Origin of the sequence: Holdemania filiformis (assembly GCF_003459085.1) — a bacterium.
GTDB classification, from domain to species: Bacteria; Bacillota_I; Bacilli_A; order Erysipelotrichales; family Erysipelotrichaceae; genus Holdemania; species Holdemania filiformis.
Genome location: NZ_QRUP01000007.1, coordinates 57,672 through 113,968, shown reverse-complemented (window position 1 = coordinate 113,968; position 56,297 = coordinate 57,672). Strand labels below are relative to the sequence as shown.

Below are 56,297 nucleotides of genomic sequence, written 5' to 3'. Positions count from 1 at the left end.
TTTGTTATGAAACTTCCGATTCCAAATGTGTTCTGTTTACCCGAATTGTGCGGAAGCCGGAAGAACGTCAAAGGGACACTCCTTCAATGAGAGCGTCCCTTCTTTTTACATTTTTTGTCCGAAGCAGAATGAAGGAAGAACAATCCATTCAGATCCGACGGATCTGCCGGAAAGTCCTTACTTGACCAGCGGCTCCCGCGCGTGATCCGACAGCGTCGTTTGTGTGGACCGCGCCGTGATCTTGTCCTGCGTGATCGTAAACTTATCTCCAACAAAATAGTGGGTTGTTAATTCAAAAGGTTCGTCGTTGACATTCCACAGGATCATTTGACGAAGCAGAGGAACATGATTGGAGCCGATCAGCTTGGCTTGTTCCGCGCTTGGCAGACAGGCACCCAGTTCCATATACCCGTAGGACCGCTCAATCCCCAATTCTTCGATGTACTGGTTCAGCGAACCTTCCAGCCGTTTAATATCCATCGTCGGCAGAATATTCTGTGAGATATAGGAATACGAAATACAGATCAGACTGCCGTTGCCGAAACGCGTCCGGATGAAGAAATGCAGAAAGTCTTCCTCCGCTACATGCAGCAGAGCAGCGATGTCCGGAGCTTCCTTACCTTTGATAATTCCATATTTAATTAATTCAGCCGACGGTTCCAAACCGGCATTGCGGATCATATCCGTAATGCTTTCAGTCCGTACTGAGCTTTTTTTGATCTTCGCCTTGAATTTGTCATCTGCGAACGTACCCTTGCCTTTTATCCGTTTGATAAACCCATGCACGGCTAATTTGTTCATGGCCCGGGAAACCGTCATGTGACTGGTGGAAAACTTGGCGCAGATCTCGCTTTCCGGCGGAAAGAGTTCATCGTTAGCAATCTCTCCGCTTTCGATTTTCTCTTTAAAGTAATTCACGATTTCCACATATTTTGGAAGTTTCGGCATGTTTTACCCCCTGCTTTTCAAACTTTCGGCAATTCTTTTGTTCTCAGAATTGCCGTGTTCTGTTTATTTCGTTTCTTCCACATTTCCATGTCTGAGGCTTGGATAATGCGACGAAACGTAACGCTTCTTGACCGGACTGACCTTCGTATCGATTCCCGTGTCTTCGCAGATCAGCGCTGAAAGCACCTGAAAAGGAATCACATAGAGAATCGGCGAAAGCAGATCCGTCGTTTTCACTGAGAATTTCAGATCTCTTTCTGAACTTGCCACATCCTCCTCACAGGTGACCACAAATACATGTTCTGTAAAGACGTCTTTATAATACGGAACTAACTCTTTCAAACGTTCCAGTTCTTTCTGACCCTCGGAAGCGATCATAAAGATATAGTTATCCTGATTGTAGGCCCGCATCGGCCCATGCATCTGTTCTTCCATCTCATAACCCGTGCACGGCCGGGAATATGTTTCAAAGAATTTCAGGCGTGATTCCAGCGCCGTTGGATAGTTAACCCCATAGCCTGCGATAGAGGATTTTGTCATTTGATAAAATTCTTCTTTATTACGATTATACCAGTCGATCGACTCATTGACAACTATTTCCAGGTTGTCGGCCAACGCCTTGGCCGCTTCATCCAACTGCTGATAACGAGCCTGGTCAATCAGTTTTTTACGCCGGGCGATCTCAATGGCCTGGATGTAAAACTGGAAGATGGTTTCCGTATAACCGCGCGTTTCCGGACCGATTTCTTCTTCTTCGCAGACTAAATGACAGTATACGTCAGCCAATTCTTCCAGCACACTGTTTAATTGTTCGGTCACCGCAATGGTGAAATACCCGTCCTCCGCAGCTTTTTTTACCGCTTCACAGGTTGAGATACTGTCGCCGTGCTGTGAAAAGCCGATGACGCAGATTTCTTCTTTCTTAAAAATTCCGGACGGATTCGGATTCTCATGATAGGTAAACAACGTCGGCGCGCAAGCAACGCCTTCAACGTGCAACAGCTCGACAAAGAGATTTTTGATAACCATCGAAACATGATTGGAAGTACCGGATCCCAGGAAATAGACCTTCTTAAAATCATGCTCGACAAAAGCGTCAACAAAGCGGGTCATATATTCATTGCGGGTAGCGTAGGCCTTCTTTAAAACCCGGGGTGTATCCTGAATATGACCAATCATTGAGAGTTTTTCTTTTTCCATGCTTTATTCTGTTCTCCTTTTTCTTGAATCACCGGGCAGCTCATCCCAAATATACCACATTCCATCCAAAAATCAACAGTAAATATATATTTTATATAAATTTCTTTCTTGAAAATAATTTGTGTTCTCCAAGGATTCAGGATATTCTGCGGTTTTTTGTCAGGAATATGCGGGAAATCATACAAATCTGTCATATATTAGGGGTGTAATCATTTAGGGTCTCAATTTTTAATATATATTTTTGATATTTTTATATTTACAAATATATATTTATAGATTATACTGAATTTAAATCAGGCAGCTCTCATCCAGTTTCATCCATTGAAAGGGGGAAAAAACATCGAATGAATCAAATTATCATCGCCGCCCATGGCCGGCTTGCGGCGGGCATGAAGGAAACGCTGGAATTTTTCGGCGCACGAAACATCATCATTCTTGAACAAACCGCTCAGGAAACCGGCTTTGAGGATAAGGCTGAACAGATCCTGCGGGAATGTGCCGGGCAAAACTGCATTGTCTTTACCGATCTGTACGGCGGTTCCGTCAATCAGATCTTTTTCAAAAACCTGCGGGATCACGCCTTCCATCTGATCACCGGCATGAATTTAGCGATGATTCTGGAGTGTGCTTTCACGGAAACCGATCTGGATGCGTCGCAGTTAAAAGAAATCATCGCCAACGCCTGCCGTCAAACCTGTTACATGAACGACTTATTGACCAGCGGCGGGGAAGACGACGACTAGAAAGGAAGAAAATCAATATGATCAGTTTATTACGCGTCGACGGACGGCTGGTTCACGGCATGGTCGCGGTGACCTGGGTCGGGGAACTCAAACCCAATGTTTTAGTCGTCGCCAATGATGCGGCGGCCAACGACAGTTTTCACACAATGACGTTAAAGCTGGCCAAGCCGGCCAATGTGGACATGTATGTCTGGACGCTGGCCAAGGCGGTTGACCGCTTGAACGGACCGAAATACAAAGCGAAGAAAATCTTTATCACGGTCGGCACCATCGCCGATGCGGAAGCGCTCGTCAGCCAATGTCCGGAGATTCGCCGCGTCAATGTCGGCCCTGAAGTCGACGGCACAAAGGGGCGGGTAACCGAAGGAAAAGTGGAGATCAGCGACGGCGTCTTTGCCTCCCCGGAAGAATTCGCGTGTCTGAAACGCATTCATGATCAGGGTGTCGAGGTGTTCGCACAGATCACTCCGCAAATGCCGGCAGTCGATTTTACGGATTTCGCTAAAAAATTTGAATAAGAAGGAGAAAAGAGTATGATTTTACAAGCTATTCTCGTCGGTCTTGTCGCAGGTTACGGACGGATCGAACAATCCTGGTTCGGGCAGCAGATGATCGCGCGGCCGATCTGGCTGTGTACGCTCGTCGGACTTTTGTTAGGGGATTTAAAGCAAGGCGTCATCATCGGCGGTACACTGGAGCTGATCTGGGCCGGTGTCGTTCAGATCGGTGCTGCACCGACAGAGGTTGTCAGCGGCAGCGTGCTGGCCTCGGCGCTGGTCATCACCAGCGGTCTGACCGTCGAGGAAGGTGTCGCACTGGCAATCCCGGTCGCGCTGCTGGCCAGCGTTATGAATACGTTTATCTCGTCGGTGAACTCAGCCGTTCTGTCTTCCTTGACGAACAAAGCGGTGGAAAACTGTGATACCAAGATGATCTGGTGGACAGGCATCGGCGGGGGCATCATTTATTTCGTCGTTTACTTTGTCGTTATCGCGCTGGGCTTTATGGCCGGATCCGTCGCAATCCAGGCGGTCATCGATTCCATTCCGGGCGTCGTCCGCTACGGTCTGACCAATGCCAGCAAGCTCCTGCCTGCGATCGGCATCGGTATTCTGCTGAAATTTACGTTTGATTGGAAATATGCCGGCTTCTTTGCGCTGGGCTTCCTGCTTCCAACCTATCTGGGAATGGGCACGATGGGCGTCGCACTGACAGGATTGGTCTGCGCATACATCTATTATCAATTTAAACCGAGAGCAGAGGAGGACGACTAATCATGACAAATCCGGTTCAATTATCAAAAAAGGAATTGAATAAGGTATTCTGGCGTTCCTATCAGGCGCTGGGGTGTTATACCTACGATAAGCAGCAAGGGATTTCCTACATGCGCGCCCTGCTTCCGGCGCTGCAGAAACTCTATCCGGATCCGGAAGATCTGAAAGAAGCCCTGATCCGGCACAACGTTATGTTTAATACAACCTGCGCTTTCGTACCGTTTTGTCTGGGCATCACCTGCGCGATGGAAGAAGAATACGCCAACGCTCCGGAAGGTACATTTGATCCGCAGTCGATCAGTTCCGTCAAGATCGCTTTGATGGGGCCGCTGGCCGGGATCGGTGACAGCTTCTTCTGGGGGACGTTCCGGGTAATCGCCTGCGGGATCGGCGCTCCGCTGGCGGCGGCCGGCAATCTGCTCGGGGTCGTGCTGTATCTGGTGTTGAATTTACTGCCGTCGACCTTGACCCGCGTCTATGGCTTTAAGCTGGGATATCAGGGCGGCCGGGAATTCTTAGCGAAAATCCAGGCTGACGGCACTCTTGAAAAAGTGACGGAGGCCGCAAAGATTCTGGGTCTGGTCGTCATCGGCGGACTGGTGCCGGCGATCGTCGCGGTGCCGGTTTCCCTGGAGCTGAACATGGGCGGCGGTTCGTTCATTCTGGCGGATGTTCTCAACAGCATCATGCCGAATTTACTGCCGTTGGTCTTATCCGTCGTTGTTTATCATTACATCCAGAAAGGCGTCAGCGTCAACAAGCTGTTATTCCTTTTGTTAGGCTTAGGCATTTTATTAACGGCGGTCGGTTTCTTCCCGATGGGATAAGCTGGCAAAGATAGTTTCAGGATAAGCAGGCTGAGAGATCGCCTGCTTTTTCTTACGAAAAACATCATCATGACTTCTTATGTAAAATAATAACGATCAAGTTCAGGGATATGGAAATACCGTCACGGTGTAATAATGATAAATGGAAAAAGCCTTATTTTAAAAGCGAGTGAGCGTTTGTCGTTGTTTATTCATTCCTTTTCCAGCTTGGAAAGACAAAAAAAAATCATCGAGTAAAGGAGACTGTTGAATGCAAGGTAAAAAAATAATAGGATTGATATTCCAAAAAAGTATTCGCACCAGATTTACCCAACATTTATTGATTTATTTGCATAATGTTGGGTATAATGTAGATAGGTGACAAGAATGAATCTTATGATAAGTACAGTGCAGCAAGAAAAGCAACGAATTGATTATATGCTGGTAAAATATCAGAAGGCTCTTGCCGAATTGCCAAAGGGTACAATTTCTGAAAAACAGGTTAAAGGCAATACGTACTACTACCTAAAATACCGAGCTGGAAAAAAGATTATTTCCAAGTACATCGGAAAAAAAGAAATCGAAAAACTGAAACAACAGATTGACAGACGTCGTCATATTGAAACAATGATTAAATCGCTGCTAGAAGAACAAAAACTTGCGGCAAAAGTATTGGAGGGTAATCTATGATTTTGTATCACGGAAGTAATGTAGTCGTTTCTGAACCGAAGCTGATTCAGCAGAATCGGTTTCTAGATTTTGGTTTTGGTTTCTATACCACTACAAATAAAAAGCAAGCTATAGGCTTTGCGGATAAGGTTTATAAACGAAGAAAAGACGGTGGCAGAATCGTCAATATTTATGAGATTGACGAACAGAAAGCCTTTACAGAATGTTCCATTTTACGGTTTGATACCGCTGACGAAGCATGGCTTGATTTTGTATCAGATAACAGATCAGGCAACTATGCAGGAGAAACATTTGACTTTATCCTGGGGCCTGTTGCTAACGATAATGTTTACACCACATTTACCCTTTATACCGCTGGAGCATTGACTAAGGAACAGACCTTGGAGGCTCTTAAAATCAAAAAGCTGTATAATCAGTTAGTACTCACCTCAGGAAAAGCGTTAAGCTACTTAAAGTTTATGGGCACAATACCGGAGGAGGAATTTTAATGGAAAAGCAGAAATTTGAAGCGATGCTCATACTTCTTGTTCCGCAGGTAGTCCACCTGATCACTGAGAATTACCCGTTTGATGAAGTTACTGCCTCTAAAGAATTTTATGACTCTCAGGTATATTCTTTTCTGGAGCAGGAAGATACGAAGTTGTGGCATTTGAGTGCGCTGACTTTGTTCAATATGTTCGATGAAGAAAAAAAGACAGGCACATTCACATTCCCAGAGGAGGCATGATGATGAGTAAAGAAGGTAATTTTTTAATCTATTGTATCGAAAGGTATAAATCCGCAAAAGGCTTAACCGGCAGACAGGTTTCTGAATTGTTCACAAAATACCGTGTATGGGATTACATTTATTCTTGTTTTGAAGCTTTGCATACAACCGGAGAAAAGTATATTGTTGAAGATATTGATCTGTATATTGAAGCCAGACAATCAGCGATGGTTTAACTGCAAAACCGGAAATAAAATGAATCGGAACCTGCTCATTCTATATGAAAAGCGCTGCCTTCAAGGACAACGCTTTTTTATTGAACTTTCTGCCGAAAATGATCCTTTGGCAGCCGCAGCTTTTCACTTCCTGGATTCGAGGAAAGGGAGGAAAACGATCTAGTAAGTATAGCTGCCCATCTTTTTGTGGAAATCAGGATCGCTGGCAACGTTGCAGTCTATGCCCAGATCCAGCGATAATTTTCTCGCCAGCACCTGCAGCGGCACAATATACTCCATCGTTGCGAAATACGGATCATTGACAAACGGATAAACGAAATTATGCAGATCCTCAGCCTGGGAAGCATCCGAAGTGATCACATAGTTCGGGTTATGCCGCTCGCGGGCGAAATAATCCCGCATCCGCAGACAGCGTTCAAAATACTGCCCCGGGCAAGCCAGATAAACCATCGTCGTGTCTTCGTGAATCGAATGATATACGCCGTGCATGAATTCTTCCTGCTCGTAGCCGACGACGCTGTAACGCACCGCTTCCAGAATTTTCAGCGTGCCTTCCATCATGGCCGAGATGCAGCTTTCATAGCCCACCAGAATCATCCGGCGGCAAGGAAGCAGATCTTCCTTATTGCGCAGATACCATTGGCTCGCCTGTTCCGCAATTTCCGGAATGTTGTCGCAGGTTTTCACCATCTGTTCCGTTAACCGCATTTTCTCTTCTTCTGAAATCCGGCCTAACCGCACCGCCAGCTTCATGCCCAGAAGCATAATCGTCGCCATTGTGCCGATATACCCCTTGGTCTTCGGACCGGCATATTCCATGCCGATCGCCAGCAATATTGTGACGTCCGCATGATCGCTGACCGGCTTGCCGGCCTCGCCGGTAACGACAATCGTCTTTAAGCCCAGACTCCGCGCTTTATCCAGCGCCGCGATCGTGGATGAACTGCGGCCGGCCTGGGAAATTCCAATGACCAGCGTATGCGGGTTCAGAATCAGTTCATTGTCCTTAAACTGCATCGGATAGCTGGCAAAGACCTTAACCTTCAGCACATCCTCAAGCAGCTTTTTACAAGCCAGCGCGCCGTGATAGGATGTACCTGAGCCGACGACATAGATCTGTTCAATCGTGCCGTCTGCGCAGTAATCCAGCGCTTCTTTGAATATTTCATCCTGGTGCTCGACGATGTTGCGCACCGCCGGCTTGGATTCCAGGATATACTGGTACATATCCCAGTTTTTTTCCGTCATGAATTAGCCTCCTTATTGATTGACTGTCCGGTAGTAATAGTTATAACGGGAGCCGATATACAGCATTTCCGTGTATTCGATCAGATCGTCGTCCTGGTCGTACATCCAGGTGATGTTGCGCAATAACGCCACATCCTTGATTTTCAACAACCGCTTTTCTTCTTCTGTCGGCATCATCGCCGTCATCTCGCCGTCGCTGTACTTAAACTGCGCGCCGTTTTCCTGCATGATCTGATAGACCGAGCCTTCGATCTTCCGCAAGTCCACGCTCGACATGTATTTCTGCGACAAATAGGTATAGCTGATTGCGATCGGCGTTTCATCCGCCGTGCGGATGCGCACGATGTAATGAATCGCATCGTCCGGACTCAGCTTCATTTTTTCCATCAGCTTCGGCAGTTTATCGGCCCGCTCGATCCGATATTCAATCAGAATCGCGCCCGGTTTCTGCCCCATCTTCGTGATGTCGTCAGTAAAACTCGTCAGGTTTCCGATCGCCTTGACGATCTGTTGGTTGTCGACAAAGCTGCCCTGTCCCTTGACCCGGCGGATACAGCCTTCCTGGGCCAGAATATTCAGGGCCTTGTTCGCGGTCATGCGCGAGACCTTAAACGCCTGCGCAATTTCAATTTCGTTGGGTAGTTGATCGCCCGGCTTGAGCACTTTATCGACGATCTGTTGACGGTAGTAATTAATTATTTGTTCATATTTATTCATTTAATCCAGCTCCGAGGGATCGCTGATCATCGCCATCAGCGATTTTCTATTCTTATCATTATTAGTATACCGCATTGCCTGGTTCAGGTAAATCTCTACCTGTTCCGGCTGGTTCTCATAATGGTAAAGTTTAGCCAGACGGAAAGCGATCAGCGACTTGATTTCGTCGTTTTCACATTCCGGCAGCGCCTCGGTCAGCTCCTGGATTAACGTGGTGTCTTTCTGGATGTAAATGCGGTCAAGCTGTTCCACTTCCCCACGGATCAGTTCCGCTTTCTGCCCCTTTTTCCCGTTTAACAACGGCATCAGCTGGTCGCGGCAGGTCTCGGCCAGCGCGCGGTCGCGAAATTGCAGAGCGTAGCCGAACATCCGGGAATCAAGCGCGATCTTTTCATCCGCGTTCATCTTCAGCGAAGCAAACTGCGCGTAGGTCGCGCGAACCTGATCATGATCCTGCAGATCAATAAAATAGTTCAGCTTCATCATCAACAGCGACACCTTGGAAAAATTAAACTTGCAGTAAGGGGAATCGAGCAGTTTGAGAAAGCTGTCCGTATCCTGTTTCATTTTGAACGTATACAGCTTCCGCAGCGCTTTCTCGCTCACCCATTTTTTATAGATCACGCTGCCAAACAAACACAGCAGCGTGATCCAGAGAATCGGGTTAGTCATGGAACCGGTTCAGCGCCCGGGCAAATCGTTTGGCCGTGATGTGCGGACGCGTGATCGCGTTGCCGACAACGACGGCGTACGCGCCCATATACAGGCACTGGACCGCGATCTCCGGTGTGGCCACCTTGCCCTCCATGATGACGCGGGCACCGGTGCCTTTAACGGCATCGACGATATCCCGAAGCAGAATATAATCCGGAGCGTCCTTGATTTCCAGCTTGTCGAAGGCGCCGGCTTTCGTATACCCGGCTAAGGTTGGGGCGACGAAATCCGCACCCATTTCCGCAGCGATCCGCGCGTCCTCCGCAGTGCTGACATCAGCGAAGATCAGCGCTTCCGGAATGTTTTCCTTGATTTCCCGGATTGTTTCATACGCCAGCTTGCCATCGTCGCGGTAGTGATGCGTCGCCTGCACGGCGATGATCTCCGCGCCGGCTTCCCATACCGCTTTCGCCGCTTCCAGATTCGGTGTTAAATAAACGTCCTTCACATTGCGGTTAATTTTCCAGATTCCGATGACCGGCAGATCGACCTGCGCCTTGATCGCCCGGATATCCTCCGGGGAATTCGCGCGAATGCCTTTCGCTCCTGCCCAGGCCGCGCACTCCGCGAATTTGACGGTGATGCCTTCCATATAATGAGGTTCCTCCGGCACCGCCTGGCAGGAAACGATTAAGCCGTCTTTCAGACTTTCCAGCACTTCTTGTTTTTTCATTCCGTTTCACCCCTGTTTCATTCGATTACAACAGACCCAAAGCGACAGCCACAACGCCCAGAACCAGCAGGGCGATCATGATGACCGTGCCGGAATAGCGTTTCTGTAAGCCCCAGTAGCACGCGAAGGTCAGACCCAGCGGCAGAATCTTCGGACAGATTGCGTCAAAGATCTCCTGCAGGACAACCTGCGCCCCGTTGATGTTCAGCACCGTAACCAGATTGACGTTGACCATGGAAGCCATCATCGCGCCGATAACGACCAGACCCATGATGCGGGCGGCTTCCGTCAGCTTGTTCAGCGTGCCGTCTTCGGAGATCCGGGTCAGGAATTCGCTGCCGCCTTCATAACCGATTTTGAAGCCGACGCGGCGGACGATTTCCGATGGAATAAAGTTGATCAGGAAATACAGGATCGGGCCTAAGATGTTGCCGGCGACCGCTAACGGCGCGCCGACACCGACGCCGATGACGCGGAAGGTGCCCCAGAAGAAGCTGTCACCGATGCCGGCTAACGGTCCCATCAGAGCTGCCTTGACGGAGTTGATCGAAGCGACGTCAAATTCACCGTCCGGAGCGCTGGCGCACTGTTCCTCCATCGCGCAGGTGATCCCGATGATAAATGGACTCGGTGTGGTCGCGCAGTTGAAGAATTCCAGGTGGCGTTTGACGCCGGCCTTCATCTTCGCTTCATCCTCGCCGTACAGCTCGCGGATAGCGGGCATCATCGTCCAGGCGTAGCCTGTCGACATCTGACGTTCATAGTTGAAGCATCCCAATAATTGATAGTGACGATTATAAACTTTCTTTAAGGTTTTCGAGCTTAATTTCTTCATGCCGATCGTCATCTTACAGTTCCTCACTTTCATCGCTGGCGCTCATGGAGCCGGACTTGCCGCTCGGAGCGAACTGGTAGTAAACATAAGCGCAGATTACGCCGATCACCGCTGCGGCAATCGTGCTGACGTTGAAGAAAGCGACTAAAGCGAAGCCCAGGAATAAGAACGCCGCGAACTTCTTGTCAAAGGTCAGCTGAATCAACATCGCGATTCCTAACGCCGGAAGCAGGTTGCCGGACTGAGCCAAACCGGACTGGATAACGGCCGGAATGTTGTTGACGATCGCCGTGATGACGTCGCCGCCGATTAAGAAGCCTAAGAAAATCATCGTGAATTTGAAGACGAAGTACAGCGCGCTGCCCATCCAGTTGGACATTTCAACGCCCTTCCAGTCGCCCTTGTCGGCGCATTTGTCAGCGCGGTGCGCGAAGGTGGTGTTGAGGATGCAGACGCCGATGGAGCCGACCTGAGCCAGCAGTGCGATCGGAATCGCCAGGGCCAGTGTGGTTTCGTAGGAAGCGCCGGTTTTGATTGCCAGCGCAGTGGCGAGCGCACTGCCGACAACGACATCCGGCGGTGTGGATGTTCCGATACCAACTAAGCCCATCCAGACCAGTTCCAGATTGCCGCCGATGATTAAGCCCATGGTGAAATCCCCCATGATCAGGCCGACGATCGGGCCGATGAGAATTGGCCGGTCCAGCATGTGCTGACCGCCGATGCGGCTTTCCATGTAGATCAAGGTTGCGACGAGCGCGACTAAGAATCCCTGAAGCATAAGTTTTTGCCCTCCTTATAATTTTTTATTTGGCAAATATTTTTTCAATGTCTTTGAAGTTCATGCGGTCCTGAGACGGTGTGATCTGCGCAAAGACTTCCACACCGGCGTCGGCCATTTTCTTGGCGCATTCAAATTCCTTCTGCGTCATGAAGACCTGCGGCAGCGTCGGAATGTAGTCTTCGCCCGGCTTCTTGTTGACGCCGGCTGTGCCGATGTTGAGCTTGGCGATCCCCTTGACGCGTTCCCAGATGTAGCAGGCATCTTCGACGGTTTCCGTGACCAGGAATATTTTCTTCCGGTCGTTGATCGGATTGTTCAGCGCCTTGATCGAATCGTCGCGGGTCTTGATGATCAGTTTGACGCCGGCCGGTTTGGCCAGCTTCATCGTTGCGGCTTTAAAGCTGTCCCCTGCCGCCTCGTCGTTGGCTACCAGAATCGTTTCCGGCTTGATTGCGGAAGTCCAGGACACAGCCACCATGCCGTGAATTAACCGGTCGTCCGCTCTGACTAAAATAATCATAAAATCCTCCTTTCCTTTTTATAACGCCTGATTCAGTTCAGGTCATTACCTCAATGATTTTGCTTACAGCTCGTCGTCCTCGGTTAGATCTGCTTCTTCCGCTTCAGCGTTCAGCGTGTTCATGCACATCATTTCCGCTCTTGCACGCTCCACGATCTGCGCAGCCAGCTCCGGTGTAATGTCTTCGCTCTGATAAACCATTTCCAGCACTAACGGAAAGTTGACGCCGGTGACCAGCACAAACGGGATTTCCCGCATCAGCTTCGCAGCGATCTGATTCACGCTGCCTCCGGCCAGATCGGTCAGAATGACAAGGTTGCCCGGCTCCATTGCCGCCAGCTTAGCGCGCAGCGCTTTTTCAAATTCATTATCCTCGACATAGGCGTTGATATAATGAATGTTAGCGGCGTCGCTGTTGAAGAAATGAATCGCGTTGGCCAGCCCTTCGGCGAGCGTGGAATGAGTGGCGATCAGAAATTGATTCATGCTTGTTCCTCCGGTTTCTTATGAGCGAACGCCCGGCGTTTCGGCGGGTAGACGCTGGTGTCGTAGCCGATCGCTTCACAATTGCGGGCCGCCATCAGCTGGAAGGGAACAACGAAGGCCAGCGGACTTAAGTCGGGCGCGATCGGACTGCGGAAATGCAGATCCTTTGGATTTGTCGCTTGTTGATCAGCATAGAACACAAAGACGTGCTCGGTCACTTCATTCTCCCGGATCCAGTCCAGAAACAGCGGAATCCGTGATCGTTCAACTTCATTGCTTGCGATGAAATACAGGTAGGTTTGATCGTCGAATGCCATCTGCGGCCCGTGAATCAGTTCCTCCAATTCATAGGCGCTCAGCGGCTTGTGGAAGGTTTCATACATTTTCAGAACGCCTTCCAGCGCGGTCGGATAATTTGTTCCATAAGCGGCGATATGCCCCTTTTTCATGTTCAGCAGTTCCGGTTGATTGCGATCAATCCATTGCTGGACTTCTTCGATCAAGGCATCGAAATGTTCGAGCATCGTTTCCGCTTCCTTTAGTTTCTCTTCACTTTGCGCTTTCTCCAGCTGACCCAGCGCCGAGGCGATTTCAACCGCCCACAGATAGCCGGTCAGCAGCGTGATGATGTAGCCGCGGGTTTCGATCGGGATTTCTTCCTTGCCGCAGGTTAACGGTACGACGACGTCGACTTCGCGGGTGATCAGGCTGGATAACGCTTCCGTCAGCGCAACGGTAAAGTAGCCCGCATTTTTAGCTTTGCGCATCGCTTCCACGGTGGAAACGCTGGTGCCTGACTGACTGATGCCGACGACCAGAATCTGCCGCGGCTGATAGATCGCGTTGTTATTGATCTGCGTATAATTCGTAAACACCGTCGGAATCACGACTTCCGCTTCCACCTTCAGATACTTCTCAAACCAGTTTTTAAAGCTCAGCGCTGCGTGATAGCTTGTTCCTGACCCCAGAAAGTAAACTTTCCGGATATCCTGGTTTTGGAATAATTTAATCATTGGATCGACGAAGCAGGCTCTTTCGGCAAACGACTGACGAAGCGCCCGGCCCTGGTCAAGAATATATCCCGCCATCGTAGGTTTTTCCATATTTTTCCTCCTGTATATTCATAATTTTATTTCTTGTATATACATAATATATTTCATGAATACGCTTACGTCAAGATAAAATTGTAGATTTTTGTAGGATTTTCGCTGATGTTATGACTAAAACTATTCTTATAGACAGTTTTGTAATCATTTAATCAAGTTATTATAATGATTCAGTTTGCTTTTATTCTTTAAGAATCATCCCGCTTTCTCCCCCTATCCTAGCATTATATATGTATAATCATTTAACAATATTCCTATATCTTTATACTTTTTATTTCTTTTCATCGCCAGGTTCGCTCTCTTTCCGTCTTGTTTCGCTTTCTTCTTCAAAAAAAGCAGCACTCTGAATTCCACAAAAAAAAGTCAGCCCTTTGTACAGCTGACTTCAGTTCTTGATAAATCCTTTTCTTATGTGAAAGAAACTGACTTTAGATCGTTGAGAAAAGATTTAGACAGGTTATGCGATCATGAATTCATACATATCGCCGGACTGGATATAACGGCAAGGAATCGCTTCGCCCAGCGCTTCCGGAATATAATGGACCATGTATTCCATTCCCGGTTCCTCCGTATTGAAATGGCCGACCGCCAGAATCGCCTTCGGCATCCCCAGCATCGCGCTGTCACGGATATATTCGCTGACGGTAAAGTCGATCAGTTCCATCGAGATCAACAGGTCGATGTTTTCCTGGTCGATCCGGGTAATCATGTCGTTATCGCCGCCCAGGATATGGCTGGCAATCGCAACTGTCCTGACCTTCGCCTCCGTGTTCCCCAGCATTTTTAAACCAGTCAGATGGAATTTCTCCATAATCTGACGTCCAATTTCCTTAACGGGCGTTTCCGGCATCTCAAAAATCATCGGCCGGGCCGGATCGCAGCTGAGATATTTTTCCCAGCCTAAAGTGACCATGACGCCGTGGAAAATCCCGTCCACATAACCGCCGTTCATCGGAATTCCGGAATGGATATAATCATGATCACGCCAGACGACAATGCCGGTTTCATCCAGCAGCTGCTTTTTTGCCAGAAACGTTTTATTCTGGGCTTCCTCCAGCCAGTCGGTATGATCGCCATGATTCCAGAACAGCGCTTCATGACTGATGATCAAATTGGCACCGCACGCATTGGCCTTGCGGATAACATCAACCGAAGCGTAACACGTCGTTACGATGCCTGTGCATTCCTGATCCGGATTCCCATAGAGAATCTGGTCGCGGGTCGTCGCGTCGTCGATCGGCTTCCCCTGGGCAATTCCGCGGTGATACTTTTTCATTTTTTGGATTACTTCACTGATTTTCATAAAAGACCTCCTGGTTGTATTGTAACCCCTTTCCCGGCATTTTTCTATTCTTTAATCCCCGGATTATAATTCAGGGTCTTCACACCCAGGTTCTGAAAACTCATAATCGTTGATCTCCGGAAAATCAAGAAACTCGGCCATCGTCATATCCAACGCATAAGCGATGCGGAAAATAGTGACCATTCCCGGATTTTTATAAAGACCGCTGACAATCCGCGTCAGCGTCCGCTCACTGATCTTGGCTTTCTGACTTAGTATTTCGAGGGAGATCTGCTTTAACTCGCATAATTCCTGTATTCTTTTCGCTAAGATTTGATTGTAATCCATATCTGTTCCTGCCTTATTTTCTGCAATGATTGTTAAAATTTAATCATTAATTTTTTTACTTTCAGAATAATGTAACTCTCAGGTTAATTATTCCTCTTTATTATAATCGATATTTACCACAACTAAGAAATGGATTTCATTCATTTTTTAATTTAATATCTTTTTATCTCTAAAATACTTCAATCTCTATACTTTTCATTCTAATTCGCAATTTAAAAAAATTAGATTTCGTAAAGACCTAAAACTTGAAAAGTTTCATTTCAACTGTTAATCAGTTTATTAATTTAAGAATAATACACCTTAAATTATATTACAACCAATGACTTAAGTAACTATCAAGAGTTCCCAAATCAGGATTAGTTCTCAGATCTTCATAAAACAGTTCATCGTTCGCCAGCAAAACAAGCAAAGAATCGATCAGCCGCAGATTGGCTTGGGTCGGATAATATTTTATTATGACAATCGAACGCGATTTTAGGGAGTCCGGTAATGGTTGTGATGAGCTGTATTGACAGAGGAATAATTCAGCATTACATGGTTTTTCCACAGGAATCAACTGAAACTGAATTCCATTGCAAATAATCGATTTAGAACTGGCATTCCCCCACTCCGGTATCTCACTAACTGTGGTAAATGCACAGCTTTGTACACTTTGAATCGCAGATGTGGAAACATGACCGTTCATAAGAATGAACCGAGATAAATTACGAATATCATCAAAATGTTGGTCTAATACATAAAACCGTGGATGATTTCCTAAATGCAGTACCTGATCGACAATATATACTTCATTCTCCTTCGGCGTCATTGTTGTTTCAGAGCCCCGGCTAATAATCTGAATTGATTCATATAAGGATGATGGTACGCAACGGATAATATTCTCCCGTAAAAGCATATTATCGACCAGGCTTAAACTGGAAATAATTTTAATCTGACAGCGCTGAAACTGCAGCGGCAGCGACTGGATATAACGCTGAAAAATATCCATTACCTCGACCATTTGCGACTCGCGGATTTCGGTCTGGAATTCCTGTTTTACAAGCGCCAGTAATTCGTCTTTCATTTCCAGAAGTAATGGATCCTTACTCATCGCAAAACTTCTGCCGCTCAGATTAAAAGCTTTGAATCGAAGCATTTCAAAATGATCGCGCAAGACTAACTTCGAAACAGAATTATGCAGAGCATCTAAGAATAACGGTTCTTTTATAGAACAATGCAAGGTATGTTCAAAGAAGTCCTGAATTTTCTGAGTGAGTTCTTTCGTTTTATTTTCAAACAGCAGTGCAAAATTCTCATAACCAGATTCTTCTACTTCAACATATTCTTTTAAAATTAGAATCAGTATCGCCAGTGCTGAGATTTCTTCTGAAGTAATTTCATCCAACGACCCCAGTTCTTGAAACAGCTTTTTAGCAAGGGCTGCTTCCCAGGTTTGTTTCAAGACTTCCAACGTTGGATCTTCCCATAAATTCATAAAAAATCCGCGGTGAATTCGATTCTGACTAATGATCAAATAGTTCTTGATAATCCGTAAGCTATTCGTACTAAAAAGCTGAACTTCCTGGGGTGACAGCTGATGCATAACTTTTTCAATTTGTGCTGCTAACTGTGGATTCGCCTCATTAAAAATCAGGTCCTTATTTAGACCAATCAGAATCCGCGGATTCACAAATCCGGTCAGAGCAACCAGGCATAACCGCTGATAGAATTCGTTCCCTGTCACGTACAGGCCATGACGGGGAACATTCTGAATTTTAATATTATAACCTTCCAGGAAATCACGAGCCCATTTGATCGACCGGCGCAAGCTTGATTTCGAATAGTTCAGCTCAGCAGCAATGTGATCTACAGATATTTCCCTCCGCCCAGAGCTTAGCAACATTAAGGATATAACTGTTGAGTGAATTAAATGTACCGCTGCCTGCGGATTATTATAATGTCTGTAATATAATTCTACACAGAGCTGTTGTTTTTGATTAAATATACTTTGATTCAAAATTTTATATGTTATCGATTCACCGTGATCCAAAAACCGCACGCCAAAGAAATTTTCCATCTCCTTCAGTTTTTTCCAATCATTTTTAAGCTCATAGTCAGACAACATAAAATAAGCCTGGAATTCAGTGATAAGGACCTTTTCATTCTTTATAATATACGCGACTTCTAAATAATGGCGAATTCGATAATTCAGCATTTTTCATCACATCCTACTTTGATTATAGGAGTCTTTTATTTTCCCTGCAATTTTTTTTCAAATTTTAACAAAAAAACCCGCTTCGTAATGCAGAAATAATATCGTATCATAGAAACAGATATTAATATCACGACAAATAAATCATGCAGCTGCAAGTTAAGTAAGGAGGAAAAACATGATTGTACAACTACGTCTTGACGAACGCTTGATTCATGGACAAATCACAACCGCTTGGTCGCGCGCCCTGGATATTGACACCATCTTGGTCGCTAATGATCATGCCGCAGGTAACGTATTATTACGCAACACTTTGATGATGGCACGACCTGCCGATAAAAAAGTCGCGATTAAAAGTATTACGGATACGCTTCACCTATTGAAAGATCCGCGAGCTGAGAAAATGAAAATTCTTATCCTCGTCGATAATCCAAAGGACGCCCTCTGCCTGGCTGAAGAATTGAATATTCATTCCATCAACATCGCCAACTATTTAAAGAAGAAATCGCCGGATAAAATTAAAATTGCGGATTACTGCAGTGCTGATAAAGAAGATTTTATTCTTTTTGAGAAACTGATAGAGGGGAATCGCGAAGTCTTCTCGCAAATGGTCCCCAATTCAGAAAAGCACGACTTTAAAGTTCTTCTACACCGTGCAAAATAAGGAGGAAAATTATATTTATGATGGAGGCTATACTCGCCGCATTAAGTTATTGGGTCGTTTGGTGTTTAGATAATATTACTGGAACACAGGCACTCTCACGCCCATTAGTTTTAGGTACTGTAACCGGTTTATTCTGCGGAGATATGAAAACCGGTATTATTATGGGAGCTACCTTGGAAGCCATCTACTTAGGCGCCGTTGGCGTTGGTGGTGTTGTCCCTTCCGATTGGCGTACAGCAACTACGGTATCCATCGCTTATGTCGTACTGACAGGCATCGACATAGAGGCTGGACTTGCAATTGCCGTCGCTCTGGGAACATTAATGAATTCGTTTAAACCCATTATCAATGCATGCGAAAATGCATTGCATCCTATATTTATGAATCTGGCTCAGAATGGTGAATATAAAAAATACCGAATTGCGATGTATCTGGATTTGTTCATTGTCAAAGCCGGTATTAATACAGTCGTGATCTTCCTATTTATCTTACTGGGCTCCAGTGCAATTGATGCGTTCATCGGTTATGTACCCGCCTTTGTTTTTAATGGCTTAAACGCATCAGCGAATCTGTTAGTCGTCATTGGTCTTGCTTTAATTACTCGTTCGATCTGGTCACCAATTACAGGTGTGTTTATCGTCGCCGGTTTCATTCTGGCAAAATATATGGGCTTAGGTATGATTCCGATTGCGGCTCTTGGTTTTGTCATCGCTTTTATTAGTTATCACAATGACCTGCGTTACGATGAACTTTCAAAAAAACTGTCTGCTGCTGAAAGTGGACAACATCAGGAAGGAGAGGATTTCTTTGCCTAACGCCGAGATGACATCTCAGGAAAAACATATACTGCGCCAGAGTTTTCTTAAAAACATGGGGCTGATGATGTCAACCAATCAAATTACGTCACAATCAAAAGCTTTTGCTTGCAGCATGCTCCCGGGACTTGATATATGGTATAAAGATGATCCTGAGAAAAAAAAGGAGATTTTTGCCCGGCATGCCGGAGAATATTTCAATACACAGACGATCATGGCCGGATTAATCAGCGGAATTGCGCTGGCTATGGAAAAACAGCAGGCAGAATCCGGCGAGGATCTTTCAGAAACAATCACGAGCGTCAAATCAGCTCTGATGGGACCTACCGCAGGAATTGGTGATTCTTTATTTAACAACTGCTGCCGAATTATTATCGCCAGTGTTGCGATCGGTCTAGCTGCCAATGGAAATCTCTTAGGTCCATTATTCTTCGTCGTACTCTTTGGCGGCGGCACTTTAATTTTGAAATATTTAGCAACTCTCATTGGTTATCAACAGGGAGTAACCTTTGTCAATGAAGCTTTCAGTAAAGGAATTATCCCGATTATTACAAAGGCTGCGACGATTCTGGGTTCTCTAATGGTTGGTGCCTTGGTTGCGACTAACTGCAAAATCAATATTGTCTTAGCGCCAACTATTAATGGGGTTTCCCTATCTATTCAGGAAATCCTTGACGGCATTGCTCCGGGAATTTTATCGATACTTTTATTTTTCTGGGTTTTTAGTCGAATTCAGAAAGGAAGCAGCCCGACCAAGTTGATCTTCCTATTGATGGGCATTTGTATTGTACTTGCCTTCTTAGGAATCTTTTAAGGCGGAGCATGAATATGAAATTAATTGTTCAATCGGATGATTATGGATTCACTCCAGCCGTTACTTACGCAACTCATGAAGCAATCCGGGATGGAATTATTCGTAACACAGGCTTATTTGCGAATATGCCTGCGGCCTCCCTGGCCGTTCAGTTAATTCAAGATTGTCCTGATGTTTGTTTAGGAATTGATATCAATCTGGTATCTGGCTTTCCTTGCGCAGATCAATCGCAAATTCCTGCTCTCATCGATCATGAAAGCGGGGAATTTATTCGATCCACAGTACGAAAGGCAGATTCCCGTTGGATGAAAGAAGATCTTTATCCTTACAATGAAGTGAAAATTGAAACACAGGCACAAATTGAGCGATTTATCAGTTTGACACACGGCCGAAAACCCGCATATATTCATGGACATTCCATTGGCGAATCCAGCGCCAATTACCGACAGGCACTGCATGATGTTGGTCTTCAGTACGGAATTCCCTTTACCCGCGATATTTGGGCAGCCCTCGGCGTGGTACGCACACGCAACCAACTCAAAAAAACGATGCTGGAGCAACTGGAATACAGCAGTGAAGAAGATATTCTGGCTCAATTAGAACATTTGACAGATCAGACTTATGTCAGAATCGGTGGACACTGCGGATATGTTGATGCTCAACTGTTCGCTTATTCAACCTGTACCCTTTCAAGAATCCAAGACTATCAAATGTACACCTCGCCAAAAATCAAAAAGTTCATTAACGATCATCAGATTGAGCTTGTGCGCTATAACGAGATTTACTCTCTTTAAATCTTGCTTCTAAAATTCAAATTCGCATTTCGAATGAAGAAAACGGAACTCAGTATCGGGCTTCCGTTTTTTATATAAGACTCAAAGAAATACAGTTTCCAAAAACATAGTATTCCTGATTCCAATATTCTTCATGATCAAAGATTGTCAGTGATTACATCGTAATGATATCCCAACTCAAATACGAAATGCTTATTCTTTAAGTAAAGAAAATCAAATTTTTGGGACATTGAACTCACCACTAGAAAAGAAAAAGACGGCCGCATTGACCATCTTTCAGCTTATCTATTCTGTTTCCGTTTCAGGCTGGCTTGTTTCCTCAGTTTCCACTACGGTCGGGGATTCCGGTTCTGCCGAAGAAGCCGCTGCCGCCTTCATTTCCGGCGTTGGCAGATCCAGGAACGGTTCGCCCTTGATAATCTTATCAATCTGTTCCGCCGTCAGCGTTTCATTTTCAATCAGCGCTTCCGCGATCTTGATCAGTTCTTCTTTGTGTTCCAGAATGATCTTCTTCGCTTCGTCATGGCACTGATCGATAATCTTGCGGATTTCCTGATCAATTTCAAACGCAACCTGGCCGGATACGTTGCTTGAGGAATTGTAATCACGGCCCAGGAAGACGTTCTGCTGACCATGATCATACTGGACTGGACCGAGATCGCTCATGCCGTACAGCGTGACCATATCCCGCGCCATTTTCGTCGCCTGTTCGATATCGTTCACCGCGCCGGTTGTGATATCGTCAAAGAAGACTTCTTCCGCGACGCGGCCGCCCATGTAGCCGGTGATCGCCGACATCAGGTCGTTCTTCGTGTTCATGATCTTTTCTTCCTTCGGCGTCATCAGGTTATAACCCCCGGCGGTGCCGCGCGGAATGATCGTTACCTTCTGAACAATATTGGAGTTTTCCAGATTCAGGCCGACAATCGCATGGCCGGACTCATGGTAAGCCACCAATTTCTTGGATTTCTCATCATATTTTCTGGATTTCTTGGCCGGCCCCATCATGACGCGGTCAATCGCTTCATCCAGATTGTGCATGTGGATCAGATCGCTGTTCTCCCGCACCGCCAGAATCGCGGCTTCGTTCAGCACGTTTTCCAGATCCGCACCGGAAAAGCCCGGCGTCCGCTTCGCTAAAGCATCCAGATCAATCTCCGGAGCCAGCTTTTTGTTGCGGGCATGGACTTCCAGAATCGCCTTGCGGCCTCTGCGGTCCGGCAGAGAAACGGTAATTTGACGGTCAAAACGGCCCGGCCGCAAGAGTGCCGGATCGAGGACGTCGGGCCGGTTGGTCGCCGCAATCACGACGATACCGGCATTGTCCGTAATGCCGTCCATCTCAACTAACAGCTGATTCAGCGTCTGTTCCCGTTCATCATGGCCGCCGCCTAACCCCGCACCGCGCTGCCGGCCGACCGCATCGATTTCATCAATGAAGATCATACACGGCGCTGTCTGCTGCGCTTTTTTAAACATATCGCGGACACGGCTGGCGCCGACACCGACGAACATTTCAACGAAATCCGAACCGGAAATCGAATAGAACGGAACGTCCGCTTCACCCGCGACCGCCTTCGCCAATAATGTTTTACCAGTACCCGGCGAGCCGACCATCAGGATGCCCTTCGGAATCCGCGCGCCCATCTTGGCAAACTTCTTCGGCGATTTCAGGTAGTCGATAATTTCCGCCATTTCCTGTTTTTCTTCATCGCACCCGGCAACGTCGTCAAAGCGAACCTTGATGTTGCCTTCCAGCCGGGCCCGGGATTTTGAGAATTCAAAAGCCTTGTTATTGCCGCCGCCGTTCATCTTGGAAATCAGGAAGAACGCCATCGCGCCGAAAATCACAAATGGAATTAACGATAAGATCGTATCTAAAAACAGATTCGATTCGTTCATGTCGCTGACCTTGACGTCAGCGGCTTCCAGCGCGCTCATCAACGCGTCGACTTCAGTTTCCGAACGCGGTACGGAAGCGGTAAAGCCGACCTTCTTGCCGTCCTGCTCGAAAACACCCTTGATTTTAATCACATTGTCGCCGACCGTCACTGCGCTTTCGGTGACTTTCTGTTCTTCAACTAACTTTTGAAACTCGTTGTAGGTCAGATTCTGTGTCGCAGTCCCGGTGTTCATGTTCATTAAACTGAACAGCGCCAGGATCACAATCAGATACGGAACAAAATTGATCCAACGATTATTACGCATTGTATCACTCCTTCGCTAGCGTTACTTGTAGCATTCTTCTTTCAGGACACCGACAAAAGGAAAATTACGGTACTTCTGATTGAAGTCCAGTCCAAATCCGACTACGAATTCGTTCGGAATTTCAAAGCCGGTATAATCCGCCTCAATATCGACGACCCGGCGATCCGGCTTGTCGAGCAGCGTGACGACGCGCACCGTCTTCGCGCCTTTGTTTTTCAGCATCGCCTTGACGGTTTTCAACGTTCTGCCGGTATCGACAATGTCTTCGACCAACAGAATGTCCAGATTTTTGACAGAGCAGTCCAGATCCTTGATAATCTTGATATCGCCGATCGACTCCGTGCCTTCATAGCTGGAAACGTCCATGAAATCAAACTGAATGTCCAGATCGATGTGCTTGATCAATTCTGCCAAAAAAGGGACGGATCCCTTCAACAACGCGACTAACAGCGGCGGTTGTTCATTGTTCTTGTACTCTTGGGTAATTTGTTGTCCTAACTCTTTGCAGCGAGCTACGATTTCGTCTTCATTGAGTAAAATTTTTTCTAAACATGGATGCATAGTCAAACCTCCAGAATATCCCTATTTTATCACAAAACAAGTTGGATTGTTAGAGTAATGTGCGACATTACAGCCTATTTTCGGGACCAGAATGATCTCACCGCGGCAGTTGACGACAACCGGCCAGCGCCGGCGCTGATCCGGCGGGATCTTTCTGTCGATAAACCACCGGTTTAAACGCTTTGTGCCGAACCGGAGCTGAATCGCATCCTGGGGATGGGGATTGCGGATTGTGATCGGAAAGTCTTCCTGATATAAAGTGACCGCTTCCGTGGATTCTCCGTTCTCCGCGATCCTGAAATACGGCGTCGCGAACAATTCTATTTTATCCAGAACATAACAATAAGATACCTCATCTGTGAAGTCAAGTGAAAAGAATCCGTAAGCCGCCTGAAAGCGCCGGTCTTTACTGAAACTTACGTCGAAATTCCCGTTTTTCTGCTTCAGCGCTTTGATCAGCTCGATGAGAAAGGCTTCCGATGGCGGAACCACGCCCTGTTCCTGCATCCACGCCCGCAGGAAAATCCGTTGTTCCGCTTCGCTCAGCGCGAGAAATATTTCCTGGGAAATGACTGGATCCGCGGGATTCAGCTTCGTTTTGACAGCTTCCTTCTTTTTCTGACGACTGCGGTTGCGCGCCTTCAGTTTTCTGACTTCACTCCGCTTCTCTGCTTCGCTGAGTTTCGCCAGCTCATGATGCCGCAGCTGATTGCGGCGGTAATCGTCGCTCAGATTGGACTCGTCGATCCCATAGGCAATTTTGTGTCGGTCACAGTATTCCTGCAGCTGCCGTTTCGTCCAGCTTAACAGCGGCCGGACGACGACCACGCCCAACACCCGGCCTTCTTCCCGGATGCCCAGCACTTCGCACTGCCTTCCGGACTCCTGCTGAAGCAGCGCTGTTTCCAGAAAATCATCCAGATGCTGCGCGATCAGAACGCCTGCCGCCGCTTCCTGAACAGCCAGCCGCGCAAAGAAGGCATACCGTGCCTCGCGCGCCCAGGCTTGAAAGTTTCCAGACGTTTCCTTAACCGGATCCAGCGAATAAAACGGAATCGCATAATTTCGGCAGTAGGCTTCAACGATCTGTTGGTCGCGGTCCGCAGTCGGCCGGTGATGATAATTCACATGGGCGCACACGATGGTCACACGATGTCGGCGGCACAAATCCAGAAGCGCCATCGAATCGGGACCGCCGGAAACACCCACGATCCACTTTTTTTCCGCCAGCTGATTCCATCGCATTGTACCGCCTCCTTCCGCTTGAATTCCTGGTTTATTTATTGAACCACAGAAATATTCTGTTGCCAAGCGATTCGCCTGCGACAATCCCGGATTATTGTATAAATTCAGGCTTTTTTTCTGTTTTGAAGTCCAAAATGTGAAAAACCCGCGTCAGCGCTTGCTGACACGGGCGATTAACACGGTCACGTCGTCGGCGCAGCCGGTTTCCTCCATCGCCTGCAGACCGGTTTCAATCCGCTGCAGAATCTGATCCGGATCGCCGCCGCGGATCCACTGATCGAGCACTTGTTTTTCCACGCCGTCGCTGCTCATCACGAAGCAGTCCTGATCCTGGCAGTCAATCTGAAAGCAATCCGTTTCAATTTCCTGAATGATCCCGATCGGCAGTGATTCGCCGCTGATTTCCATGATCTGATCCTCCCGGATCAGATACGTCGGACATGCACCGGACTTACTCAGGAACGCTTGGTGGCGGCGTTGGTCATAACACAGGAAATCCAAGGTCGCGAACAACTCCCGCTGATCGGCGTGAAGCAAAGCGTTGATGCTCTGCACCGCCGCTTCCACCGGCAGCTTGGCGCTCAGCATTCGCTGCAGCACCTGCGTAACAAATTGGGAACTGCGCGCTGCCTGAGGGCCGCAGCCCATCCCGTCGCTGATCGTGCAGATCGTCGTTTGACCGTTGCGGAACACCGCGCTGGTATCGCCGGAAACCTCAGGATCTTTTTTTAAGGTAAATAACCTTGTCTTCAATGTTGAAGGCTGAGAGGTCGACAACTCCAGCCGGCTGCCGGTGTAGAAAATCCGGTTGCGCTGAAACCGCGTCACTTTCAGATCCGGATCGATGACCATGTGGATCAGAGGCAGGACGACTTCCTCCAATTCGCTGTGCGACAGCTGGGAGAAATCGATCACCACCTGCAGCGGGCCTTCCTCCCACTGCTGGACATGGACGCGCTTGACTTCAAAGTGATACCCTTCCAAAAGATTCACCAGTTTATCGCTCAGCGCTTCGTCATCCACAACGCTTTGCTTCATCTGCATCGCCACGGTATCCAGAGCGTCGGCCATGCCCTCCAGAATTCGCGACTGACTTGGCTGAATCGGCTCAAAATAATCGGCGATCAAATCAAAGATATGCGAAAACTGCGATAGCTGGTGCAACAAAGTCCGCTTGCGGCCTTCAATCCGCTGACCGTTCAGCGTCTGCTTTTCCTCGCTCACCCACCGCTGCGCGATCTGCGAGGCCGGGAACTGCTGAGCAGCCAGAAAAATCACGATGCCCGCGGCCAGCGACCAGGCCGGCTGCTGGGTCCAGATCAACGGCACCATCCAGCCTAAGAAACGCATCCATCCCAAATCCTGCCGCAGGATGTTCATCAATAACAGCGCCGCGCACCAGACCGGCGTATGGCTGCCGATGGGAAAACAGAACAACAGGCCCAGACACAACGCCAGGTATTCGCGCACCGGCATCGTCATAGCCAGACATGCCATCACCAGCACCGACGCCATCCACGCGCCTTCCAATGGAAAGATCCGCATCATCGGATAGATCAGACTGCATCCGAGAATTCCCAGCATCATCATACTGAGCTTGAATTCCGTATCGATCCACATCCAGTCCGACTGCGTGAAGCGGCAGATCAGGACGCTCGCCCCCGCCGCGGCCAGGCCCTGCGCGAAGGCCGTTCCGGTCGCCAGACTGGCCAACAGCACGTTCAGACCGCAGATCATCGGAAACCACGCGAATAAATTCTGCCGCAGCAGCTGGATCAGACAGATCAGCAGCAGGAAGAAGACCAGCAGCAGCAATTGACAGTAAAATCCCGCAAAGCCGGAGAAACAGCTGCCAGCCAGCGTACCGATCGCCGCCGCCATTCCCTCTCTGCGGTTGCGCTGATAGAAAAAGGCCAGTCCGGGATAAAGAAACACTGCGGATCGGAACGAAAGCGCAGTGAAGAAAAAACTGAAAACTAAAAACCCATCGCTCCTATGAAACCTCTGGAGCCATGCCGTTGACTTCTTTAGGGTCAGCTGACTCATATTTTTCACCTTCTTAAGGCTATTGTAAGAAAGCTTCGCTGAAAACCCTGTCGAATCTTCCAGTTCTTATGAAATTCTAAAGCATCAGACATTCTTTGACGCGGTTGACAATATGACGGAACAGCGCGCTGTTTTCAGGAATCGTCGCTTTGACGTCTATAATCCGGGCGGTATTGATGTATTTGCAGTCGTTCAAAAACAGCACCGACTCTTTTTTCATGCCTTCGATCAAACCAATCCGCATCAGATGCCGGCGTCCGTTCGGACATTCGACCGGGTCATACGCCATTTTATAGGTTGCCGGGTTGGACGTCATCGGCACGACGAACGCTTTGCCATTGCAGAAGGACAGGATCACGCCGAAGTGCTGGAAACCCGCCTCGTTCAGATACGCCTGGCCAAAGTCAATGTAGCAGATATCGCCGATCTTCGCTTTCACACCCAGCTGGACGCAGCTGCGGGCATCCTTGCGGTTGAGCCAGTTCGCTTCGCTGACCAGATGACAATGCGCCTGCCGGACCGACAGCGCGGAAAATTCTTCTTCCTTTAATGAGAGATACGCTCCCCACTGTTCCTTGAGCGACGGATCTTCACTGTAAATCGGCGACAAATTCAAAGCCGGACGTTCAAGCATCAGGTTATTTTTCATTATTCTTCACCTTCCTGATTATAATGTTGCCCGATTTCGCATTTTTCCTGCTTTCTTCTCGGTTAACGAGAATTATTTTTTTCTGCGTGCCGATTTCCTCTGTCCGCCGCTGGTCCGCGTGCCGCAAGGCGATCACGTTCCACCTCATTCGATGTCAAAGAAAAACCTGACTCTTTCATCAGGTTTAGTTCTTACCTTAATTTTTGTTTTTCATTCAAGAATCCCAACGGGATTAAGCCTGACTTTCAATCCATTCCGCGGCCGTTTCTTCAGCCATGCTTTCCGGCTGGATCGCTTCCTGCGGAATATCGAAACGTTGCCGTTTCACCACGCGATAGAAGAACACCGACATCGACGCCGCGATCAGCCAGCCCACCGGCCAGGACAGCCAGATCCCGGTTAAACCCAGACCCAGAACTGTTGAGAAAAGACCGGCGCAGACGACGCGGATAATCAGATCGGTCAAGGTCGCCGTCATAAACAACTTCATCCGATTCACTCCGCGCAGCACCCCGTCCGCAATCAGCTTCACCGCGATCACCAGATAGAACGGCGACACAATGCGTAAAAACATCACGCCGGCGGACAAGGCCGCCTGATTGCCGTCGGTGATAAACAAGCCGACAAACGCCGGGCCAGCCGCTAAATACAGACCCGCAAAGACCAGCGCGATCAATCCCGCCAGTTTGATGCCCGCCGAAAGTCCCGCTTCAATCCGTTCAGGAATCCCAGCCCCGGCATTCTGCGCCGTATAATTGGACATCCCGTTGCCGATTGCGGTAATCGAAGTGATCGTCATGTTGTTCAGCTTCACCGCCGCGGAATAGCCGCCCACCGCCGCCATACCGAAGCCGTTGATCATGCTTTGAATCATGATGTTGCCGACGGAAATAAAGCCCTGCTGCAGAATACTCGGCACGGCAATCAACGTCAGCTCTTTCAGACAAGCAGCGGAAAACAGCGGTGCCTTTCCGCTTTCCGGAAGACTTTTCAGCCGTTTCAGCACGACGCCCAACGCCGCAGCCGCCGCGACCCCCTGGCATAGAAACGTCGCCCAGGCTACCCCGGCCACGCCCATGTTCAGCTGCGCGACAAACAGGATGTCCACGAAAACATTGGTCACGGAAGACACCGCCAGGAAATAAAACGGCGTCCGCGAATCACCCAGCGCTGAGAAAATCCCCGTCGCGATATTGTAGATCAAAAGAAACAGGAAGCCGCCCAGATAAATCAACAGATATTCCAAGGAATCCCCGAAGATCTCCGCCGGCGTCTGGATCAGTTTCAATAAGAAGTCCGCGCCGATCAAGCCCAGGCCGGTCAGCGCCAGTCCGATCGCCGCACTGGCGATCAGCGAGGTCGTCACGGCCGTTTTCAGCCGGTTATAATTTTTTGATCCGAAGTGCCGCGCCACCACGACCGATGTGCCGATATTGCAGCCAAACGCAAACGCGATATAAATCAATGTAATTTCATAGGAATTCCCCACGGCCGCCAACGCCGACGTGCCGATCCAGCGGCCGGCCACAAAGCTGTCGGCAATGTTATAAAGCTGTTGGAAAATGATGCTGCCAAACAATGGAAGCGAATATTTCCACAACACAGAAGCCGGTTTTCCCACAGTTAAATCCTTATTCATAAAAAACCCCCTATCCAGCTTTCCAAGTATAGCACCGTTCATGTATAATAAGTAATAGTTAATATTGATCAAAATGATAACTTACCGTTATGAAAGAAGGATGAATTATGGAGTTAACCCAGCTTCGCTATTTCGCCGCCGTCGCCGAGCTTCAGCACGTCACCCGGGCTGCGGAACGCATGCACGTCGCTCAACCTGCGATCACCAAATCGATCCACCGGCTGGAAGATGAACTTGGCGTTCCTCTGATCGCCTCGCGCGGCCGCAACATCGTGCTGACGGATTATGGCTGCGCGCTTTACGGCATGCTTCGCGAACCGCTGACCGCTTTGGATCAGATTCCTGATCAGATGCAGCAGCTGGCCCGGCGCAGCGCCTGCACACTACACATCAATGTCCTGGCGGCTTCCCGGGCCGTGACGGACGCCGTGATCGCCTACAAGCATGATCATTCAGAAATCTTATTTTCCATCATGCAGAATGAACTGACGCAAATCTGCGATTTGTCTGTTGATACGCTGACCGAGAAACGCAGTGCTCCGGAAACAGCCGAGAATACCGTATCCTTCCAGGAACAGATTCTGCTTGCGGTGCCCTCCCATTCCCTTTACAGCGGTTTGCACTCCATCGATCTGAAAGAGCTGAAGGAAGAAGGCTTTATCTGTCTGGCCGGCAACCGGAAGTTCCGCAAGATCTGCGATCAATTCTGTCAGATGGCCGGTTTTCATCCGAAGATTATTTTCGAAAGCGACAGCCCGGCGACAGTCCGCAATTTGATCGGCGCGGGCAGCGGCATTGGCTTCTGGCCGGAACACACCTGGGGTGCGGTCGGCGAAGACGTCAAGCTCATCCCCATTGCGAATCCGCAGTGCTGCCGGGAGTTACAAATCTCACTGCATCCGCAGGATAGTGCCCGAACAGCTCTGGTTCATCCGTTTTATCATTATCTCATTCATTATTTTGAGAGTTTATTTGAAGCTTAGGAAAGAAACTGGTGATTCAACACTCTTTCTCTGTCGAAAAGACAATATCGCCACATTGAAAAACACGGAATTCATGAAGTATGCAAACCCTCCAAATTCCGTGTCTTTTTTAACCTTTATTTTAAATCTTCACTTTCCTCAGAATCTGCTTCGTTTTCATCCGAAAGATCTTCATCTTCCGATGTTTCCGCATCCGCAAGCTGATCCTCATCTTCCTGATCATCCGTTTCTTCCTCGGCTTCGGTTTCTGTCAGCACTTCGCTGGCATCACCCGGATCCGTTTCCTCGAGTAACGCCTTCTTCTTCGGATGTCCTGTTAACCGCCGGCACAAACCTAATAACGGATGCCATTTCGGATTGATCATCTCCGTTGCTTCCACGAAGATCTCGGCGACGATCGTCAGCACCACGAGCATGATCATGCCCCATTGTTCATTAAAATAGCTTAAGACGGCAGTTCCGCCAAACAGCGCCGTCACCAGGTACAGCACCAGCACAGTGTTGCGGTGTCCCAGTTTCAGCTTATACATTAAGATGTGATGCAAATGCGAGCGGTCCGCCTGCATGATGCCCTTACCGCTCAGCTTCCGCCGCACCATCGCGATCAGCGTGTCGGAAATCGGAACGAACAGAATGATCACCGGGAAGCCCAGCGTGATAAACGTCGTCGTCTTAAATCCCAGCAGCGACAAGCAGGCCAGCGTGAACCCGAGGAACAACGCGCCGCAGTCACCCTGGAAGATCGACGCCGGATGAAAATTGTACGGCAGAAACCCGGCGATCGCGCCGGCCAGGATCAAGGAGATCACCGGAATATCCCGGCGCCCCATAAAGAAACCGATGAAGCCGATAGTGCAGACAACGATAAAGCAGATCCCGGCCGATAAGCCGTCCAGCCCGTCGATCAGGTTGATCGCGTTGGTCACGCCGACAATCCAGATAAATGAAACAAGAAAGGAAAACGGCATCATATTGATCTCTATCCCAAACGGCAGAGTGATCGACGTCAGACCGATGCCGCCGACCAGGATCGCGATCAGCGCCCCGGCGACTTCAAACAACAGTTTTTTTAATGGCGACAAATTGATCATGTCGTCGAGCAAGCCGCCCAAAAAGACCACCGAGCCTCCGATCAGGATCCCGTTGATGGTCGAGTCAGCCTTCAAAAAACAGGCCATTGAAATCATAAAGGCGACGAAAACGGCCAGACCGCCCATCTGCACTATCTTTCCATGATGAACCGTTCGGTTGTTTTCCACCGCGTACACCTTTAAGGCGAATCCGATGCGCTTGGCAATCGGTACGCAGATCAGAGAAATCACAAACGGCAGCGCAAAGAACGGAAAGGCGCCTTCAATCAAATGCAGCATTGAAAGTACCCCCAGACTACGATAAAGAAATATCGCTGGATCAGCGATATTGTTGGTTACTAGCGAACAAGATGCAGATTCTCAAGCATGACGCCCGTGCCTTCCGCTACGCAGGACAACGCGTTTTCAGCGACATACACCGGAACGTTCAGCTCGTTGATCAGCAGCTGGTCGATCCCCTGCAGCAGCGCGCCGCCGCCGGTTAAGACTACGCCGCGGCTGACGATATCCGCACTCAATTCCGGAGGTGTCTGTTCCAGAACTGTACGGCAGGCCCGGACGACGTCCTGCAGGCTTTCGCGCATGGCCAGTTCTGTTTCTTCCGAATTCAGCGTGATCGTGTGCGGCAGACCGGTGACCAGGTCACGCCCGCTGACATCCATCGAATCGCTGCGGCTGCCTCTCCAGGCCGTGCCGATGCGCTTCTTGATTTCTTCCGCGGTGCGGTCGCCGATCAACAGCTTATAGCTTTCCTTCACATATTTGATCAAATCACGGTCGAGCTTATCGCCCGCAATCTTTAAGGACGTGCTGGTGACAATTTCACCCAGGGATAGAATCGCGACGTCGGTCGTACCGCCACCGATATCCAGAACCATCGAGCCTGTCGGCTTGGCGATATCCAGGCCTGCGCCGATCGCCGCAACCTTCGGTTCCTCCTCGATGTAAACGCGCTTGGCGCCGCAGCGGTAAGCCGCGTCCCGGATTGCGTTGCGTTCGACGGATGTGATGTTCGACGGGCAGCAGATCAGAATCGTCGGACGGGAGAACATTCCCTTCAGTTTCAGCTTGCGGATAAAATGCTCAAGCATCAGCTCGGTGACTTCAAAGTCGGCGATGACGCCGTCCTTTAACGGACGGATCGCACTGACACGGCCCGGCGTTCTGCCCAGCATTTCCTTCGCGTCCTGGCCGACAGCCAGGCACTTCTTCGTTTCTGCATCTAATGAAACAACGGAAGGCTCGTTCAACACGATGCCCTCTCCTTTAACGTAAATTAATGTATTCGCGGTACCTAAGTCGATACCTACTTCTTTGGTAAACAACATAAACCAACCTCCGCATCTCGTGTAAACACAAACATTATAACACAACTCCTTAAAATAACACCAGAATTAATGAATTTGTAACTATTTCAAGGGCTATCGCAACGCGTACCTTTCAGAAAAAAACAGCACCGAAGTGCTATTTTATTTCAGCCGGTTTCATGCCGATGACCGTTGCCGGATCAATCAGCTTACCGTCCTTCTGCACCACGACATGAAGATGGATTCCAAGATCCTTGTTATAGATGTTTTCGCCTGCCAGGCCAAGGACATCGTTCTGATTGACAACCTGATCTTTTTTTACCGATACCTGGGATAAGCTCTGATAGGTAATTTCCAGATCTTCCCCGGTTTTCACCGTGACGCTCTTGCCGAACATCGCGTCTTCTTTGACTTCCGTCACCGTGCCGCCCAGCATCGCCGTGGCCTCGAAGACTTTGCCGTCATACGCGTAATCGAGTCCCTGATTCGGACGATATACGCCTTCAAATTCCGTAACTGCCTGACTGAGCACGTCTTCGCTTTTTGTTTTATCGAAGAAATGCAGGACTTCCTTGGCGTTGATCGCAAACGGCGCGGCGACGGTTTCGTCTGCCGGCAGCACGACCGGGATATGCAGGGAAGCCACAGCGTCCGGCTGATTGACCGGAAGGACGGGTTTGTTGTTGAATAAAGTGGAATTGGCAATGAAGAAACCGGAGATCAGAATCAGAATCATCGTCATCAAGATCACGGCTGTCGCTTTGCCTTTGGTACTTTTCTTTTCGTACATATACATGGATTTCACCTCTAGTGGTGAGTATGTCCATGTCCTTTTTGTTTATACATGGATCTTGATGACGAGATTGAGTAAAAACTGCGCCGCTAACAAAGCGATGCACATCGCGGTCAGAATATACAGCAACTGGGCCTGCACGACACGCCCTTTGCGGATCAGTTTTTCATAGTTCAGGGCCTGCATGGCGTACAGCGCCAGCGCAAAACAAGCCAGATGCACAACGACACGAACGATCGCTTCCATAAGATCCTTCCTTTCTCTTTCCGCCGCTTTCTCTGTTTTCAGTTAACGAAATCCATTTTCAGAAGCGGCAGCGAACAGTCTTGTTTTGTTCATCATACTGGATTGACAGGCGGACTGTCAAACGTTACTTTCCAGCTTTGCTTTCTCTGGCGGCATAAAAGGGTAAGTGTACCTTTTCCGCTCATTACAAATTTCTTACGTTTCCCTGGTTCCCGCCCTTCTCCCTGGCTTTCCTTATATAATAGAGATACTCAGAATCTTCCCCCAGCATCCATGTGACAATGCAAAAAATTCAGCGCTGGCGCGATGGCCTGCACGAGTAAAGGAGAGCTTATGAAAAAAGATCGCTTCTATAACATCCTGTTTCCCCTCTGGTTCTTTTTGTTTATTCCTTCCACCTGGCTTTTCCTGATCACATTCCTTGGAAACGCCGCGATTGATTCGCTGGTATTGGCGCTGGGCTGCAAAATGAATCACAGACCTTTCGTTTCAACCTGGAAAAAGAGCTTTCTCTGGGTCTTTGCCTTCGGTTATCTGGCGGATTTCCTCGGCGGTGCGTTGTTGTTCATTCTCTCCACCGCTTTAGACAATCCGCTGGCTTACGCGATGATGTTTAATCCATTTTCCAGCTTTGCCGGATTTCTGCTTGTCGCCTTGATGGTAGCGGCAGCGGGAGGGCTGATTTATCTTTTCAATCTTAAAGTGAGCTTTCGCAAGCTGGACTGGCCGTTCAAGGAGAAGCGCCAAGCAGCGTTGGTTCTGGCGGTTTTAACGGCGCCGTATTTGTTTCTGTTTCCTTCGATTCTGCTTTACCGTTAAATCAAGGCTGAATTTAATCAAAATTCCCAGCTGAAACAAAACTTGCTTTCTTATTTTCACCAAGCTTCATCTTTTTATAAACAGCTTGATTCAAAAGCGAATTCAAAAACCAGGAACTTCTTCTCGCAAAGTCTAATACTTACGTGAAGGATTCATCCCTGGTTTTTTCATTCTGCTTTTCTCAGACCTTCGCAGCTGCATCCAGCCCAACGAATTTCAGCGTTCGGCCGGACGTGTCGTATTTAAATTTTCCGTGCGGTCAGATTTCCCGCATGAATCGCGGACTGGATGTTTTTCGGTGTGTCGCAGCCGACCGCATGGACCTCAATGCCTGCGGCTTCGATCGCCTCAACCAGCTCCAGATTGGCTTCCAGATCCCAGCATTCGATCACCGTCTGACAGGTGATTTCCTTTTCAAAGCCGCAGTCGTTCATCATGATTAAAACACCGTTTTCCGTGACCTTCTGACAATCTGCCTGATTGTAGATTTTAACACCCTGTGCATAAAGATGCGCCAGCGTGAACTTTCGGACCCACGGCGACTGCTCAATATCAATCGTTTCTTTAGCTTTTGGATTGATCATCGTCACCTGTTTTCCCTGCGCGATCAAGTAGGACGCGATATCCACGGCCTGAAGATTTGCGCCGAGGATAACCACGGAATCCTGGACATCGTTCAGGCTGAAGTTATCCACAGTCATGACGTTTACCTGAGCATTTCCGGTCAGCTTGCTTATACGTTGTCCACCAGCCGCAACCAGGACAACGTCCGGTTTTTCCTGCTGGATGTATGCGAGATCCGCGGTCTTCTCCGTGACGACGGTAACGCCGTGAATTTCCTGCTGCCGGATCAGATAGGCTTTCAGATCGCCCAGCCGCTCATGCGGACCTTTATATGCGGCGACTAATCCCAGCATCCCGCCTAATGCGCTGTTCTTTTCCACCAGAGTTACCTGATGACCGCGCTGCGCCGCAATCCGGGCCGCTTCCATGCCGGCCGGGCCGCTGCCGATGACCATCACTTTGCGCGGAGTTTCGGCTGGCAATAAAGCGTAGCCTTCCGGCATTTCCTCCGTATAGGCAAACTGCGTCGTCGCGTTGACACGGCACATTTCCGGCTCGCCCAACGGTTTCGCATGACAATGCAGACAGCGGGTGCACGGAGCGATTTCATCCCGTTTTCCAGCCTCCAGTTTATTCGGCAGCTGCGGATCGACGACCAGCGCCCGGTTCATGAACACCAGATCGACATCGCCGTTTTGAATTGCCTGATTGATCAGATCCGGAGCCGTCCGAGGATCCATATAACCCGCGCAGCCAACCGGCAGGGAAACGACCTGTTTGATTTCACGCGCCAGCGGGATAAAAGCCCCGGCTCCAGAATGACGGCCGTCCTGAGCACCGCCGAAATGGCTCGCGTAATTAAACTGTGTGCCGAAACCAGTCGCACCGTCCATGTGAATCCCCGTGTGATTGCAATCCGGCGCCCAGCAGGAAATTTCCTGTCCCGGTGTCCCCACGCGCACCTGAATCAGATCCGCACCGGCCTGTTCCAGCTGCTGCGCCAGATATTTTGCTTCTTCCAGAACGATATAACCTTCATTGTCACCGAGCGCGGAATCACATTCCTCCACTGCGTTGATCAATGTCAGGATCGTAAAGTCCGGTCCGCATTGCGTACGGATTTCCTCAATGATTTCCTTAAACAGGCGGACGCGGTTCTCATTGTTCTGCGCGCCGTATTCATCCTCGCGGAAATTACGGCTGCGGGACAGGAACTGATTGAGCACGTCTGTCGTCGCTCCCTTCATTTCAACGCAGTCAAAACCGGCCTCTTTTAACCGCCGGGCGGCCGCTCCGCAATCCTTGACGATCGCTTTGATTTCTTCATTGGTATAATCGTTGACCTGGGTCTGCGGGGACATCGGCGTTCCCAGACCAAACTGAACGCCTGCGTATGCTCCGGCCTGATGAATGCGGTCCGCCATTTTCCGCCCTTCCGCGATTCCCTGCTCGCTCGGCTCGCTGCCGTTGGTCAGTCCGAACGGACTGAGCGTCCCGGTTTCCAGGATGATCAAGGCGGCTCCTCCGTCGGCAATCATTCCATAGTAATCCAAGGCGTTCTGGCTCATTTCCTTCGCACCCTTAGGCATCGTATCAGAACCTGCGGCCGCTTTGACAATCCGGTTGCGCAGATTCATTTTCCCGACCGTGATCGGACTGAAAATCGCCGAAACATCGCCCGAATATGCGTCGTAGCTCTCATCCTGCGGATTGAGCTGGCGATAGGCTAATTCAGGTTTCGTGGATTCCTGAGGACTTGGATTCGCAGGCTCCGCGGTCTGCGGCGAAGCGGCGCAGGCGGACAACAGCGAGGACGCAGCCAGACTGACTCCAGCCAGCGCTGTGCCCTTGATGAATTCTCTTCTTGAAATTTTGGGCATGATTCTTTCCTCCTTGTGAATATTATATCTTTTCAGAAGTATGCCTGGGTTTAAGCAAATATTAAAAATAGCGGCCAAAGTGACCGCAAATCTTAAAATTTCTTAATATTTCAAACTTGGCCGCTCACTTCTGGATGCCTGGCCGCAACCTCTTCCAGCTGGAAATCCGTCCTACTCAAAAACATAACCTTTGCCCCATTCATTTTTCAAATGCCGGGGATTGGCCGCATCCGTTTCCACTTTTTTCCGCAGATTGTGCATGTGCACCGTTACAGTCCGGATATCGCCATAGCTGTCTTTGCCCCAGATCGCCTTGTAGATTTCCTCGCCTGTAAAATACCGTCCTGCATTCTGCATCATAAACGAAAGAATCCTGAATTCGATCAGCGAAAGCTTGATGATAGTTCCGTCTTTCAGAACGCCATGGGTCTGGGCGTCCAGAATAAAATCCGCGCAGGCCAGCTGATTCGTCACCCTGTTTTTCACATCGCGGCGGGCTCGCCGGAGATTTGCCTGAATCCGCGCAGCCAGCACCTTATTATCAAACGGCTTCGCCAGGAAATCGTCGCCGCCCGCTTCCAGGGCTTTGACGATCATGTCACTGTCGTCCAAACAGCTGATAAACAGGATCGGACAGTCGTGGATTTCCCGCAGCCGGCCGCACAAGTCGATGCCATTGACATCAGGAAGCAGGATATCCAGCAAAATGACGTCGAAAGCATCGCGGGCCGCGTACAGCGCTTCGCCGGCGTTCCGGGTTCTGACGACTTCGTAGCCGCCTTCCTGGCCCAAATAGTATTGAATCACTTTAGCGACGATATCGTCGTCTTCAACTAATAATACACGGATCATTGGCCTGTCCTCCATGGCCTTATTCTAACACTTTCGTTGCTTTTAATGAACTCGGCTTTGCTTTATCGGCACAAATTCTTTATGATAGAAACGAGGGACGATTTATGCAGAAGAAAAATATAGTGATTACCGCGGCGTTATGGCTGGGCATTGTTGTGTGCACCTGCCTGATCATGATTCGTTTAAACAATACCTTTCCGGCGCTGCACAGCGGCGACCAGATTGATTCCCGGATCACGGACACCGTTTATACGCTGAAACTGGAGGGAGCCTCACCGGTCTCGTTGGTTTTTCCCAGCGAAACGGCAGTCGACGATCTGACCTTGTTGATCGTCAAATCATCGCCGAATCAAATTACGTTAAACGGAGCGCCGGTCGAGAATGACAGCGCCTCTTACCGCCGACCGGTCGCCGTTGCGATCACCGGGCAATTTTATGATCCGATTCAGAAAGTCTACCGGATCACGCTGGCGATTGATTCGCTTCCTTCCAAAGTCCAGTTTTACCTGGGACTTGGAAACCAGCTTCAGAAGGCGATCTCCGCCTTTGATTTTCTGACGACGCTCAGTCTCGGCGTGCTGATCGGCATGTTGATCAATGGTCTATCCCTCTGTCTGTTTAAACCGTCAGAGCATTATATAAAGGTCTTTTGTTTCTATCTTCTAATCCTTTTGATCTGGACGCTGGGCGGCTCGTCGCTGCAGCTGCCCGCGGTCCTGCGGTCGATCTACGGGAGCATCTCCGCTTATATGTATACATTGCTGATGATTTCCGGTTCGCTGCTATGTTTACAAATTTACGCATCGGATCCCGGGTTCTGGATCCGCAGACTGTTTCATCCGGTGGTGATCGTCGGAGTTTGCGTGCTTTTGGATTTTTCCAAGTTTATTTTATCAAACGATGTTCTGGAAATTATGAAATTCAGCTTCTCGCTGATCGGAGCGGCAGCAGTGATTGCGGCCGCAGCGCGAAAGGAAAAGCTTTCATTTCTTCTTTTGGCGGCTTATGCGGTGACTGAAGGTCTGCGTTTATTACCACAGCTGGCCGACAAAGGGGTCTTTCAGGAAAGTTTGATGATGACCCGCTTCCGGGCGGCGCACATTTTTGATATGCCGTTCGCGTTTCTTTGCCTGGTTCTGATCAACTATCGTTTTGCCGAAGCCTTTAAGAAGTCAGAGAAACAGGCTGGTTTGTTGGAAGAAATGAATCAGCAGCTGGATCAAAAGGTCGAACAGCGCACCCACGAACTTATTGAGGCGGAAACCACGCGGCATAACTTAATGACCAACGTCTTCCATGATCTGCGCAGTCCGTTGTTTGTCCTGCGTGGTTATTTTACAATTCTAAAGGCCGGGGATGGAAATGAGGAAACCTATTCCGTAATCGATGACCGGCTGAATTACCTGACACGGTTAGTCGAGGATTTATTTCTGATCGCCAAGTTGGAGGACAAGAAAGTTCTGTTTAACTTCACCCGCGTGGAATTCTGTTTGGTCGTTCAGGATCTGGTCGCTTCCTGTGCGTTGGAAGCTCAGGAGAAACAAATTGTGCTGCGTCCGCAGCTCCAGTCGCATGTAGAATGCTGGGCCGATCCGGTACGGATTCGTCAGGCGATATCCAATCTCCTGCAAAACGCGCTGCTCTATACGCCGCCAGAAGGAACAATCACGGTAACTCTAACGGTGGATACGAAAGTCTGCGTTTTAAAAATTGCCGATACGGGAAAAGGAATTCCGCCGGCAGATCTGGATAAAATCTTTACTAAATATTATCGTGTGCAAGGCAACGGTAACAAGAAATCGACGGGCTTGGGTTTGTCCATCGCTCAGGAAATCATCGTGCAGCATCATGGCGAGATTACGGTCGAAAGCCAGCTGGGCCGAGGATCTGTCTTTACGATCCGGCTTCCGGTTCTGCCTGATCAATTTGAAACCGTGCGGCCGAGCGAATGAAGAAACGGCGGTAAATGCCTCGATTTTCTGCGAAGATTTGATCAAATGGACTGAACAAAGCGAATTCACCGGCTTTGCCCAGTCCATTTTAATTAAACTTTATTTTCTCTGCAATCCGAAGGCGAAAGCTGCGCTGTCTAATTTCATAACTTCTTATTTGACGATATAGGTTTTCACTTCCACGATCTCGCCGCGGTCATCGCGATGGATATAGACGTCGATTTGACCATCGCTCTGCGTTGAGTATCGCCCGGCCATTTTGTCTTCCATCACTCTGACCTTTTTTTCCTGGTAAGTGTAGCGTTCGTGGTCATAGATCAGCTCATGTTCCCGGTATTCCTGATCCAGTTTCTCCTCGCTTAAGTTAAGATAAGCATCGATATGGAAGGCCCGCGGCTCGGCGTGAAATTCTGCCGCCAGCGCGGTTGCGGCTTTTTCTCTCAAAGCGTTCAGGCCATCCTGCGGATTCTCCCGCAAAACCTGGATCAAGGCTTGATCGGCACGGCTGCGGATTTCCTGTGTCGATGGCAGATTGAGATCCCGTGTCAGTTCCGCTTCCAGCATAAAGCGGGAGTCCGCGCTGGAGCACATTGAAGACAGCTCTGAGGAAAACGGGGTTTGAGCTGCCGCCACGGTAATCATGGTAAAGCAGACCAACAGACCCAGACAACCGGCCATCATGATTTTCTTCAGCGGTTGATAAGTAGTGATGCTGCGCACCCGGCGTTCCACTTCATTGCGGCTGAACGCACAGTAGTTCCAGGCAAATTTAAGACGTTTGCGCGACATCTGGATCAGCGCCCGGGCATAGCTTTGACGCTGCTGGACATCCAAAATCGTCAGCACCGTTTCATCACATGCTTCCTCAAGATCCCGGCTGATCCAATTGACCATCAGCCAGACCAGCGGATTAAACCAGTGAATACAGAGCGCAAGCAATGCGGCCAGCTTCATCAGGTTATCCCGGCGGCGGATATGCGCGCATTCGTGAAGCAGGATGTTTCGCAGCAGTTCCGGATCCCGGAAATCCAGACTCGCGGGCAGGAAAATCAGCGGACGCAGCACGCCGGAAACCAGCGGACCTTGAATCTGATCGTTGAGATATACTTCCGCCCGCACATTTCGTTCTTCCAGAATGGAGCAGACCCGTTCATCGTCTTCGATCAAAATACTATCGTCAAATTTGCGGCGTGTCTGGGTATAGCGCCAGAATAAAAATCCTCCCAAAAGCAGCGTTCCGACCATGCGAATTGTCGCCCAATTCCATTGCAATGCCGGAAGCGCTGACTGCGTGACTTCGTTAGTCGTTGTATAAGCAATTTGCCGGTCCTCGGTTACATTTGTTTCCGCAGTCTGACCGGCGGTCCCGGCTTGTACGATCACTTCCGTGCTTTCCGCAAACCGTTCAAAGAATACCGGCAGCTTCCAGTCAGGCAGTGAAGTCAGATTGAACGGCGTCGATAATGAAAAGGGAAGAAGCAGACGAATCAGGACGCAGATCCATAAAAGCGGAAACAACCGTTTCGGCAGAAACCGTCCGAATATTTTTTTGAGCAGCACCACGATGACGATCATTCCGCCCCCGACCAGACTCATCAGCATCAGCGGCATATTCATTTTAATAATCCACATGATTTTTTCCTCATTTCATCTTTTCGATCAGCTTCAGAAGTTCGTCGGCTTTTTCATCGCTGAGTCCCTTATTCTTTAAGAAGGAAGAAAAGAACAGCTCGTCGCTTCCGCCGAACATTTTATTGATCAGCTCCGCGGTTTCCTCTTTCTGAACCTCTTCCCGGCGGACTAACGCCTCACATTGAAAGTTGGGTTCCGTTCGTAAAACCGCGCCCTTATCCACACATTTTTTGATCACGGTATACGTCGTATTCTTATTCCATCCGATGCTCTGTCCCAGCTCATCGGCAATTTCCTTCGCCGGTGTTTTGCCTTTCCGCCATAAGACGTCCATGATTTTCAATTCAGAATCGAATAATTTCATCCTGTCCTCCTTTCAGACTACTTCAATAGTCTTCTTGTTAAATAAAGACTACTACAATAGTCCCGTGATGTCAAGACGATTGTAGTAGTCTAATCAATTTCAATAAAAATCCTTTTTTCCTGCAGGAAAATTTTTGATAGAGAACACTAAAAAACTACCGGTTTGCTCCAATGCAGATTAAATTCATCCATGTGAAAACAAGCGTAGTATAATTTTTTTCAGGAAGGCGGCCGTTTCATAATCAGAAGACAGAGTGATCATCCAGTCAAGCAGCTCATGGTTTATCGCACAAAGGATAAATTCCAACAAAGTTGAACCTCATGAATGACCTGAATGATTCATAAATCTTCCCAGGACGATTGCCTATGTCGATTACTCTTTCAATCTCGATTGTTCTCTGCCAAATTTATCTGCTTTGAGATGAATCTCAAATTAATTCAATTAAAATTCCCATTTCGGAATATTTATTTTAAAAAGTATAATTTTATTCCAAATTCGGAATTTTACGAATTAATAATTCTACAATCGTTTCTACGATTTGATTTTTTTTATATTATCCTGGTTAATTCCATTCAATTATATCATTTTCTTAATTTTGATATAATTGAGCACCTAAATGATCAAATTGACTTCATCCCTCTTTAAGCATTATAAACAGAGCGCCGGGCTGTATCTCTGCAGTCCGGCGATCGTTGTCTTTATATCCGTATGTCTAGATAAACTGATCCAGCGCCTGTTCGACCTCCGGCATTTTCTTGACCTGCGGGTCCGTATAGCGCTTGCCGCGGGCAACCACCAGGGTGACCTTCCTCAGCGCTGTTAAATCTTCCAGCGGATTCTTTTCCGTCACGATGAAATCCGCACACTTGCCTGCCTCGATGGAACCTGTCTGATCGCCGATTCCTACGAGCTCAGCGTTGCGCTTGGTCGCGGTATACAGCGCGAAAGCATTGGAAACACCGCAGAACTTATGGAAGTAGTTGACTTCCCGCCACATATCGTAATGCGTGATGTACGGACATCCCGTATCCGTGCCCAGGCCGACCGGAATGCCGTTGGCCAGACATTCCTTCGCGCATTCGACAATGCCGTCAAAAACGACCTTGCCATTGTATTGTTCCATTTCTGAAACATGACTGACAGCCCGGTCAAATAACGCATAAGGCAAAGCGGGCGACAGTGTTGCCACCTGGCAGGCCTTGCGGTCTTTGAACAACTGGATAATCTCCGCGCTCGGCATCGCGCCATGCTCGATCGTATCAACGCCGTTTTCCAACGCGACCTGTACGCCCTGCGGACTTTCCACATGCGCCGCTACCTGAAGACCCAGGGCATGGGCTTCTTCACAAGCCGCCTTCACGATTTCCGGCGACATTTTCAATTCTCCCGGCTCCCCTTTGACCTTCGCGTCCAGCACACCGCCGGTGATCATCAGCTTAATCAGATCCGGCTTGTCCTTGGCGATCTGACGAACAAAAGACCGTGCCTGTTCCGGGGAGGTCGCCTCATACGCCAACGATCCTGCCATGTGGCCACCTGGTACAGAAATCGCCATATTTCCCGCCAGAATCCGCGGTCCGTCGATTCTTCCCGTCAGCACCGCGTCGCGGATTTTCGTATCAACGTCCTCAACGCCGCCGACCGTGCGGATCGTCGTTACGCCGCTCATCAGCTGTGTCTTTGCGTACCCTTCGCACATCTTCAACATGATTTTGCGCAGGAAATTGTTGCTTGTCATCAGCTTGACCAGTTTCTTCGGATCACTCTGTTTCTTCTTCGGCTTGCCGTTGGCCGGCAGATGAACGTGCAGATTGATCAGCCCCGGCATGATGTACTGCCCTTTCAGATCGACGACCTGCGCGCCTTCATAAGCAGACTGCTGCGGCTCGATCGTAATAATTTTTTCCCCTTCGGTAATCACAGCCATCCCCGTCTGCGGTTCCATGTTCTCGGAACCATCTAACAGGATTCCATGGATATAAACTGTTTTCATAAGTCACCCTTCCCTTTCCTATCATTATAAGAGTTTCTTTTTCAGATTGAAACCGCTTTGCGAGAGAATGGGTCAATAACTGCCGATCCTTTTCTGAAACTCATGAAAACAAATCAGTTCGCCGCCGGTTCCCGCCTATTTTTTTCTTTCTTCCTTTCCCCGGATTTCAATCTCTTTCATCTTCTCTTTGTCAAGACTGCTTAAAAGCTCGGTGAAAGCATCAAAAACGACGACCTTTTCTTTTCAGATCAGATCGTCGTTTTCTTTGGTTTATTTGAGTTCGTTTTTCACTGAGATCCGGTTGATCGCTTTTTTCAAAGCCACCTCCGCCCGGCGCATGTCCATATTCGGATCATCCAGCCGTGCTTCGGCGCGCTGTTTCGCTTCCTCGGCCCGGCGCAGATCGATCTCCTCTTTGGACTCAATCGCGTCGGTCAGGATTGTTGCCAGATCATCTTCAAAATATAACAGACCGCCGGCGACCGCGTATTCCTTGCGGCCGTCGCTTTCTTCCGTAATCATGCGGGAGATGGCCAGCGGCGTGACCAGCGGTACGTGACGGGATAAAATTCCCAGCTGACCGACAGTGCTGACCACATTCAGGATGGTGGTATCCATTTCCTTCGCCAGTCCTTCCGGCGTCACCACGCGGCAGTGGATCATACGCTACTGCCCCAGCTGGCGGGCTTTCTCCGCCGCTTCTTCAATCGTGCCGACAAACATAAACGCCTGTTCCGGCAGATCGTCATACTTGCCTGCCAACAGCTCTTTGAAGCTGCGGACCGTTTCACTCAACGGTACATATTTCCCCTTATACCCGGAGAACTGTTCCGCGACATGGAACGGCTGCGACAGGAAGTTTCGTGCCCGGCGCGCCCGGTTGACGATTTTCTTGTCTTCATCCGACAACTCGTCCATTCCCAGGATCGCGATGATATCCTGCAGCTCTTTATACCGCTGCAGAAGCTGCTGGACACCGCGGGCAACTTCGTAATGTTCGTCGCCGACAACCAGCGGATCCAACATGCGGGAGCTGGATTCCAGCGGATCCACCGCCGGATAAATACCCAGCGCCGCGATCGAACGATCCAGAACCGTCTTGGCGTCCAGATGGGAGAACGTTGTCGCCGGCGCCGGGTCGGTCAGATCGTCCGCCGGCACATAAATTGCCTGAACCGACGTGATCGAACCGCGCTTGGTCGAGGTGATGCGTTCCTGCAGCTGACCCATTTCCGTCGCCAGCGTCGGCTGATAACCAACCGCTGACGGCATCCGGCCCAGCAGTGCGGAAACTTCCGAACCCGCCTGGGTGAAACGGAAGATATTGTCGATAAACAATAGGACGTCCTGACCTTCCTGATCGCGGAAATATTCCGCCATCGTTAAGCCGGACAGCGCCACGCGCATTCTCGCGCCCGGGCTTTCGTTCATCTGGCCATAGACCAGTACGGTCTTGTCCAGAACGCCGGAGTCCTTCATTTCGTGATACATATCGTTGCCTTCACGGGTCCGCTCGCCGACCCCGGCGACAACGGACATGCCGCCGTGTTCCTTGGCAATGTTGTGGATCAGTTCCTGCATCAACACGGTTTTGCCAACGCCGGCACCGCCGAACAGACCGATCTTACCGCCGCGGGCATACGGGCAAAGCAGGTCGATGACCTTGATGCCGGTTTCCAGAATTTCCGCAGACGTCAGCTGTTCCTCAAAGGAGGGTGCGGCGCGGTGAATCGGCAGTTTTTTATTTGGTTCCGGCAGTTCGCCCAGACCGTCGATCTCATCGCCCAGGACGTTGAACATCCGGCCCAGCACCTGCTGGCCTACCGGCACGCTGATCGGCGCTTCGGTATCGAGGCAGTCCATGCCCCGAACCAGACCATCGGTGGAAGCCATCGCGATGCAGCGCACGACGTCGTCGCCAATATGCTGAGCCACCTCGACAGTGATGCGCTGGCCTTCGCCTTTCTCCACCACGATCGCATTGTTCAAGGCCGGCAGCTGACCGGCGGCATAACGGATATCCACGACCGGTCCGATGACCTGTACGATTTTTCCAATATTTTTAGCCATAAATTCTCCTTTCGCTACGAGGCGTCCGCCCCGGCGACAATTTCTGTGATTTCCTGCGTGATCGCCGCCTGACGTGCCTGGTTGTACTGCAGCGTCAGCTTGTCGATCAGCTCGTCGGCGTTATCCGTCGCGCTTTCCATCGCCACCCGCCGGGAACCTTGTTCCGCGGTTTTGGTCTGCATGTGCGTGCTGTATAACAACGAGCGGACGTACATCGGGATTAACGAATTCAGAATGGCGTCCGGCCCTGGTTCAAATAAGGTTTCCACCTTAAACTCCCGGCCTTCGCGTTCCATCGGACTGACCGGCAGCAGCGTCAGCAGCTGCGGCGTAAACGTTACGGCGTTGACGAACTGGCAATAGAGAATCTGAATCTTGCCAATCTCGCCGCTGACGTACAGTTTCAGCGCTTCATCCGCCAGATCGTTAAACACATAGAAATCAACATGATCGGAGCCGATCGGCTCGCGGATCAGATTAAATCCCTTCTGCCGCAGCGTGCTTGTGCCTTTGGTTCCGATCACGATCATCGGATCCTGCGGATCCAGAACTTCGCCGGCCATCCGCAGCAGGTTGGCGTTGTATGCCCCGCACAAGCCCATGTCCGAGGTGAACATGAACGTCAGCGTGCGCGGCGATTGATTTTTCTTTAAATAAACGCATTCGCTTTCCGGGTTGTTCGCCAGAATCTGACTGACGATCTGGCGCAGCGTATCCGCGTATTCCCGGTTCTTTTCCATCTGCACGCGCTGTTTCTGCAGCTTGGCGTTGGCGATCAGTTCCATCGCGCTGGTGATTTTCCGGGTGGCGCTGACGGAACGGATGCGTCCCTTTAACGCTTGCTTTCCCTGCGCCATGGATTACATCCCACTGATCAGCTGAAACTGCTGCAGATATTCGTCCATCGCCTGTTTCAGCGCGGTTTCCAGATCCGCGTCGAGCTTCTTTTCCGATTCAATCCGGGCGATCAGATCGGCTTTATCCTGAGCGAAGAACTTGTGCATGCCTTCCTCGAAGCCCTTGATCTGTTCAACCGGTACATTTTTGAGATACCCGTTCTTCGCGGCAAACAGCGACAAGACCTGCTGGCTCATCGTCAGCGGAGAATACTGGCCCTGCTTTAACAGCTCTGTCAGCCGTGCGCCGTGGTCGATCGTCGCCTTGGTCACCGGATCCAGGTCGGAACCGAATTGAGAGAAGCTCAGCATTTCATGATACTGGGCCAAATCCAGCTTCAGCGAGCCGGAAACCTGCTTCATCGCTTTGGTCTGCGCCGCACTGCCGACACGGGATACGGACAAGCCGCTGTCGACGGCCGGCCGCACGCCGGCATTGAACAGTTCCGTCTGCAAGAAAATCTGTCCGTCGGTAATCGAAATGACATTGGTCGGAATGTACGCCGAAATATCGCCGGCCTGGGTTTCGATGATCGGCAGTGCCGTCAGCGAACCGCCGCCCAGCTCGTCGTTCAGCTTCGCCGCGCGTTCCAACAAACGGGAATGCAGATAGAAAACGTCGCCCGGATACGCTTCACGTCCCGGTGGTCTTCTTAACAGCAGCGACATGGTGCGGTAAGCGACCGCATGTTTGGAGAGGTCGTCATAGATGATCAGGACATCTTTGCCCTGTTCCATCCATTCCTCGCCGATCGCACAGCCGGCATACGGCGCCAGATACTGCAGCGGCGCCATTTCACTGGCCGTCGCCGCAACGATCGTCGTGTAATCCATCGCGTCGTGCTGACGGAGTTTTTCCATAATCTGCGCGACGGTGCTGGCTTTCTGACCGATCGCCACATAAATACAATAGACGTCCTGTCCCTTCTGATTCAGAATCGTATCGACCGCAATCGCCGTCTTACCGGTCTGACGGTCGCCGATGATCAGCTCACGCTGACCTTTGCCGATCGGAATCATGGAGTCGATGATCTTCAAGCCGGTCATCAACGGCTGATGCACGCTTTTCCGCGTCATAACGCCCGGCGCTACCCGTTCTACCGGCCGGGTCTTGTCGCTGGCAATCGGGCCTTTGCCGTCAATCGGCTGCCCTAATGCATTGACAACGCGTCCCAGCATGCCGTCCCCAACCGGAACCTCGACGATCCGGCCGGTGCGTTTGACTTCGTCGCCCTCTTTAATCAGCGTGTCGTCGCCCAGCAATACCGCGCCCACATGGTCTTCTTCCAGGTTCAGCACCATGCCGTAAACATCATGCGGGAACAGCAGCAGCTCGGAGGACATCGCTTTGTCCAATCCCTGAATCAGCGCGATGCCGTCGCCGACACGAATGACATAGCCGACGTCGTTCGACTGAATTTTATCTTCATAGTGCTTGATCTGTTCTTTGATCAGCGCACTGATTTCTTCAGGTCTTAAACTCATTCTCTCACCTGCTTTCCTTCAACAGTTCACTTTTCAGTGATTCAATTTTTGATTTCATGGAGCCGTCAATGACTTCATTGCCGATCACCACTTTAATGCCGGAAATCAACCGCGGATCGACCCGGTTGGTCAGTTCCAGATTCTGTCCCTGCCGCTTCGCCATCGCTTGTTCGATGCGCGCCACGTCTTCCTTCGCCAATTTGCGTGCGGAATAGACAACCCCTTCCGCCACGCCGCGCTCGGCGTTTTCCAGGCTGATAAACTGACGGAGAATCTCAACGGTATGCTTCGTTCGTTTCTTGTCGATCAGCAAATCGAGGAAATGCACGAGCATGTTGTCAACTTGTCCGGCAAACAGCGTGTTCACCATCTGTTTTTTTTCTTCCGCGCTGATCTTGACCGCATTGAAAAAATCAAGCAGCTGCGGATTTTCTTCCACGACGGCCGCTAAGCAGCGGGCCTGTTGTCCCCAGCGGACCAGTTCCCCGCTTTCCTTCGCCAGCTCAAACAGCGCCTGTCCGTACCGTTCAGCGACCTGACTGGCCATACGCGCTTACTTCCTTTACAAATTGATCGACAGCCTGGCGATCGCCGGCCTCGCTGCTCTTTTCTCCGATCAGCTTCTCCGCGGCGCTCATCGCGACTTCGACCATTTCCCGGTGGATTTCACTCTGCATCTGCGAGCGCTCCAACTCAATCTGGCCGCGCGCCCGGATTATTTGATCGTCGGCTTCCGTTTTTGCTTTGCGCACAATTTCTTCACGCACGGATTTAGCTTCCACCGTCGCCTTTTCAATCATCGTCTGGGAACGGGTTACCGCTTCCTTCAATTCCTGACGGGCGTTTTCGCGATCCTGCTGCGCCTGTTGACGGGCCTGCTCGCTGGCGGTCAGCTCCTCCTGCATCTTTTCGGCGCGCCGGTCCAGCATGCCGGTGATGCTTTTCCACAAAAATTTCTTGATGACCAGAAACAGCACCAGCGTGGAACACAGCTGCGTCAGCATCGTGATCGGATTGGGAAGCAATTGGCCGATTACATCAATATCAATCATATCTTCCCTCCTGCTCTATCGTTTTCACACACGTGTCTGGTTTAGAAGACGAAGATCAGCAGGATCGCTACCAACAAGCCGTAAATGGCGCAGGTTTCTGACAGTGCGATACCCAGGATCATCGTCGAACGAATCTTGCCTTCCGCTTCCGGATTGCGGCCGATCGCCTCAACGGCCTTGCCGGCGACGAAACCTTCACCAATACCTGTCATCATACCGGTCATAACAGCCAGACCGGCGCCGATTGCGATTAAACCTTTTGCGATATCCATAATTTTTTCCTCCTAATAGTTATGCTTTTTTCATTTCTTCCGGAACTTCATTACCGATAAAGACCATCGTCAGCGTAATGAAGATCAGAGTCTGGATAAATCCGGCAAACAAATCAAAGTAGAAATGCAGCGCCGGGGTCAGGATCGGAGCGATAAAGTTAAACGCCGATCCGACAGGAACAATAAAATTAATTAAAGCGGTCGAGCACCATGACGTAAAGCTGTAAACCAGGGACATGATAATGCCTCCGCACAGCACGTTGCCAAACAGACGCAGCGACATCGACAGCAGCGTTGAGAATTTACCGAAGATATTCATCGGCAGAAAGACCGGAATCGGTTCGATAAACGAATGCATATACGCCTTGAAGCCGCCGGCTTTGAGCTGCGCAATCTGGACGAGCACCCACGTGATAATCGTCAGCATCAGCGTGACGCTGTAATTGCCTGTGGGAGAAGAGAAGCCGAACAGGCCCAGAATATTGCTTAAAAAGATGTAAATCGCGATCGTCGTGACATACGGCGACAGATTTTTAGCGATCCGGGGTCCGACATTGTCCTTCACCTGGTTATCAAGCGTTTCCACCAGCATGATCGCCAACAGGACCAGCCCGTGCGGTTTGGCCAGCGGATCGGTCTTGTCAATTTTCTTCGACAGCGCGATCACCGCCAGACACAGCAGGATGGTGACGCCCAGGATGACGAAGACATCCGACTGGATCGTCAGGTGCAGCGGTTTACCCATCTTTTTCCCTCCTTTCTAAAACAGAATCAAGAATCAGAACAACCTTCATCAAAAACAGGCCGCCGGCTGCCGCGAAGATGTTGAACACCTCGGGAACCAGCGCCGCGATCAACAGCGGCAGGGCCATCAGAAGATAGCTGAATAAAAAATGTCCGATCAGGCCGATTTTCCCCGCCGCCTGCTGATCAAGAACCTGATCGCAGAACATCGTCGTGCGCCAGTACAGCAGTGCGGAAATCGCCGCGCCCATGACGTAGCCGGACGCGATCCGCCAATCGGTCAGAACGCCGGTCAGTACGACCAGGCCGGACAAGACCAGCGCGATTGAAATGGCTTGTTTACGCATACGTTTTCCTTATTTCGTTTTTGTCAGCTGCCACAAAGCCCCGAACGCGCAGAGCGCGCCGCAGACAACGCCCCCGATTACACCCCAGGGGCTTATGCCGCAGACATGGTCCAGCGCCAGTCCGATCAGGGTCGGCGCCAGGATCGACACCACGATGGTGAAGCCCAGCGTCAGCGCCTGGACGGTGCTTTTCACTAGCGGGTGCCGAAGATCCGGTCGCCGGCATCGCCCAGACCCGGAACGATGTAGCCTTTTTCATTTAAGTGATCGTCCAGCGCCGCCAGATAGATATCGACGTCCGGATGAGCTTCCTCAACGGCTTTGACGCCTTCCGGCGCGCCGACCAGGCAAACCAGCTTAATCGTCTTGGCGCCGCGTTTTTTAATCATGTCGATCGCCGCGACGGCAGATCCGCCGGTCGCCAGCATCGGATCCAACACCATGTTGACAGCGTCCGGCATCGTGTTCGGGAACTTGGCAAAATATTCGTGCGGCTGTAAGGTTTCTTCATCGCGGTACAGACCGATAAATCCAACCTTGGCGGTCGGAATCAGATCGGTGATGCCGTTGACTAACCCCAGTCCGGCACGCAGGATCGGAATCAGAACAATTTCCTTGGACAGTTCTTCCGTCTGGCATTCGCAGATCGGCGTTTGGATCGTCACCGGCTTGGTCGGCAGATCGCGGCAGATTTCATACGCCATCAACCCGGCGATTTCATCCAGATTCTGACGGAAATCCTTGGTTCCGGTTTCCACCTTGCGCATCTGGGCCAGCTTGTGTGTGATCAGCGGGTGATTCAATACTTTCAACATAAGCTCTCTCCTTATTCTGTTAGCGTTATCACGGTTATTATACCATTGACTCTTATCAAAATACAAAGGATTCCAGCTCACTTTCTCGTGAGTTTTCGCACGACCTCCTTTTCGGATGTCATTATACGCGAAAGGTCTGGCGGCAGGACATAGACAAACAAAATCTTTTGTCGGAAAAGCGGACAAACACCCCTGTTTTGTCAACGGCTGGACATTCCTGGAGCGGGCAAATTGAAAGCGGTCACAAATCGAACTTGTTTTTCCTGACAAACTTCGCTATGATGAAGTCAGTGAGGATAAACTATGGATAAACCTGTATATGTAATTGGTCATAAAAATCCTGACGCCGACTCGATTTGTTCGGCGATCGCTTACTCGGCGCTGAAAAACAAGCTGGGCATCAATACTGTAGCCGCCCGGCTGAGCGCGGTCAACAAGGAAACCTTATACATCCTGGACCGGTTCCGGCTGCCGGTGCCGATGCTTTTGACAAGCGCCAAATGCACGCTGGCGGAAATCGACATGGATGAAGCGATGCTTTTAAGCAAAGACACAACGATGAAGGAAGCGCTCGACGCGATTCTGTCGCGGAAAAACAAAGGAATCTTTGTCGTGGACAGGCAGCATCATCTGGAGGGCATCGTTTCCGTTTCCGATCTGACAAATCTGTGGACCGCGGATGAAGAAGCGTTGGAGGATCTGATGAGCCGGGTGCCGTTAGCCAACATTTTGAAAACCACGCGGGCTTCCCTGCTTTATGAAGCGCCGTTTCATCCGAATGGGAAAGTTCATCTGATGCCTTCCTTAGGCCAGAACAGCAACATCGAAGCAGGCACGATCGTGATCGTCGGGAACAACCCGGAGGTGCAGCGCTCGGCGATCCGCCAGAAAGCATCGTTAATTTTGATCTGCGGTGAGAACTGGGTCGATTCGATCACGTTGGAAATGGCGAAACAGGAACAGGTTTCCATCCTGCATACGCCGCTCAGCGCGATCACGGTGGCGCACAGCATTTTCCAGAGTCCGAGCGTCGCGGAGATCATGACCCGGGAAGTCGTCGTGTTCAGGACCAGCGAAACGGTCGATGGGGCCAGTCAGCGGATTGCGAAGACGCGCTTCCGCACATATCCGGTCGTCAATGAAAAAGAGGAAGTGATCGGCGCAATCTCCCGGTATCACTTATTTAATTATCGGAAGAAACAGCTGATTTTAGTCGATCATAATGAAAAAGAACAGAGTATTCATGATCTGGAATTTGCGGAGATCATCGAAATCGTCGATCATCATCGGTTAGGCGGAATAGAAACGCAGAGTCCGATCTCCTTTGTGAATCAGATCGTCGGCTCCACCTGCACGATTGTCGCCAATCTCTACGAACAGCATCAGATTGAAATTCCCGCGCAGATCGCCGGGGTTCTGTTAGCCGGGCTGCTTTCCGACACGATGAATTTAAAATCGCCGACCACGACCGAGATTGACCGCATCACCGCGGAGAAGCTGGCGCAGATTTCCGGCGTTGACCGGCAGACCTTGTCCGAGGAGTTGGTCGGAACCTCGGATTCGTTGATGAACAAATCGTTCCAGGAATTGATGTATGAGGATTTCAAGGAGTTCCGGATTCAGGACAGTAAGGTGGCAATCGGTCAGGTCGTGTGCCGCTGTCCGGATGAATACCAACAGATCAAGCCGGATTTTCTGGCGTATCTGGAAGAGCAGAATCTGCAGCATCATTACGATCTGTTGTTGATCTTGTTTACAGATCCGAAAGGTTCCGGCTCCCATTTCCTGTATACGGGAAAAAAAGGCTGGGTTATTGAGGAAGGATTTAAGACCGTGCTGACGAATGGGTTTGCGCCGGGCTTCATCTCACGGAAGAAACAGGTGCTGCCGGTCGTGATCGATACGCTGAACAAATAAGGCCATTGTAAAAAAGCAGCGGCTTCAATAAAAAGAGTCTGACTTCACATAAAAAAACGATCGCTCCCATTTCCTTATTAGAAATGAACGATCGTTTTTTACTGAATTTTCAATTAAGCTTTCTTTTCTAATTCCGCGATCTGATCAATCCGGCGCTGATGCCGCTCTTCGTTGGAAAACGGCGTCGTCAGCCAGACTTCCGCGATCTGCTCGATCAGCTCCTGGCTGATAATCCGGCCGCCCATCGCCAGAACATTGGAATCGTTATGTTCGCGGGTCAGCTTTGCGGTTTCCAGATCATGCACATGTGCGCAGCGGATGCCCGGCACTTTATTCGCGACGATGCTGACGCCGATCCCCGTTCCGCACATGACGATGCCGCGATCCGCTTTTCCATCCGCAACCGCTTTCGCGCACGGATAAGCTACTTCCGGATAATCGATGCTTTCCTCGCTGAAACATCCGAAATCTTCAACCTCGTAACCTTCCTGAATCAATTTTGCTTTCAGCGCTTCCTTATTCTTATAAGCGCCATGATCACAAGCCATTGCAATTTTCATCTTCACCGCTCCTTTTCCTATTTTTCACCGATAATTCCTTAAATTGAAGCTTCCAGATCTTCCAGCTTAATCGGTCCCTGCCGTAAGATTTTCAGCTCATCGCCGGTCGTATCGCAGACCGTGCTGGCCGTGCTCGCGCCGCTTTCGCCCAGGACGACCGCATCAATCCGGCCATCCAGCTGTTTCAGCACTTCTTCTGACGTCGTACACGACGGCTGTCCGCTTAAATTGGCGCTTGGCACTAACAGGGGAACCCCGACACGATTGATGATCTCCAAAACAAAATCATCGTCCGGCATCCGGATTCCAATCGTCGGAAATCCATTGGTCACCAATTCGTCAATTTCCGGTTTTTTCTTAAACACCAGCGTTAAGGCCCCAGGCATCCACTGATCGATCAATTTCTGCGACCGCGCGTCGGTAACGGCAACCCGTTCGATCTGAGCTTTCGACGAAACCATCATCGGAAACGGCTTGGTTTCCGGTCTTTGTTTCGCTTCCTTCATCTTCAGGATCGCTTCTTTCAGGTCATACCGAACGGCCAGTCCGTAAACGGTATCCGTTGGGAATGCCACGACGCCGCCGCTGTTTAAAATTTCTACAATTTTAGCGCTGTCCTTCTTAGTTAAACGCTGTGTTTCCATAATTTCACCTGATTTCTTTTTCCAGATTCATTATATCGGAATTTCATGATCTTACAACCCTGTTCCCATCGCAAACTACTGAATTTTCTCAACTTTTTACCGACCCGGGAACAGAGCGGTTAAACGGAAGTGGCTTTATAAGTCTATCCCTGATAACAGCGGAAGAATGAATGAAGCTTTCCTGGATCAAATCCAGATTTAGTAAATCATGATTTAGTAAAGGACTACCGTTTTTAATCAATAAACTATGAAAGATCGTTCCATTTTCTTCTTTATATCTATAAACAAATAACAACCAATCGAAGCTCAATTAAAATTTGCTTAAAAAGCAGTAACAAAATTTCTTATTGACCTCAGTCTGAGCGTTGAAAAACACTGCAGGTTTAGCGATTGAAACTCTATTGAATATCTTTATTACAGAAGCTTCTTTCGCTTTCCTCAGTCAATTCATTCCTGACATCCCGTTGTCAGGATATTCCTATTATAATAAGATAGAAACTGAGGATTCTCTGTTGATAGCTTAAACAACACGGGAATCAAATGATGACTGGCAATCAAGATTGTCAGTTCAATATAATATCAGGAGGAGCTTGACCATGAATATCCGTACTGAACTCGAAAATACTGTCGGCGTTCAACCCATGATCCAATTGAACGATGTAGACCTGAATCCCGCGCACATCCGCGCTATTCTGATCAATGAAGTTGTTCCCGCCGATCCTCGTCAGGACTTCTATGGATCCCGCGAAGCGGATTACCTCACGACGACGTTTGCGCTTTTCCGCGAAGCCGGCCTGCCTGTCACCACGATCCAGGAGTTATTGGATGCCGGTATTTACATCACCAACGCCGTAAAGATCCCCAAAACAGAATCAACGGTAGAAAATAGCGCCATCGACGTCAGTCTGCCTTATCTAAAGAAGGAATTATCACTTTTCCCCCAGCTGAAGGCGATCCTGTTGATGGGCGACGTCGCCAAGAAAGCCTTTAACAAAATAACCAAACAAACGCTTCAGAAAAACATTGTGCCTGCCATTTCCACTTACAAGCTCCGCAATTCTGAGCTATACTACGGTGATATCCGGGTTTTTCCTTCTTACATCATGACGGGGAAAAACATTCTGATCGAGAAATCCAAGTTTGCGATGGCAGCCGAAGATATCCAACGGATGTTGAAACTGATCCAGGATTAACCGCTTTCACTCTATCCTTTTTAAAAGTCTGGCTGCCAATCTTTCAGGATGTCATTCTATACTGGAGAATTCCTTTTCGATCACTCATTCCAAGGATCGCAGAAATGGAAGCAGAAAAAAGCACAGGAAGGGAGGCCCTGTGCTTTTCAACACGATTGCATCGAGCTGTCGTCAACTCCGGCTGCAATTAGGAAATGATTATTTTTGAAAATCTTCGATCAGCTGCTTATACCAGCCATAACTCTTCTTCGGAATTCGCCGGCAGTTATCCTCAAAGTCGACGCGCACCAGCCCGTAGCGTTTCTCATAGCCGTTCACCCAGCTGTACAAATCCATCGTCGACCAGGCATAATACCCTCGGACCGGACAGCCTTCCTCCATCGCACGGAACATATAATCAATATAGCCCTGCATCATCTCAATCCGCTCATCGTCCTGCACGACGCCGTTTTCATCCGGCGTTTCATAACAGCCGTGACCGTTTTCCGTGATGTAGATGTCAATGTCGCCATACCGTTCGCGAATTTCCCGCAAGGTGTTCAACATACAGCGCGGATAAATTTCACGCCCCCACAGGTTGCGCTTCGTCGAGGGATCAATCGTTGTTTCATACCAGTTCTTAATCCGGATGCCTTCCTTCGCCGCCGATCCCGCACCGCGGTTATTGTGGAAAACTTCAGTTTCCCCTTCGCTGTAGTCTGTAATATAGAAACGATTGTAGACATTCAGCCCCAGGAAATCGACTTTTCCTTCCGCCAAGGTCAATGAATCCTCAAACCGCACATAGGAAGTGTCGATCCCATTTTCATTCAGCCACGGAAGCAATGCGCCCGGCAGTTCGCCCTTGATCGCGCAGTCCAGAATCAGCTTGTTGTAAAACAGAT

60 protein-coding genes (1 of these 60 only partly in view) are annotated in these 56,297 nt (G+C 49.5%); 17 read left to right on the top strand and 43 right to left on the bottom strand.

Going from position 1 to position 56,297, the window contains the following annotated elements; all coding sequences use genetic code 11:
• Positions 1–177 precede the first annotated feature (177 nt).
• Positions 178–948, bottom strand: coding sequence for a GntR family transcriptional regulator (locus tag DWY25_RS07435; protein ID WP_117894702.1), 771 nt, complete (start codon positions 946–948; stop codon positions 178–180).
• Positions 949–1,011: 63 nt separating this feature from the next.
• Positions 1,012–2,148: an SIS domain-containing protein gene (locus DWY25_RS07430; RefSeq protein WP_117894701.1), complete on the bottom strand. Its 1,137-nt coding sequence runs from the start codon at positions 2,146–2,148 to the stop codon at positions 1,012–1,014.
• Positions 2,149–2,492: 344 nt separating this feature from the next.
• On the opposite strand from DWY25_RS07430, the gene DWY25_RS07425 reads away from it, so the two are divergent.
• From DWY25_RS07425 to DWY25_RS07390, 8 genes are all read left to right on the top strand, one after another.
• Positions 2,493–2,891 carry a PTS sugar transporter subunit IIA gene (locus tag DWY25_RS07425; protein ID WP_117894700.1) on the top strand — a complete coding sequence of 133 codons (399 nt, stop codon included), beginning with the start codon at positions 2,493–2,495 and terminating at the stop codon, positions 2,889–2,891.
• 17 nt (positions 2,892–2,908) lie between these two features.
• Positions 2,909–3,409 carry a PTS sugar transporter subunit IIB gene (locus DWY25_RS07420; RefSeq protein ID WP_117894699.1) on the top strand — a complete coding sequence of 167 codons (501 nt, stop codon included), beginning with the start codon at positions 2,909–2,911 and terminating at the stop codon, positions 3,407–3,409.
• 15 nt (positions 3,410–3,424) lie between these two features.
• Positions 3,425–4,165, top strand: a complete 741-nt coding sequence (locus tag DWY25_RS07415; RefSeq protein ID WP_006057905.1) for a PTS mannose/fructose/sorbose/N-acetylgalactosamine transporter subunit IIC — start codon at positions 3,425–3,427, stop codon at positions 4,163–4,165.
• Positions 4,166–4,167: 2 nt separating this feature from the next.
• The gene (locus DWY25_RS07410) at positions 4,168–4,992 is read left to right on the top strand and encodes a PTS system mannose/fructose/sorbose family transporter subunit IID (RefSeq protein WP_006057906.1); all 825 of its coding nucleotides are present in this window, start codon (positions 4,168–4,170) and stop codon (positions 4,990–4,992) included.
• A gap of 375 nt (positions 4,993–5,367) precedes the next feature.
• The gene (locus DWY25_RS07405) at positions 5,368–5,661 is read left to right on the top strand and encodes a DUF6788 family protein (protein WP_147336672.1); all 294 of its coding nucleotides are present in this window, start codon (positions 5,368–5,370) and stop codon (positions 5,659–5,661) included.
• Positions 5,658–6,149, top strand: coding sequence for a DUF3990 domain-containing protein (locus DWY25_RS07400; RefSeq protein ID WP_117894697.1), 492 nt, complete (start codon positions 5,658–5,660; stop codon positions 6,147–6,149). Before DWY25_RS07405 ends, DWY25_RS07400 begins: the two co-directional genes overlap by 4 nt.
• The gene (locus DWY25_RS07395) at positions 6,149–6,388 is read left to right on the top strand and encodes a hypothetical protein (protein WP_006057910.1); all 240 of its coding nucleotides are present in this window, start codon (positions 6,149–6,151) and stop codon (positions 6,386–6,388) included. Before DWY25_RS07400 ends, DWY25_RS07395 begins: the two co-directional genes overlap by 1 nt.
• A gap of 2 nt (positions 6,389–6,390) precedes the next feature.
• Positions 6,391–6,603, top strand: a complete 213-nt coding sequence (locus DWY25_RS07390) for a DUF3791 domain-containing protein (protein WP_039863790.1) — start codon at positions 6,391–6,393, stop codon at positions 6,601–6,603.
• Positions 6,604–6,762: 159 nt separating this feature from the next.
• Here the strand turns inward: DWY25_RS07390 and DWY25_RS07385 are convergent, their stop codons facing one another.
• The 12 genes from DWY25_RS07385 to DWY25_RS07330 all read right to left on the bottom strand — a co-directional run bounded on the left by DWY25_RS07385 (position 6,763) and on the right by DWY25_RS07330 (position 17,510).
• Entirely contained in the window at positions 6,763–7,851 is a 1,089-nt protein-coding gene (locus tag DWY25_RS07385; protein WP_117894696.1) for an SIS domain-containing protein, read from the bottom strand.
• A gap of 12 nt (positions 7,852–7,863) precedes the next feature.
• Positions 7,864–8,568 carry a GntR family transcriptional regulator gene (locus tag DWY25_RS07380; RefSeq protein WP_072685451.1) on the bottom strand — a complete coding sequence of 235 codons (705 nt, stop codon included), beginning with the start codon at positions 8,566–8,568 and terminating at the stop codon, positions 7,864–7,866.
• On the bottom strand, positions 8,569–9,240 hold the full coding sequence (locus DWY25_RS07375) for a hypothetical protein (RefSeq protein ID WP_117894695.1): 672 nt from the start codon (positions 9,238–9,240) through the stop codon (positions 8,569–8,571). It lies immediately after the preceding gene.
• Positions 9,233–9,955, bottom strand: a complete 723-nt coding sequence (locus tag DWY25_RS07370; protein WP_006057916.1) for an N-acetylmannosamine-6-phosphate 2-epimerase — start codon at positions 9,953–9,955, stop codon at positions 9,233–9,235. Before DWY25_RS07370 ends, DWY25_RS07375 begins: the two co-directional genes overlap by 8 nt.
• 25 nt (positions 9,956–9,980) lie before the next feature.
• Positions 9,981–10,823, bottom strand: a complete 843-nt coding sequence (locus DWY25_RS07365; RefSeq protein WP_117894694.1) for a PTS system mannose/fructose/sorbose family transporter subunit IID — start codon at positions 10,821–10,823, stop codon at positions 9,981–9,983.
• The gene (locus tag DWY25_RS07360) at positions 10,804–11,571 is read right to left on the bottom strand and encodes a PTS mannose/fructose/sorbose/N-acetylgalactosamine transporter subunit IIC (RefSeq protein WP_006057918.1); all 768 of its coding nucleotides are present in this window, start codon (positions 11,569–11,571) and stop codon (positions 10,804–10,806) included. The genes DWY25_RS07365 and DWY25_RS07360 overlap by 20 nt, the downstream gene beginning before the upstream one ends.
• Before the next feature lie 25 nt (positions 11,572–11,596).
• Positions 11,597–12,094: a PTS sugar transporter subunit IIB gene (locus DWY25_RS07355; protein WP_072685449.1), complete on the bottom strand. Its 498-nt coding sequence runs from the start codon at positions 12,092–12,094 to the stop codon at positions 11,597–11,599.
• A 63-nt stretch (positions 12,095–12,157) separates the two neighbouring features.
• Positions 12,158–12,580, bottom strand: coding sequence for a PTS sugar transporter subunit IIA (locus DWY25_RS07350; RefSeq protein ID WP_117894693.1), 423 nt, complete (start codon positions 12,578–12,580; stop codon positions 12,158–12,160).
• Positions 12,577–13,683, bottom strand: coding sequence for an SIS domain-containing protein (locus DWY25_RS07345; protein ID WP_117894692.1), 1,107 nt, complete (start codon positions 13,681–13,683; stop codon positions 12,577–12,579). The genes DWY25_RS07350 and DWY25_RS07345 overlap by 4 nt, the downstream gene beginning before the upstream one ends.
• Positions 13,684–14,143: 460 nt before the next feature.
• Entirely contained in the window at positions 14,144–14,989 is an 846-nt protein-coding gene (locus DWY25_RS07340; protein ID WP_117894691.1) for a Nif3-like dinuclear metal center hexameric protein, read from the bottom strand.
• A 63-nt stretch (positions 14,990–15,052) separates the two neighbouring features.
• Positions 15,053–15,316: a helix-turn-helix domain-containing protein gene (locus DWY25_RS07335; protein ID WP_117894690.1), complete on the bottom strand. Its 264-nt coding sequence runs from the start codon at positions 15,314–15,316 to the stop codon at positions 15,053–15,055.
• 310 nt (positions 15,317–15,626) lie between these two features.
• Complete coding sequence (locus DWY25_RS07330; protein WP_117894689.1) at positions 15,627–17,510, bottom strand: helix-turn-helix domain-containing protein; 1,884 nt, start codon at positions 17,508–17,510, stop codon at positions 15,627–15,629.
• Positions 17,511–17,685: 175 nt separating this feature from the next.
• Here DWY25_RS07330 and DWY25_RS07325 point away from each other — a divergent pair, with 175 nt between their 5' ends.
• Genes DWY25_RS07325 through DWY25_RS07310 form a run of 4 tightly spaced genes read left to right on the top strand, consistent with a single transcriptional unit; the run spans position 17,686 to position 20,594 of the window.
• On the top strand, positions 17,686–18,171 hold the full coding sequence (locus DWY25_RS07325; RefSeq protein WP_117894688.1) for a PTS sugar transporter subunit IIB: 486 nt from the start codon (positions 17,686–17,688) through the stop codon (positions 18,169–18,171).
• A gap of 17 nt (positions 18,172–18,188) precedes the next feature.
• Positions 18,189–18,986: a PTS sugar transporter subunit IIC gene (locus DWY25_RS07320; RefSeq protein WP_117894687.1), complete on the top strand. Its 798-nt coding sequence runs from the start codon at positions 18,189–18,191 to the stop codon at positions 18,984–18,986.
• Entirely contained in the window at positions 18,979–19,800 is an 822-nt protein-coding gene (locus DWY25_RS07315) for a PTS system mannose/fructose/sorbose family transporter subunit IID (protein ID WP_181981737.1), read from the top strand. Before DWY25_RS07320 ends, DWY25_RS07315 begins: the two co-directional genes overlap by 8 nt.
• Before the next feature lie 14 nt (positions 19,801–19,814).
• Positions 19,815–20,594, top strand: a complete 780-nt coding sequence (locus tag DWY25_RS07310) for a ChbG/HpnK family deacetylase (protein WP_181981736.1) — start codon at positions 19,815–19,817, stop codon at positions 20,592–20,594.
• 285 nt (positions 20,595–20,879) lie between these two features.
• Here DWY25_RS07310 and ftsH read toward each other — a convergent pair whose 3' ends face one another.
• The 6 genes from ftsH to DWY25_RS07280 all read right to left on the bottom strand — a co-directional run bounded on the left by ftsH (position 20,880) and on the right by DWY25_RS07280 (position 28,942).
• Positions 20,880–22,802 (bottom strand): ATP-dependent zinc metalloprotease FtsH, encoded by a 1,923-nt coding sequence (ftsH, locus tag DWY25_RS07305; protein WP_117894684.1) that lies wholly within the window; start codon positions 22,800–22,802, stop codon positions 20,880–20,882.
• Positions 22,803–22,823: 21 nt separating this feature from the next.
• Positions 22,824–23,363 carry a hypoxanthine phosphoribosyltransferase gene (hpt, locus tag DWY25_RS07300; protein WP_117894683.1) on the bottom strand — a complete coding sequence of 180 codons (540 nt, stop codon included), beginning with the start codon at positions 23,361–23,363 and terminating at the stop codon, positions 22,824–22,826.
• A 21-nt stretch (positions 23,364–23,384) separates the two neighbouring features.
• Positions 23,385–24,608, bottom strand: coding sequence for a tRNA lysidine(34) synthetase TilS (gene tilS / locus DWY25_RS07295; RefSeq protein ID WP_117894682.1), 1,224 nt, complete (start codon positions 24,606–24,608; stop codon positions 23,385–23,387).
• A 150-nt stretch (positions 24,609–24,758) separates the two neighbouring features.
• Positions 24,759–26,654: a SpoIIE family protein phosphatase gene (locus DWY25_RS07290; RefSeq protein WP_117894681.1), complete on the bottom strand. Its 1,896-nt coding sequence runs from the start codon at positions 26,652–26,654 to the stop codon at positions 24,759–24,761.
• Positions 26,655–26,730: 76 nt separating this feature from the next.
• On the bottom strand, positions 26,731–27,303 hold the full coding sequence (locus DWY25_RS07285) for a hypothetical protein (RefSeq protein WP_117894680.1): 573 nt from the start codon (positions 27,301–27,303) through the stop codon (positions 26,731–26,733).
• A gap of 232 nt (positions 27,304–27,535) precedes the next feature.
• Positions 27,536–28,942: an MATE family efflux transporter gene (locus tag DWY25_RS07280; protein ID WP_244925947.1), complete on the bottom strand. Its 1,407-nt coding sequence runs from the start codon at positions 28,940–28,942 to the stop codon at positions 27,536–27,538.
• Between the two features lie 107 nt (positions 28,943–29,049).
• Between DWY25_RS07280 and DWY25_RS07275 the strand changes: the two genes are divergently transcribed.
• Positions 29,050–29,925 (top strand): LysR family transcriptional regulator, encoded by an 876-nt coding sequence (locus tag DWY25_RS07275; RefSeq protein ID WP_117894679.1) that lies wholly within the window; start codon positions 29,050–29,052, stop codon positions 29,923–29,925.
• A 116-nt stretch (positions 29,926–30,041) separates the two neighbouring features.
• Here DWY25_RS07275 and DWY25_RS07270 read toward each other — a convergent pair whose 3' ends face one another.
• The 4 genes from DWY25_RS07270 to DWY25_RS07255 all read right to left on the bottom strand — a co-directional run bounded on the left by DWY25_RS07270 (position 30,042) and on the right by DWY25_RS07255 (position 33,362).
• Positions 30,042–31,295, bottom strand: a complete 1,254-nt coding sequence (locus tag DWY25_RS07270; protein ID WP_117894678.1) for an MraY family glycosyltransferase — start codon at positions 31,293–31,295, stop codon at positions 30,042–30,044.
• Positions 31,296–31,354: 59 nt separating this feature from the next.
• A complete protein-coding gene (gene mreB, locus DWY25_RS07265; RefSeq protein ID WP_083538691.1) occupies positions 31,355–32,341 on the bottom strand; it encodes a rod shape-determining protein in 987 nt (328 codons plus the stop codon).
• A 139-nt stretch (positions 32,342–32,480) separates the two neighbouring features.
• On the bottom strand, positions 32,481–33,119 hold the full coding sequence (locus DWY25_RS07260; RefSeq protein ID WP_006057935.1) for a M23 family metallopeptidase: 639 nt from the start codon (positions 33,117–33,119) through the stop codon (positions 32,481–32,483).
• A gap of 42 nt (positions 33,120–33,161) precedes the next feature.
• On the bottom strand, positions 33,162–33,362 hold the full coding sequence (locus tag DWY25_RS07255; protein ID WP_072685436.1) for a DUF1146 domain-containing protein: 201 nt from the start codon (positions 33,360–33,362) through the stop codon (positions 33,162–33,164).
• Between the two features lie 333 nt (positions 33,363–33,695).
• Here DWY25_RS07255 and DWY25_RS07250 point away from each other — a divergent pair, with 333 nt between their 5' ends.
• Positions 33,696–34,181 (top strand): hypothetical protein, encoded by a 486-nt coding sequence (locus DWY25_RS07250; protein ID WP_117894677.1) that lies wholly within the window; start codon positions 33,696–33,698, stop codon positions 34,179–34,181.
• Positions 34,182–34,423: 242 nt separating this feature from the next.
• Here DWY25_RS07250 and DWY25_RS07245 read toward each other — a convergent pair whose 3' ends face one another.
• Both DWY25_RS07245 and DWY25_RS07240 read right to left on the bottom strand, forming a co-directional pair.
• Complete coding sequence (locus DWY25_RS07245) at positions 34,424–36,625, bottom strand: oxidoreductase (RefSeq protein WP_117894676.1); 2,202 nt, start codon at positions 36,623–36,625, stop codon at positions 34,424–34,426.
• A gap of 171 nt (positions 36,626–36,796) precedes the next feature.
• Entirely contained in the window at positions 36,797–37,477 is a 681-nt protein-coding gene (locus tag DWY25_RS07240; protein WP_117894675.1) for a response regulator transcription factor, read from the bottom strand.
• Positions 37,478–37,581: 104 nt separating this feature from the next.
• Between DWY25_RS07240 and DWY25_RS07235 the strand changes: the two genes are divergently transcribed.
• Positions 37,582–39,429 carry a sensor histidine kinase gene (locus DWY25_RS07235; protein ID WP_117894674.1) on the top strand — a complete coding sequence of 616 codons (1,848 nt, stop codon included), beginning with the start codon at positions 37,582–37,584 and terminating at the stop codon, positions 39,427–39,429.
• 153 nt (positions 39,430–39,582) lie between these two features.
• Here the strand turns inward: DWY25_RS07235 and DWY25_RS07230 are convergent, their stop codons facing one another.
• From DWY25_RS07230 to upp, 14 genes are all read right to left on the bottom strand, one after another.
• A complete protein-coding gene (locus tag DWY25_RS07230; protein ID WP_117894673.1) occupies positions 39,583–41,061 on the bottom strand; it encodes a M56 family metallopeptidase in 1,479 nt (492 codons plus the stop codon).
• A 10-nt stretch (positions 41,062–41,071) separates the two neighbouring features.
• Complete coding sequence (locus DWY25_RS07225; RefSeq protein ID WP_006057941.1) at positions 41,072–41,425, bottom strand: BlaI/MecI/CopY family transcriptional regulator; 354 nt, start codon at positions 41,423–41,425, stop codon at positions 41,072–41,074.
• 712 nt (positions 41,426–42,137) lie between these two features.
• A complete protein-coding gene (locus tag DWY25_RS07215) occupies positions 42,138–43,418 on the bottom strand; it encodes an amidohydrolase family protein (RefSeq protein WP_117894671.1) in 1,281 nt (426 codons plus the stop codon).
• A gap of 270 nt (positions 43,419–43,688) precedes the next feature.
• A complete protein-coding gene (gene atpC, locus DWY25_RS07210) occupies positions 43,689–44,081 on the bottom strand; it encodes an ATP synthase F1 subunit epsilon (RefSeq protein ID WP_117894670.1) in 393 nt (130 codons plus the stop codon).
• A 3-nt stretch (positions 44,082–44,084) separates the two neighbouring features.
• On the bottom strand, positions 44,085–45,488 hold the full coding sequence (gene atpD / locus DWY25_RS07205) for a F0F1 ATP synthase subunit beta (RefSeq protein WP_006057953.1): 1,404 nt from the start codon (positions 45,486–45,488) through the stop codon (positions 44,085–44,087).
• Positions 45,489–45,502: 14 nt separating this feature from the next.
• Positions 45,503–46,345, bottom strand: coding sequence for an ATP synthase F1 subunit gamma (gene atpG / locus DWY25_RS07200; RefSeq protein ID WP_006057954.1), 843 nt, complete (start codon positions 46,343–46,345; stop codon positions 45,503–45,505).
• A gap of 3 nt (positions 46,346–46,348) precedes the next feature.
• Entirely contained in the window at positions 46,349–47,869 is a 1,521-nt protein-coding gene (gene atpA, locus DWY25_RS07195) for a F0F1 ATP synthase subunit alpha (RefSeq protein WP_117894669.1), read from the bottom strand.
• A gap of 4 nt (positions 47,870–47,873) precedes the next feature.
• Complete coding sequence (locus DWY25_RS07190; protein ID WP_117894668.1) at positions 47,874–48,416, bottom strand: F0F1 ATP synthase subunit delta; 543 nt, start codon at positions 48,414–48,416, stop codon at positions 47,874–47,876.
• A complete protein-coding gene (gene atpF, locus DWY25_RS07185) occupies positions 48,397–48,921 on the bottom strand; it encodes a F0F1 ATP synthase subunit B (RefSeq protein ID WP_006057957.1) in 525 nt (174 codons plus the stop codon). The genes DWY25_RS07190 and atpF overlap by 20 nt, the downstream gene beginning before the upstream one ends.
• A 41-nt stretch (positions 48,922–48,962) precedes the next feature.
• Positions 48,963–49,193: an ATP synthase F0 subunit C gene (gene atpE, locus DWY25_RS07180; protein WP_006057958.1), complete on the bottom strand. Its 231-nt coding sequence runs from the start codon at positions 49,191–49,193 to the stop codon at positions 48,963–48,965.
• Positions 49,194–49,212: 19 nt separating this feature from the next.
• Positions 49,213–49,938 carry a F0F1 ATP synthase subunit A gene (locus tag DWY25_RS07175; RefSeq protein WP_006057959.1) on the bottom strand — a complete coding sequence of 242 codons (726 nt, stop codon included), beginning with the start codon at positions 49,936–49,938 and terminating at the stop codon, positions 49,213–49,215.
• Positions 49,931–50,284, bottom strand: a complete 354-nt coding sequence (locus DWY25_RS07170; RefSeq protein ID WP_117894667.1) for a hypothetical protein — start codon at positions 50,282–50,284, stop codon at positions 49,931–49,933. The genes DWY25_RS07175 and DWY25_RS07170 overlap by 8 nt, the downstream gene beginning before the upstream one ends.
• Positions 50,285–50,293: 9 nt before the next feature.
• Positions 50,294–50,479: an AtpZ/AtpI family protein gene (locus DWY25_RS07165; protein WP_117894666.1), complete on the bottom strand. Its 186-nt coding sequence runs from the start codon at positions 50,477–50,479 to the stop codon at positions 50,294–50,296.
• A complete protein-coding gene (gene upp / locus DWY25_RS07160) occupies positions 50,479–51,099 on the bottom strand; it encodes a uracil phosphoribosyltransferase (RefSeq protein ID WP_039863799.1) in 621 nt (206 codons plus the stop codon). The genes DWY25_RS07165 and upp overlap by 1 nt, the downstream gene beginning before the upstream one ends.
• 303 nt (positions 51,100–51,402) lie before the next feature.
• On the opposite strand from upp, the gene DWY25_RS07155 reads away from it, so the two are divergent.
• On the top strand, positions 51,403–53,016 hold the full coding sequence (locus DWY25_RS07155; RefSeq protein ID WP_117894665.1) for a putative manganese-dependent inorganic diphosphatase: 1,614 nt from the start codon (positions 51,403–51,405) through the stop codon (positions 53,014–53,016).
• A 113-nt stretch (positions 53,017–53,129) separates the two neighbouring features.
• Here the strand turns inward: DWY25_RS07155 and rpiB are convergent, their stop codons facing one another.
• Positions 53,130–53,576 (bottom strand): ribose 5-phosphate isomerase B, encoded by a 447-nt coding sequence (rpiB, locus tag DWY25_RS07150; RefSeq protein WP_117894664.1) that lies wholly within the window; start codon positions 53,574–53,576, stop codon positions 53,130–53,132.
• A 38-nt stretch (positions 53,577–53,614) separates the two neighbouring features.
• Entirely contained in the window at positions 53,615–54,220 is a 606-nt protein-coding gene (locus tag DWY25_RS07145) for an L-threonylcarbamoyladenylate synthase (protein WP_117894663.1), read from the bottom strand.
• Positions 54,221–54,816: 596 nt separating this feature from the next.
• On the opposite strand from DWY25_RS07145, the gene DWY25_RS07140 reads away from it, so the two are divergent.
• Positions 54,817–55,413, top strand: coding sequence for a uracil-DNA glycosylase family protein (locus DWY25_RS07140; RefSeq protein ID WP_117894662.1), 597 nt, complete (start codon positions 54,817–54,819; stop codon positions 55,411–55,413).
• 198 nt (positions 55,414–55,611) lie between these two features.
• Here DWY25_RS07140 and DWY25_RS07135 read toward each other — a convergent pair whose 3' ends face one another.
• A protein-coding gene (locus DWY25_RS07135; RefSeq protein ID WP_117894661.1) for a glycoside hydrolase family 1 protein crosses the window boundary here: on the bottom strand, positions 55,612–56,297 show its final stretch. 718 nt of this gene lie beyond the right edge of the window; 686 of the gene's 1,404 nt are visible here — the last part of the coding sequence; its start codon lies beyond the right edge, outside the window; its stop codon occupies positions 55,612–55,614.

What these genes read in the sequence shown, in the direction of transcription:
- DWY25_RS07235 (WP_117894674.1), top strand. Translation starts at nt 37,582, where the DNA reads ATGCAGAAGAAAAATATAGTGATTACCGCGGCGTTATGGCTGGGCATT.
- rpiB (WP_117894664.1), bottom strand. Translation starts at nt 53,576, where the DNA reads ATGAAAATTGCAATGGCTTGTGATCATGGCGCTTATAAGAATAAGGAA.
- DWY25_RS07140 (WP_117894662.1), top strand. Translation starts at nt 54,817, where the DNA reads ATGAATATCCGTACTGAACTCGAAAATACTGTCGGCGTTCAACCCATG.
- DWY25_RS07190 (WP_117894668.1), bottom strand. Translation starts at nt 48,416, where the DNA reads ATGGCCAGTCAGGTCGCTGAACGGTACGGACAGGCGCTGTTTGAGCTG.
- upp (WP_039863799.1), bottom strand. Translation starts at nt 51,099, where the DNA reads ATGTTGAAAGTATTGAATCACCCGCTGATCACACACAAGCTGGCCCAG.
- atpG (WP_006057954.1), bottom strand. Translation starts at nt 46,345, where the DNA reads ATGGCGCAGGGAAAGCAAGCGTTAAAGGGACGCATCCGTTCCGTCAGC.
- DWY25_RS07390 (WP_039863790.1), top strand. Translation starts at nt 6,391, where the DNA reads ATGAGTAAAGAAGGTAATTTTTTAATCTATTGTATCGAAAGGTATAAA.
- DWY25_RS07395 (WP_006057910.1), top strand. Translation starts at nt 6,149, where the DNA reads ATGGAAAAGCAGAAATTTGAAGCGATGCTCATACTTCTTGTTCCGCAG.
- DWY25_RS07330 (WP_117894689.1), bottom strand. Translation starts at nt 17,510, where the DNA reads ATGCTGAATTATCGAATTCGCCATTATTTAGAAGTCGCGTATATTATA.
- DWY25_RS07310 (WP_181981736.1), top strand. Translation starts at nt 19,815, where the DNA reads ATGAAATTAATTGTTCAATCGGATGATTATGGATTCACTCCAGCCGTT.
- DWY25_RS07400 (WP_117894697.1), top strand. Translation starts at nt 5,658, where the DNA reads ATGATTTTGTATCACGGAAGTAATGTAGTCGTTTCTGAACCGAAGCTG.
- DWY25_RS07245 (WP_117894676.1), bottom strand. Translation starts at nt 36,625, where the DNA reads ATGCCCAAAATTTCAAGAAGAGAATTCATCAAGGGCACAGCGCTGGCT.
- DWY25_RS07370 (WP_006057916.1), bottom strand. Translation starts at nt 9,955, where the DNA reads ATGAAAAAACAAGAAGTGCTGGAAAGTCTGAAAGACGGCTTAATCGTT.
- atpA (WP_117894669.1), bottom strand. Translation starts at nt 47,869, where the DNA reads ATGAGTTTAAGACCTGAAGAAATCAGTGCGCTGATCAAAGAACAGATC.
- DWY25_RS07410 (WP_006057906.1), top strand. Translation starts at nt 4,168, where the DNA reads ATGACAAATCCGGTTCAATTATCAAAAAAGGAATTGAATAAGGTATTC.
- DWY25_RS07260 (WP_006057935.1), bottom strand. Translation starts at nt 33,119, where the DNA reads ATGTATATGTACGAAAAGAAAAGTACCAAAGGCAAAGCGACAGCCGTG.
- DWY25_RS07270 (WP_117894678.1), bottom strand. Translation starts at nt 31,295, where the DNA reads ATGCTGCATTTGATTGAAGGCGCCTTTCCGTTCTTTGCGCTGCCGTTT.
- DWY25_RS07320 (WP_117894687.1), top strand. Translation starts at nt 18,189, where the DNA reads ATGATGGAGGCTATACTCGCCGCATTAAGTTATTGGGTCGTTTGGTGT.
- DWY25_RS07325 (WP_117894688.1), top strand. Translation starts at nt 17,686, where the DNA reads ATGATTGTACAACTACGTCTTGACGAACGCTTGATTCATGGACAAATC.
- DWY25_RS07335 (WP_117894690.1), bottom strand. Translation starts at nt 15,316, where the DNA reads ATGGATTACAATCAAATCTTAGCGAAAAGAATACAGGAATTATGCGAG.
- DWY25_RS07430 (WP_117894701.1), bottom strand. Translation starts at nt 2,148, where the DNA reads ATGGAAAAAGAAAAACTCTCAATGATTGGTCATATTCAGGATACACCC.
- DWY25_RS07175 (WP_006057959.1), bottom strand. Translation starts at nt 49,938, where the DNA reads ATGGGTAAACCGCTGCACCTGACGATCCAGTCGGATGTCTTCGTCATC.
- atpD (WP_006057953.1), bottom strand. Translation starts at nt 45,488, where the DNA reads ATGGCTAAAAATATTGGAAAAATCGTACAGGTCATCGGACCGGTCGTG.
- DWY25_RS07345 (WP_117894692.1), bottom strand. Translation starts at nt 13,683, where the DNA reads ATGGAAAAACCTACGATGGCGGGATATATTCTTGACCAGGGCCGGGCG.
- DWY25_RS07435 (WP_117894702.1), bottom strand. Translation starts at nt 948, where the DNA reads ATGCCGAAACTTCCAAAATATGTGGAAATCGTGAATTACTTTAAAGAG.
- DWY25_RS07415 (WP_006057905.1), top strand. Translation starts at nt 3,425, where the DNA reads ATGATTTTACAAGCTATTCTCGTCGGTCTTGTCGCAGGTTACGGACGG.
- ftsH (WP_117894684.1), bottom strand. Translation starts at nt 22,802, where the DNA reads ATGCGTAATAATCGTTGGATCAATTTTGTTCCGTATCTGATTGTGATC.
- DWY25_RS07360 (WP_006057918.1), bottom strand. Translation starts at nt 11,571, where the DNA reads ATGCTTCAGGGATTCTTAGTCGCGCTCGTCGCAACCTTGATCTACATG.
- DWY25_RS07350 (WP_117894693.1), bottom strand. Translation starts at nt 12,580, where the DNA reads ATGAATCAATTTCTGATCGCCACTCATTCCACGCTCGCCGAAGGGCTG.
- DWY25_RS07225 (WP_006057941.1), bottom strand. Translation starts at nt 41,425, where the DNA reads ATGAAATTATTCGATTCTGAATTGAAAATCATGGACGTCTTATGGCGG.
- DWY25_RS07280 (WP_244925947.1), bottom strand. Translation starts at nt 28,942, where the DNA reads ATGAATAAGGATTTAACTGTGGGAAAACCGGCTTCTGTGTTGTGGAAA.
- DWY25_RS07285 (WP_117894680.1), bottom strand. Translation starts at nt 27,303, where the DNA reads ATGAAAAATAACCTGATGCTTGAACGTCCGGCTTTGAATTTGTCGCCG.
- DWY25_RS07255 (WP_072685436.1), bottom strand. Translation starts at nt 33,362, where the DNA reads ATGGAAGCGATCGTTCGTGTCGTTGTGCATCTGGCTTGTTTTGCGCTG.
- atpE (WP_006057958.1), bottom strand. Translation starts at nt 49,193, where the DNA reads ATGGATATCGCAAAAGGTTTAATCGCAATCGGCGCCGGTCTGGCTGTT.
- DWY25_RS07275 (WP_117894679.1), top strand. Translation starts at nt 29,050, where the DNA reads ATGGAGTTAACCCAGCTTCGCTATTTCGCCGCCGTCGCCGAGCTTCAG.
- DWY25_RS07290 (WP_117894681.1), bottom strand. Translation starts at nt 26,654, where the DNA reads ATGAGTCAGCTGACCCTAAAGAAGTCAACGGCATGGCTCCAGAGGTTT.
- DWY25_RS07380 (WP_072685451.1), bottom strand. Translation starts at nt 8,568, where the DNA reads ATGAATAAATATGAACAAATAATTAATTACTACCGTCAACAGATCGTC.
- DWY25_RS07250 (WP_117894677.1), top strand. Translation starts at nt 33,696, where the DNA reads ATGAAAAAAGATCGCTTCTATAACATCCTGTTTCCCCTCTGGTTCTTT.
- DWY25_RS07170 (WP_117894667.1), bottom strand. Translation starts at nt 50,284, where the DNA reads ATGCGTAAACAAGCCATTTCAATCGCGCTGGTCTTGTCCGGCCTGGTC.
- DWY25_RS07385 (WP_117894696.1), bottom strand. Translation starts at nt 7,851, where the DNA reads ATGACGGAAAAAAACTGGGATATGTACCAGTATATCCTGGAATCCAAG.
- DWY25_RS07420 (WP_117894699.1), top strand. Translation starts at nt 2,909, where the DNA reads ATGATCAGTTTATTACGCGTCGACGGACGGCTGGTTCACGGCATGGTC.
- DWY25_RS07340 (WP_117894691.1), bottom strand. Translation starts at nt 14,989, where the DNA reads ATGAAAATCAGTGAAGTAATCCAAAAAATGAAAAAGTATCACCGCGGA.
- DWY25_RS07155 (WP_117894665.1), top strand. Translation starts at nt 51,403, where the DNA reads ATGGATAAACCTGTATATGTAATTGGTCATAAAAATCCTGACGCCGAC.
- DWY25_RS07145 (WP_117894663.1), bottom strand. Translation starts at nt 54,220, where the DNA reads ATGGAAACACAGCGTTTAACTAAGAAGGACAGCGCTAAAATTGTAGAA.
- hpt (WP_117894683.1), bottom strand. Translation starts at nt 23,363, where the DNA reads ATGCATCCATGTTTAGAAAAAATTTTACTCAATGAAGACGAAATCGTA.
- DWY25_RS07365 (WP_117894694.1), bottom strand. Translation starts at nt 10,823, where the DNA reads ATGAAAGTGAGGAACTGTAAGATGACGATCGGCATGAAGAAATTAAGC.
- atpF (WP_006057957.1), bottom strand. Translation starts at nt 48,921, where the DNA reads ATGATTGATATTGATGTAATCGGCCAATTGCTTCCCAATCCGATCACG.
- DWY25_RS07240 (WP_117894675.1), bottom strand. Translation starts at nt 37,477, where the DNA reads ATGATCCGTGTATTATTAGTTGAAGACGACGATATCGTCGCTAAAGTG.
- tilS (WP_117894682.1), bottom strand. Translation starts at nt 24,608, where the DNA reads ATGCGATGGAATCAGCTGGCGGAAAAAAAGTGGATCGTGGGTGTTTCC.
- DWY25_RS07425 (WP_117894700.1), top strand. Translation starts at nt 2,493, where the DNA reads ATGAATCAAATTATCATCGCCGCCCATGGCCGGCTTGCGGCGGGCATG.
- DWY25_RS07355 (WP_072685449.1), bottom strand. Translation starts at nt 12,094, where the DNA reads ATGATTATTTTAGTCAGAGCGGACGACCGGTTAATTCACGGCATGGTG.
- atpC (WP_117894670.1), bottom strand. Translation starts at nt 44,081, where the DNA reads ATGATCCACTGCCGCGTGGTGACGCCGGAAGGACTGGCGAAGGAAATG.
- DWY25_RS07405 (WP_147336672.1), top strand. Translation starts at nt 5,368, where the DNA reads ATGATAAGTACAGTGCAGCAAGAAAAGCAACGAATTGATTATATGCTG.
- DWY25_RS07215 (WP_117894671.1), bottom strand. Translation starts at nt 43,418, where the DNA reads ATGAAAACAGTTTATATCCATGGAATCCTGTTAGATGGTTCCGAGAAC.
- DWY25_RS07230 (WP_117894673.1), bottom strand. Translation starts at nt 41,061, where the DNA reads ATGTGGATTATTAAAATGAATATGCCGCTGATGCTGATGAGTCTGGTC.
- DWY25_RS07375 (WP_117894695.1), bottom strand. Translation starts at nt 9,240, where the DNA reads ATGACTAACCCGATTCTCTGGATCACGCTGCTGTGTTTGTTTGGCAGC.